51 protein-coding genes and 1 pseudogene (2 of these 52 running past the window's edge) are annotated in these 57,671 nt (G+C 41.1%); 23 read left to right on the forward strand and 29 right to left on the reverse strand.

All coding sequences use genetic code 11. The features are described 5' to 3' along the window. The 4 genes from H5187_RS02345 to H5187_RS02360 form a co-directional block, all read left to right on the forward strand. On the forward strand, positions 1 to 2,904 hold the 3' portion of the coding sequence (locus H5187_RS02345) for a S8 family serine peptidase (protein WP_182794325.1). It extends 1,488 nt beyond the left edge of the window; only the last 2,904 of its 4,392 coding nucleotides appear in the window; the start codon falls outside the window, past its left edge; it ends in the stop codon at positions 2,902 to 2,904. 170 nt (positions 2,905 to 3,074) lie between these two features. Then, positions 3,075 to 5,255: a S9 family peptidase gene (locus H5187_RS02350; protein WP_182717485.1), complete on the forward strand. Its 2,181-nt coding sequence runs from the start codon at positions 3,075 to 3,077 to the stop codon at positions 5,253 to 5,255. Positions 5,256 to 5,440: 185 nt separating this feature from the next. Continuing rightward, entirely contained in the window at positions 5,441 to 5,812 is a 372-nt protein-coding gene (locus tag H5187_RS02355) for a DUF4870 domain-containing protein (protein WP_145239994.1), read from the forward strand. 66 nt (positions 5,813 to 5,878) lie between these two features. Then, the gene (locus H5187_RS02360) at positions 5,879 to 6,313 is read left to right on the forward strand and encodes a YqaA family protein (RefSeq protein ID WP_145239992.1); all 435 of its coding nucleotides are present in this window, start codon (positions 5,879 to 5,881) and stop codon (positions 6,311 to 6,313) included. Here the strand turns inward: H5187_RS02360 and folX are convergent. Genes folX through folM form a run of 3 tightly spaced genes read right to left on the reverse strand, consistent with a single transcriptional unit; the run spans position 6,310 to position 7,967 of the window. Beyond that, positions 6,310 to 6,669: a dihydroneopterin triphosphate 2'-epimerase gene (gene folX, locus H5187_RS02365; RefSeq protein ID WP_145239990.1), complete on the reverse strand. Its 360-nt coding sequence runs from the start codon at positions 6,667 to 6,669 to the stop codon at positions 6,310 to 6,312. The two genes, H5187_RS02360 and folX, sit on opposite strands and share 4 nt — an antisense overlap. 4 nt (positions 6,670 to 6,673) lie before the next feature. Next, entirely contained in the window at positions 6,674 to 7,228 is a 555-nt protein-coding gene (gene folE, locus H5187_RS02370) for a GTP cyclohydrolase I FolE (RefSeq protein WP_145239988.1), read from the reverse strand. A gap of 19 nt (positions 7,229 to 7,247) precedes the next feature. Next, positions 7,248 to 7,967, reverse strand: a complete 720-nt coding sequence (folM, locus tag H5187_RS02375; RefSeq protein ID WP_182794324.1) for a dihydromonapterin reductase — start codon at positions 7,965 to 7,967, stop codon at positions 7,248 to 7,250. A gap of 218 nt (positions 7,968 to 8,185) precedes the next feature. Here folM and H5187_RS02380 point away from each other — a divergent pair, with 218 nt between their 5' ends. Continuing rightward, positions 8,186 to 9,082 carry a sulfite exporter TauE/SafE family protein gene (locus H5187_RS02380; protein ID WP_182794323.1) on the forward strand — a complete coding sequence of 299 codons (897 nt, stop codon included), beginning with the start codon at positions 8,186 to 8,188 and terminating at the stop codon, positions 9,080 to 9,082. Positions 9,083 to 9,086: 4 nt separating this feature from the next. Here H5187_RS02380 and nadE read toward each other — a convergent pair whose 3' ends face one another. From nadE to H5187_RS02395, 3 genes are all read right to left on the reverse strand, one after another. Next, positions 9,087 to 9,923, reverse strand: a complete 837-nt coding sequence (nadE, locus tag H5187_RS02385; RefSeq protein WP_149982194.1) for an ammonia-dependent NAD(+) synthetase — start codon at positions 9,921 to 9,923, stop codon at positions 9,087 to 9,089. A 110-nt stretch (positions 9,924 to 10,033) separates the two neighbouring features. Then, complete coding sequence (locus H5187_RS02390) at positions 10,034 to 10,657, reverse strand: YceH family protein (RefSeq protein ID WP_145239982.1); 624 nt, start codon at positions 10,655 to 10,657, stop codon at positions 10,034 to 10,036. A 38-nt stretch (positions 10,658 to 10,695) separates the two neighbouring features. Further along, the gene (locus tag H5187_RS02395; RefSeq protein ID WP_182794322.1) at positions 10,696 to 14,061 is read right to left on the reverse strand and encodes an ATP-binding protein; all 3,366 of its coding nucleotides are present in this window, start codon (positions 14,059 to 14,061) and stop codon (positions 10,696 to 10,698) included. A 165-nt stretch (positions 14,062 to 14,226) separates the two neighbouring features. Here H5187_RS02395 and H5187_RS02400 point away from each other — a divergent pair, with 165 nt between their 5' ends. The 3 genes from H5187_RS02400 to H5187_RS02410 all read left to right on the forward strand — a co-directional run bounded on the left by H5187_RS02400 (position 14,227) and on the right by H5187_RS02410 (position 18,676). Then, positions 14,227 to 16,518, forward strand: coding sequence for a penicillin acylase family protein (locus H5187_RS02400; RefSeq protein WP_182794321.1), 2,292 nt, complete (start codon positions 14,227 to 14,229; stop codon positions 16,516 to 16,518). A gap of 308 nt (positions 16,519 to 16,826) precedes the next feature. Next, a complete protein-coding gene (locus H5187_RS02405) occupies positions 16,827 to 18,359 on the forward strand; it encodes a bifunctional GNAT family N-acetyltransferase/carbon-nitrogen hydrolase family protein (RefSeq protein WP_145239976.1) in 1,533 nt (510 codons plus the stop codon). Further along, positions 18,359 to 18,676 (forward strand): multidrug efflux SMR transporter, encoded by a 318-nt coding sequence (locus H5187_RS02410; RefSeq protein ID WP_087531228.1) that lies wholly within the window; start codon positions 18,359 to 18,361, stop codon positions 18,674 to 18,676. Before H5187_RS02405 ends, H5187_RS02410 begins: the two co-directional genes overlap by 1 nt. Before the next feature lie 56 nt (positions 18,677 to 18,732). On the opposite strand, the gene H5187_RS02415 is transcribed toward H5187_RS02410, so the two are convergent. Beyond that, positions 18,733 to 19,614, reverse strand: a complete 882-nt coding sequence (locus H5187_RS02415) for a DMT family transporter (RefSeq protein WP_182760957.1) — start codon at positions 19,612 to 19,614, stop codon at positions 18,733 to 18,735. 272 nt (positions 19,615 to 19,886) lie between these two features. Here H5187_RS02415 and H5187_RS02420 point away from each other — a divergent pair, with 272 nt between their 5' ends. Then, the gene (locus tag H5187_RS02420; protein WP_182730742.1) at positions 19,887 to 20,270 is read left to right on the forward strand and encodes an MAPEG family protein; all 384 of its coding nucleotides are present in this window, start codon (positions 19,887 to 19,889) and stop codon (positions 20,268 to 20,270) included. Positions 20,271 to 20,505: 235 nt separating this feature from the next. Here H5187_RS02420 and H5187_RS02425 read toward each other — a convergent pair whose 3' ends face one another. The 3 genes from H5187_RS02425 to H5187_RS02435 all read right to left on the reverse strand — a co-directional run bounded on the left by H5187_RS02425 (position 20,506) and on the right by H5187_RS02435 (position 22,875). Beyond that, entirely contained in the window at positions 20,506 to 21,717 is a 1,212-nt protein-coding gene (locus H5187_RS02425) for a TonB family protein (RefSeq protein ID WP_182797510.1), read from the reverse strand. A 9-nt stretch (positions 21,718 to 21,726) separates the two neighbouring features. Next, positions 21,727 to 22,101, reverse strand: a complete 375-nt coding sequence (locus H5187_RS02430; RefSeq protein WP_145239968.1) for a BlaI/MecI/CopY family transcriptional regulator — start codon at positions 22,099 to 22,101, stop codon at positions 21,727 to 21,729. 81 nt (positions 22,102 to 22,182) lie between these two features. Beyond that, positions 22,183 to 22,875 carry a pseudouridine synthase gene (locus H5187_RS02435; RefSeq protein ID WP_182794318.1) on the reverse strand — a complete coding sequence of 231 codons (693 nt, stop codon included), beginning with the start codon at positions 22,873 to 22,875 and terminating at the stop codon, positions 22,183 to 22,185. Positions 22,876 to 22,960: 85 nt separating this feature from the next. Here H5187_RS02435 and H5187_RS02440 point away from each other — a divergent pair, with 85 nt between their 5' ends. After that, on the forward strand, positions 22,961 to 23,266 hold the full coding sequence (locus tag H5187_RS02440; RefSeq protein WP_145239964.1) for a DUF6482 family protein: 306 nt from the start codon (positions 22,961 to 22,963) through the stop codon (positions 23,264 to 23,266). Between the two features lie 46 nt (positions 23,267 to 23,312). Then, positions 23,313 to 23,723 (forward strand): N-acetyltransferase, encoded by a 411-nt coding sequence (locus H5187_RS02445; protein WP_182739439.1) that lies wholly within the window; start codon positions 23,313 to 23,315, stop codon positions 23,721 to 23,723. Here H5187_RS02445 and H5187_RS02450 read toward each other — a convergent pair. From H5187_RS02450 to lptM, 8 genes are all read right to left on the reverse strand, one after another. After that, positions 23,716 to 24,072, reverse strand: coding sequence for a HopJ type III effector protein (locus H5187_RS02450; protein ID WP_145239960.1), 357 nt, complete (start codon positions 24,070 to 24,072; stop codon positions 23,716 to 23,718). The genes H5187_RS02445 and H5187_RS02450 overlap by 8 nt on opposite strands. Before the next feature lie 8 nt (positions 24,073 to 24,080). Further along, on the reverse strand, positions 24,081 to 25,193 hold the full coding sequence (locus tag H5187_RS02455) for a retroviral-like aspartic protease family protein (RefSeq protein ID WP_182739438.1): 1,113 nt from the start codon (positions 25,191 to 25,193) through the stop codon (positions 24,081 to 24,083). Positions 25,194 to 25,210: 17 nt separating this feature from the next. Then, positions 25,211 to 25,924 (reverse strand): HAD-IA family hydrolase, encoded by a 714-nt coding sequence (locus H5187_RS02460; RefSeq protein ID WP_182739437.1) that lies wholly within the window; start codon positions 25,922 to 25,924, stop codon positions 25,211 to 25,213. Between the two features lie 12 nt (positions 25,925 to 25,936). Beyond that, positions 25,937 to 26,902, reverse strand: coding sequence for a tyrosine recombinase XerC (locus H5187_RS02465; RefSeq protein WP_182717476.1), 966 nt, complete (start codon positions 26,900 to 26,902; stop codon positions 25,937 to 25,939). Further along, positions 26,899 to 27,531 (reverse strand): DUF484 family protein, encoded by a 633-nt coding sequence (locus H5187_RS02470; protein WP_182717475.1) that lies wholly within the window; start codon positions 27,529 to 27,531, stop codon positions 26,899 to 26,901. The genes H5187_RS02465 and H5187_RS02470 overlap by 4 nt, the downstream gene beginning before the upstream one ends. Continuing rightward, complete coding sequence (gene dapF / locus H5187_RS02475; RefSeq protein WP_145239950.1) at positions 27,528 to 28,358, reverse strand: diaminopimelate epimerase; 831 nt, start codon at positions 28,356 to 28,358, stop codon at positions 27,528 to 27,530. The genes H5187_RS02470 and dapF overlap by 4 nt, the downstream gene beginning before the upstream one ends. 62 nt (positions 28,359 to 28,420) lie before the next feature. Next, entirely contained in the window at positions 28,421 to 29,674 is a 1,254-nt protein-coding gene (gene lysA / locus H5187_RS02480) for a diaminopimelate decarboxylase (protein ID WP_149982184.1), read from the reverse strand. Next, a complete protein-coding gene (lptM, locus tag H5187_RS02485) occupies positions 29,674 to 29,868 on the reverse strand; it encodes an LPS translocon maturation chaperone LptM (RefSeq protein ID WP_145239946.1) in 195 nt (64 codons plus the stop codon). The genes lysA and lptM overlap by 1 nt, the downstream gene beginning before the upstream one ends. A 148-nt stretch (positions 29,869 to 30,016) precedes the next feature. Here lptM and cyaY point away from each other — a divergent pair, with 148 nt between their 5' ends. The 8 genes from cyaY to add all read left to right on the forward strand — a co-directional run bounded on the left by cyaY (position 30,017) and on the right by add (position 39,753). Further along, entirely contained in the window at positions 30,017 to 30,340 is a 324-nt protein-coding gene (gene cyaY / locus H5187_RS02490) for an iron donor protein CyaY (protein WP_145239944.1), read from the forward strand. Further along, positions 30,337 to 30,993, forward strand: coding sequence for an alpha/beta hydrolase (locus tag H5187_RS02495; protein WP_149982182.1), 657 nt, complete (start codon positions 30,337 to 30,339; stop codon positions 30,991 to 30,993). The genes cyaY and H5187_RS02495 overlap by 4 nt, the downstream gene beginning before the upstream one ends. A 25-nt stretch (positions 30,994 to 31,018) precedes the next feature. Beyond that, positions 31,019 to 31,921, forward strand: coding sequence for a DUF2914 domain-containing protein (locus H5187_RS02500; protein ID WP_182739436.1), 903 nt, complete (start codon positions 31,019 to 31,021; stop codon positions 31,919 to 31,921). 62 nt (positions 31,922 to 31,983) lie between these two features. Further along, entirely contained in the window at positions 31,984 to 32,922 is a 939-nt protein-coding gene (hemC, locus tag H5187_RS02505) for a hydroxymethylbilane synthase (protein WP_182797519.1), read from the forward strand. Beyond that, positions 32,923 to 34,788 (forward strand): uroporphyrinogen-III C-methyltransferase, encoded by a 1,866-nt coding sequence (locus H5187_RS02510; RefSeq protein WP_182717472.1) that lies wholly within the window; start codon positions 32,923 to 32,925, stop codon positions 34,786 to 34,788. Next, entirely contained in the window at positions 34,785 to 35,894 is a 1,110-nt protein-coding gene (locus H5187_RS02515) for a heme biosynthesis HemY N-terminal domain-containing protein (protein ID WP_182717471.1), read from the forward strand. The genes H5187_RS02510 and H5187_RS02515 overlap by 4 nt, the downstream gene beginning before the upstream one ends. Positions 35,895 to 35,932: 38 nt before the next feature. Beyond that, positions 35,933 to 38,626 (forward strand): CHASE domain-containing protein, encoded by a 2,694-nt coding sequence (locus H5187_RS02520; RefSeq protein WP_182797511.1) that lies wholly within the window; start codon positions 35,933 to 35,935, stop codon positions 38,624 to 38,626. 125 nt (positions 38,627 to 38,751) lie between these two features. After that, on the forward strand, positions 38,752 to 39,753 hold the full coding sequence (add, locus tag H5187_RS02525; RefSeq protein ID WP_182717469.1) for an adenosine deaminase: 1,002 nt from the start codon (positions 38,752 to 38,754) through the stop codon (positions 39,751 to 39,753). Positions 39,754 to 39,783: 30 nt separating this feature from the next. On the opposite strand, the gene H5187_RS02530 is transcribed toward add, so the two are convergent. From H5187_RS02530 to ubiD, 5 genes are all read right to left on the reverse strand, one after another. Beyond that, positions 39,784 to 40,197 carry a CBS domain-containing protein gene (locus H5187_RS02530; protein WP_149982176.1) on the reverse strand — a complete coding sequence of 138 codons (414 nt, stop codon included), beginning with the start codon at positions 40,195 to 40,197 and terminating at the stop codon, positions 39,784 to 39,786. A 108-nt stretch (positions 40,198 to 40,305) separates the two neighbouring features. After that, positions 40,306 to 41,019, reverse strand: coding sequence for a YafY family protein (locus H5187_RS02535; RefSeq protein WP_145239926.1), 714 nt, complete (start codon positions 41,017 to 41,019; stop codon positions 40,306 to 40,308). A 29-nt stretch (positions 41,020 to 41,048) separates the two neighbouring features. Further along, complete coding sequence (locus H5187_RS02540) at positions 41,049 to 41,372, reverse strand: hypothetical protein (RefSeq protein WP_259398450.1); 324 nt, start codon at positions 41,370 to 41,372, stop codon at positions 41,049 to 41,051. Positions 41,373 to 41,474: 102 nt separating this feature from the next. Continuing rightward, a complete protein-coding gene (fre, locus tag H5187_RS02545) occupies positions 41,475 to 42,188 on the reverse strand; it encodes an NAD(P)H-flavin reductase (RefSeq protein ID WP_182739433.1) in 714 nt (237 codons plus the stop codon). Between the two features lie 86 nt (positions 42,189 to 42,274). Next, on the reverse strand, positions 42,275 to 43,741 hold the full coding sequence (gene ubiD, locus H5187_RS02550) for a 4-hydroxy-3-polyprenylbenzoate decarboxylase (protein WP_145239922.1): 1,467 nt from the start codon (positions 43,739 to 43,741) through the stop codon (positions 42,275 to 42,277). A 166-nt stretch (positions 43,742 to 43,907) separates the two neighbouring features. Here ubiD and H5187_RS02555 point away from each other — a divergent pair, with 166 nt between their 5' ends. Then, on the forward strand, positions 43,908 to 46,541 hold the full coding sequence (locus H5187_RS02555; protein WP_182797512.1) for an EAL domain-containing protein: 2,634 nt from the start codon (positions 43,908 to 43,910) through the stop codon (positions 46,539 to 46,541). A gap of 84 nt (positions 46,542 to 46,625) precedes the next feature. On the opposite strand, the gene H5187_RS02560 is transcribed toward H5187_RS02555, so the two are convergent. After that, a complete protein-coding gene (locus H5187_RS02560; protein ID WP_182797513.1) occupies positions 46,626 to 48,647 on the reverse strand; it encodes a methyl-accepting chemotaxis protein in 2,022 nt (673 codons plus the stop codon). A 76-nt stretch (positions 48,648 to 48,723) separates the two neighbouring features. Continuing rightward, positions 48,724 to 49,008 carry an MliC family protein gene (locus H5187_RS02565; RefSeq protein WP_182717466.1) on the reverse strand — a complete coding sequence of 95 codons (285 nt, stop codon included), beginning with the start codon at positions 49,006 to 49,008 and terminating at the stop codon, positions 48,724 to 48,726. Positions 49,009 to 49,131: 123 nt separating this feature from the next. Here H5187_RS02565 and H5187_RS02570 point away from each other — a divergent pair, with 123 nt between their 5' ends. Further along, positions 49,132 to 50,052 (forward strand): DUF808 domain-containing protein, encoded by a 921-nt coding sequence (locus tag H5187_RS02570; RefSeq protein ID WP_182797514.1) that lies wholly within the window; start codon positions 49,132 to 49,134, stop codon positions 50,050 to 50,052. 56 nt (positions 50,053 to 50,108) lie between these two features. On the opposite strand, the gene H5187_RS02575 is transcribed toward H5187_RS02570, so the two are convergent. Then, entirely contained in the window at positions 50,109 to 51,398 is a 1,290-nt protein-coding gene (locus H5187_RS02575) for a hypothetical protein (RefSeq protein ID WP_182783409.1), read from the reverse strand. Between the two features lie 181 nt (positions 51,399 to 51,579). Between H5187_RS02575 and H5187_RS25160 the strand changes: the two are divergent. Further along, positions 51,580 to 53,529: pseudogene (locus H5187_RS25160) on the forward strand (alpha/beta hydrolase family protein). 78 nt (positions 53,530 to 53,607) lie between these two features. Here H5187_RS25160 and H5187_RS02585 read toward each other — a convergent pair. Next, a complete protein-coding gene (locus H5187_RS02585) occupies positions 53,608 to 54,546 on the reverse strand; it encodes a tetratricopeptide repeat protein (RefSeq protein WP_182797515.1) in 939 nt (312 codons plus the stop codon). A 93-nt stretch (positions 54,547 to 54,639) separates the two neighbouring features. Beyond that, a complete protein-coding gene (locus H5187_RS02590; protein ID WP_182717463.1) occupies positions 54,640 to 56,043 on the reverse strand; it encodes a M20/M25/M40 family metallo-hydrolase in 1,404 nt (467 codons plus the stop codon). Positions 56,044 to 56,267: 224 nt separating this feature from the next. On the opposite strand from H5187_RS02590, the gene dbpA reads away from it, so the two are divergent. Further along, positions 56,268 to 57,656, forward strand: coding sequence for an ATP-dependent RNA helicase DbpA (gene dbpA / locus H5187_RS02595; protein WP_145239907.1), 1,389 nt, complete (start codon positions 56,268 to 56,270; stop codon positions 57,654 to 57,656). A gap of 7 nt (positions 57,657 to 57,663) precedes the next feature. Here the strand turns inward: dbpA and H5187_RS02600 are convergent, their stop codons facing one another. After that, a protein-coding gene (locus H5187_RS02600) for a DNA-J related domain-containing protein (RefSeq protein ID WP_182717462.1) crosses the window boundary here: on the reverse strand, positions 57,664 to 57,671 show its final stretch. The gene runs 577 nt beyond the window's last position; 8 of the gene's 585 nt are visible here — the last part of the coding sequence; the start codon falls outside the window, past its right edge — the gene reads right to left on this strand; it ends in the stop codon at positions 57,664 to 57,666.

Below are 57,671 nucleotides of genomic sequence, written 5' to 3' on the forward strand. Positions count from 1 at the left end.
GCTGCATATAGCTTAGTTGTTGAGCGTAAAGTAACATCAGGTGCTGTGGCAACCTTTTCATCGCGCGGTCCATCAATGGATGGTTTATTAAAACCTGAAATCACAGCGCCAGGTACAAGCATTATGGTTGCAGCAACTGGTACGCAAGATCAACTAGCTCCAGCCTCAGGTACATCCTTTTCAGGACCGATTACTGCCGGTGCGGTTGCGTTAGTACGCGCAGCACACCCACAGCGTAATGCCTTTGAAATTAAAGCAACATTAATGAATACGGCAGATCTAAATGTGACTAATGAGCCGCTTAGCACAAATCCAGATTCTGAATTAGCACCAATTAGTATGATTGGTGCTGGTTTAGTTAACGTTGAAAAAGCGGTTAATCTGCCTGTTGCAGCATGGGTTGATAATACCGAGTTTAAAACTAAACAAGCGGCATTATCGTTTGGCTTAGAAAACTTTACTGGCGTTAGGTCAATCAGCAAAACAGTCACCGTGAAAAATTTCTCGACACAAGAAAAAACCTACAAATTACGGACTGAAGCACGTTACGCAAATGATAAAAACAGCGGTGCAATCAGTTGGGATATTCCAGGCAGCGTAACAATTCCCGCAGGTCAAACTACAGAGTTTGATGTAACGCTAACGGTTGATCCTAGTAAATTGCACGAGTGGAAACTGGAAAACCCATTTGATGCCGAGTCGGTAGCTGCACGAAGCGCCGCATTAACGCTCGCAGAGTTTGACGGCGCCTTAGTGTTTGACGATGTGGATGATACTGATTCAGATTATGCGCTACATGTTGTTTATCATGCGCTACCAAAAGCGGCTAGTGAATTAAGTATTGCTCCGGAAGTGGTTGGTAATGAGATGCAACTTATCGTTGAGAATACCGGGGCAACAACAGTTTCAACAATGACAGAAAATATTGTTGCAACTGGTAAAGTTAAGTCAGCAGCAGAGGCACCGTTCAATATTCTTGCAACGACATTCAATGCAATAGCAGCTGAAGGATGTGAATCTGGTGTATTAGTTACAGCATCGATTCAGTTACGTGATGAGATCACTCATGTATTCCAAGCAGGTTATCGTTTAGATATAGACACCAACAACGATGGTGCCTATGACTTCCTTATGCAGAACTACAATGACCGAGGTCGTAAAACGACTTCGCCAGGGCGTTCACGTACTGTTATTGGTACTATCGATGACACTGGCGCAGAAACGCTTCGGTTTTTGACACCGTTATATCAATCAGCTGGTGCAGATACCATTACCTTCTCGGTATGTAGCAGCACACTGGGGTTAACACGTGATAATTTAGGTGATCCGTTAAATATTAAGGCATCTGTAGGCTATCCATCTTATGGTGGCGGCGTGTACTTTGAAACAGATAGTCTAGTTGGCGCTACGACCTTTAGTTCTTCAGCGTCAGTGAGTTTAACTGCGGTGGATGGCAGTGATACAGTCGTAAATCAACTTGCGCCAGGTGAAAAAGCGATTGTGAATGCTAGTGCGCCATTTGCTTTTACAGCATCGTCATTACAAGATGTACTGAAATTAGTGACTGCTGAAGACTTAGTGTTACCAAAAACGCAGGCTCCTAAGCTTGCAAATGCATCATTTGATGTTGTTGAAAATGCGGAAAATGGCCATCTCGTTGGCACCTTGAGTGTTGTGGAATCAGATAGAGATTTAGCGATTGCTGAGTTTTATGTGCAATCGCAAACTCATCAAGGCTTTAGTGTTGATAATAAAGGGCAAATTCTTGTATCAAACAGCGAGTTAGTTGATTTTGAAGTTGGTAAGCACATCGCTGAACTAGTCGTTGTTGCCATCGATACTTTGGGAAATACATCAGAGCCTGCTGTTATTACTATTAACATTACCAATGTTGCAGATGAAGCGAGCGAAGTAACCCCAATTATAAATTCTGGCCAAGTATTCTCTGTTGCAGAAAACACCCCAGTAGCTACCGCATTTGCTCAATTAGCTTTCACAGATCCAGATAACAGTTCAATCACTATGTTTACTGTAGCGGGAAGTGATGCAATCACGATTGATAATACGGGGATGCTAACCGTTGCTCAACTACTTAATTTTGAAGAGCAAAGTACTATTACGTTAGAGATAGTCGCAATTGATGAAGATGGTCATCAGTCAGCTGCTGAAATTGTGACGATTAACGTGTTAAATGTCGCTGATGAAGGAGCAGAAGTTGCGCCAATTATCGAAGCCGGGCAAACTTTTAAAGTGCAAGAAAATGCCGTGGTAGGCACTGTGATTGGTCAAATACGTGCTATTGATCCAGATACAGCAGTAACACCAATTGTAAGCTACACAGTGGCAGGTCATAACGGTATTGCAATTGATGAACTTGGCCAAATCACAGTGGTGGGTGACGTTGATTATGATGCAACACCTGAGATAAAGCTGATGGTTAGTGCAACGGATAGTGCTGGTAATCAATCTGCAGCTGTTGAAGTAACAATCACTGTAGCGCAAGACGCATTAGAAAACACGCCAGTTATTGCTGATAAACAACGCTTTAGTGTTGATGAAAATACAGCGCTTGGCACTGTGATTGGTAAACTTAACTTTAGTGATCCAGATGCTGATGTAAGTCCTGTTACTAAGTTTATTGTGTCAGGCACTGACTTAGTCACTGTTAATGCTGCGGGTGAAATTGTTGTTGCAGGTAGTATTGATTATGAATATGAGCGTAACTTTACATTTAGTGTTATCGCTGTTGATAGTGCGGGTAATAACTCTAAAGCTGTTGCTGTTGAAGTACGAGTAAAGAATATTGTGGGCAAAGATGACGATAATAATGACGGTGACAGCGGTTCACTAGCATGGTTAACATTGCTTATTGCACCATTTGCATTTATGCGCCGCCGTAAATAAAAGTAATTGTTTAGTTAGTCATTTTAATTATCAGTGACTAACGAGCAAAGTTAATCAAACAAAGGGAGCTTAGGCTCCCTTTTTACATTGCTTTACAAACTAATATAGGTAATCAACAGCTAGTTAGATATATTGCTAGTAGTGGAATAATAATAACTCTAGGGAATACTATGAAAACACGTCAATCATTTGCGTTAGCGGCTTTGTCGTTAGCTATTTTAGCGGGCTGTAATAAAGCCCCAGAACAAAATAATATAAAATCCGAGGCTGTACAGAGTGAAGCTGCAGTGGTTAATGTAACTGCACCGATAGCCAATAAGATCCCTTTCGAAATGACTATTCATGGTGATACGCGCACCGATAATTACTATTGGATGCGTGACGATGCACGAAAAGATGCAGCTGTCATAGCACACCTTAATGCAGAAAATACCTATACTGATGCGATGCTAAAGCATACTAAAGCTTTACAAACTACTTTGTTTGAAGAGTTAAAAGGGCGCATTCAAAAAGATGATGACTCCGTGCCAACTAAAAGTGGCGATTATTATTATTCATCGCAAACGCGAGGGGATAATGAATACCCGACTTATGTTCGCAGTAGCGATGATAAGGGCACTGATCAACACGTTATATTAGATGTAAATGAGTTGGCAAAAGGCCATGACTATTTCGCGGCAACAGGTTTATCTGTCAGCCCAAATGGTCACTTATTAGCATATGGTGAAGACACGGTAAGTCGACGTATCTACTCTATTTTAGTGAAAGATTTAAAGACCGGTAAATTACTAGAAGATAAGCTCGAAGGGACCGATGGTGATATCGTCTGGGCGAATGATAATAAAACTTTTTATTACATTAAAAAAGACTTACAGACATTGTTAGGTTATCAGGTTTATCGCCATACCTTAGGTACGCCACAAGCACAAGATGAGTTAGTGTACGAAGAGACTAACACAAGTTATTACACTGGCCTTGGTAAGAGTAAAGACAAACAAGAAATTTATATTTGGCATGGCAGTACTAACGCTTCAGGTGTGTCGGTAATTGATGCTAATGACGTCAAGGCGCAGCCAAAGCGCTTAATTGAACGTGAAGAAAACCTAGAATATGATATTGCTAAACTCGGTGATACTTATTACATAGTCACGAACCTTAACGCAGTAAACTTTCAGCTAATGACGGTGGATAAAGATAAAGCGCACGACAAAGCGAATTGGCAAACACTGATCGCCGCGCGTGATGATATTAAGCTTGAAGGCATCGATTTGTTCACTGATCATTTAGTGTATAAAGAGCGTGAAATGGGGCAATCTCGTTTAACGATACGCAACTTAAAGTCGGGTGATGAACAGCAGCTGAGCTTTAATGACAGCAGTTATATGGTCAGAACATATGGTAATAATGAATTAGATAGCGAAAGCTTACGAGTATATTATGCCAGTATGACGACGCCTGGTTCATCGTATGATATCGATTTGAATAGCACAACGAAAACACTGTTAAAACAGCAACAAGTGATCGGTGATTTTAATGCCGATAATTATGCATCGGAGCGACTATTTATTACTGCGCGAGATGGCGTAAAAGTACCGGTGAGTTTAGTTTATCGCAAAGATAAATTCAAAAAAGATGGCACTAATCCATTGTTACAATATGGCTATGGGTCGTATGGGGTAACCATGGATCCAAGTTTTTCTAGTAGTCGTTTGAGTTTACTTGATCGAGGCTTTGTATTTGCTATCGCGCATATTCGTGGCTCGCAGATGCTTGGTCGTCCTTGGTATGAAGATGGCAAGCTACTCAATAAAAAGAATACTTTTAATGACTTTGTTGATGTAACCAAAGGCTTAGTTACCCAGCAGTATGGTGCGCAAGATAAAATATTCGCGATGGGCGGCAGTGCGGGCGGCTTATTAATGGGCGCCGTGGCAAACCAAGCACCAGAGCTTTATCAGGGGATGGTTGCGGCTGTGCCATTTGTTGATGTAGTGACCACTATGTTAGATGCGAGCTTACCATTAACAACCAACGAGTACGGCGAGTGGGGCAACCCAAATGACAAACTATATTATGATTATATGCTGTCTTACTCACCGTACGATCAAGTGAGTAAACAAGCGTATCCAAATATGTTGGTCACCACAGGTTTGCATGATTCTCAAGTGCAATATTTTGAACCAGCAAAATGGGTTGCAAAATTACGTGAGTTTAAAACCGATGATAATAAATTACTGTTTAAAATTGATATGGAAGCAGGCCATGGTGGCGCATCTGGGCGTTTTAAAAGCCTTCAAGATACAGCTCTAAATTATGCATTTATCTTAGATCTAGCTGGTATTAAAAAGTAATAACTGATTTTAGTGTTTTACAATTAAGGCGTGACTTAGGTTACGCCTTAATTTTTTGTCTAAATTAAGTGTTGTGGTTTTGCACACTTGCTCGAGCTTAGCAGTATCGACGACGCTGATTAAAATCTAGACATTAAGACTGAAAAAGGTCAGCATATAGGTATTAACGAAATAAGGAGATGGTAATGGAAGATAATCAACAGGTTGAACCAGTTATAACGAGTAAAGATGAGCGTATGTGGGCGATGTTATGTCATTTAAGCGCATTAGCCGGATTTATTATACCTATGGGTAGTATCATCGGTCCGCTGATTGTCTGGTTAATAAAAAAAGACGAAATGCCATTAGTGGCTGAACATGGGCGTAAATCGCTTAACTTTCAAATCACTATGTTCATAGCATATATAGTGTGTTTGATTTTGATGTTTGCAGTTATCGGGGTAATTCTATTACCTATAGTCGCTATTTTCTCGTTTATTATGGTGGTGATTGGCGCAATCAAAACTAATGACGGTAAAGAGTTTAATTACCCATTTAGCTTACAATTGATAAAATAAACCACTCTTCATTTTTATTAAACCCAGCAAATGCTGGGTTTTTTATATGCATTAATAAAGGCTTAGATGGCTTATTTAACTCTGTTCTTTACTGCGTTTATTTCGGCAACATTATTGCCAAGCTCATCAGAAGTGGTACTCACAGCAATGGTGACCAAAGGAGAATATTTACTTTGGTTGTTATGGCTCAGTGCCACAGTTGGTAACGTACTAGGTAGTTGCGTTAATTACTGGTTAGGCACGCAAGTCATACGTTTTAAGGATCGGAAATGGTTTCCCGTGTCACAGGCAAGTATCGATAAGGCTGCAGAGCGCTTTGAAAAGTATGGTGTTTATAGCCTGTTGTTGGCATGGCTACCAATTATTGGTGATCCGCTAACAGTTGTAGGAGGCATTTTTAAAGTGCGCTGGTGGACATTTTTATGGCTGGTTACCCTTGGCAAAGGCGCACGTTACTTGCTTGTACTAGCCTTTGCCGTTGGGCTGGATAAGTTGCTTTAAGCTTTACTCCAATCGAGTGTTAGCGATACTGAATCTGCAAAACGCAAAGCGTGAGGTTTATCAACTCGCACTTTTGCATAATTCACGCTGCTATGGCTATGGCAAACACTGAGTATTTCTGCCACTAGTTTTTCAAGCAATAAAAAGTGACCTTGTTCAACAATACTAATCACTTCTTTGGTGATCACTTTATAATTAAGTGCTTGTTCAACTTGATCCGTTTCACAGGCTTGCTCAGCAGGATAGTGAATTTCTAAATTGATCACTACATCCTGCTTTTTCTCACGTTCATCGGGATTAAAGCCAATAAAAGTGCGCAGCCGTAAGTTAGTTACATGGATAATTGCATTGGCCATAGGATCAGCCTTTTACAAGTTGTAAAAACTCATTGCGGGTTTTTGGATCGGCTCTGAAGTTACCTAGCATTACCGACGTACGCATACTTGAGTTTTGTTTTTCAACCCCACGCATCATCATACACATATGTTTTGCTTCCACTATTACACCAACGCCTTTAGCACCGGTGACTTCTTCAACCGCTTTAGCGATTTGATGAGTCAGTTGTTCTTGAATTTGAAAGCGGCGTGCAAACATATCAACAATACGCGCAAATTTCGATAAACCCAGCACTTTGCCGTTAGGAATATAAGCAATATGACAGCGCCCTACAAATGGTAATAAATGATGTTCACACATCGAATAAAGCTCTATATCTTGAATTAAAACCATGTCATCTGCATCAGAAGTAAATACCGCATTATTGGTAATTTCTTCTAATGTTTGACGATAGCCTTTGGTCAAATATTCCATCGCTTTGGCGGCGCGTTTTGGCGTGTCTAATAGGCCTTCACGTTGTGGATCTTCACCTACAGCAGTAATAATTTCGTGGTAACTATTTTTTAATTGATCGTGCATAAATTTCTCGATTAATCCGTTATTTTAAATGTCTGCCACCATCTACGGGTAAAGAACGTCCCGTGATGTAATGGCTGCTAAGCAATAAATCGACGCTGTTTATAATTTCGCGACAACCGGGCTCGATGCCCATTAATGATTTTTTAAGGGTTTTTTCTCGGTACTCATCGCTATCGTGATCATTAAAAATAATTAATGAAGGGGCGATAGCGTTCACTTTAATATTCGGGGCAAACTTAGCTGCAAATGATTTTGTCATATTTTCTAAGGCGGCTTTACTTGCGGCATATGCGATATGCTTTGGACTTCCTTTTTCAACAACATAATCAGTTAAATGAATGATATCAGCAGGGTGTTGCTGCTGTTGCTGGAAATTTAACAGTAACTCGCTAAGCGCTAAGTTAATTAAGTAAGGTGCTTTAGCATGGATCCGCATCATGTTATCAAATAGCGTACTGCTATCTGGATTATTCGCTTCGCAATCCCAACTCGAGGCATTGTGGATCACCGCCTTTAAGCTATTTGTGTGCAGCTTTAATTGACTGACAAACTCATTAATGCCCTTGTCAGTGCTAAAGTCTGCGTAAACACATACAGCACCATGGTCAGATAATTCATCAATAGCGGGATGGCGAGTTCGGTAAGTAATGATAATAGCTTGCCCTTGGGCTATAAAATGTTTTGCCAGTGCTAAACCAATACGTTGGCCGGCACCTGTTATTAAAATGGGCGATGTCATAACTAAATACAAATCCTTAGGTTTTTTAATGCGATGAGCTGGATTACCATGTGTTTACTAACAACTATAAACTAAATTACAGAACTATTTCATCTTTACTGCAAAGATATTGCACTCATATAACAATCTGTTTGTACGCCGTAACGAACAGTTGCGATCATTTGCTCTGCGATGATTGTCAGGCATAATAATAAAACTTCGATTTATGATCCGTAACTATGCAATCATCACCTAAACCGATCCATAAACTGCGTATGATCCCCTGGTTATTTATTGCTGGCGTGTATTGTTCATTAATTGCTTGGCAAGGCGCAAATGCCGCGCTACAAAGTGTTATCGCAGAGTTTAGCATTGCTGTGACTATGGCTTTTGGGTCTTTTGTTGCTGGTGGCACTGCACTTGGTGGTGGCGCAGTAGCATTTCCTGTGATGACTAAGTTACTGGCAATAGATCCTGTAACGGCAAAAGTATTCTCGTTAGCGATTCAAAGTTTTGGTATGAGTGCGGCCGCATTAACCATTATTTTTACCGGTATTCCATATTATCGCCAAGTGGTATTAATCGCAGCTCCTGCTGCGTTAGTTGGCGTATTACTAAGCCTTACTTTTATTGCCGATCAATTACCAAGACTGGTGGTTAAAGGAGTATTTAGCGTACTTTTAATATGCTTCGCATTAACTCTTTTATGGCGTATTTACAGCAGGGTGCAACATGTATGTAGTCAAACCGATATACACGTTAGTACATTTAAAGTTGCATTAGTTGCTGTTATTGGAGGAGTTGCATCTGGCTTAGTTGGTTCGGGAGCTGACATTGCTATTTTTGCGTTATTGATTATCGCCTGCAACGCTAATATTCAAAAAGCGACTGCAACCTCGGTGATTATCATGGCAATAACGTCTGTGGTGGCAAGCATTGCGAACGTATGGTTCTTCAATAGCTTAAGCAGCGAAATACAGTCGTATTTATTAGCGGCTATTCCAGTGGTTGTGGTCGGAGCACCGTTAGGGGCTTATGTTTGTGCTAAAGTGAAAAGCGGGCAATTAATCACATTTTTCTTATTGTTAATTGCCCTAGAAGTGTCATTTACGGTTTATGAGCTTATGAGCTTATGACAGCCTAAAGATCGTCGTAAATGGTTGGAATAGCTTGGCGTTTATGTTGAGTGCGTAGATAAATTGCGATGAGTTTTTCACTTACCTCGTCACTGACTTCTTTGCCTTCTAAAAAGTCATCAATTTGTTCATAGCTTAAACCAAGGGCTTCTTCATCAGTAAGGCCTGGGCGATCACACTCTAGGTCGGCGGTTGGGGCTTTATTAACGAGTAAATCGGGTGCACCTAACTGCTTGGCTAATGCGCGTACTTGGCGTTTTGATAAGCCAAATAATGGCGCTAAGTCGCATGCGCCATCACCAAATTTAGTATAAAAGCCAGTAATGTTCTCGGCGCTATGATCAGTACCAACAACGAGGCCTTGGCACAGTCCGGCAATTTCATATTGCGCGACCATGCGTTGGCGGGCTTTCACATTACCTTTGATAAAATCAATTTGTGCTTGTTCAGGCAGTGCATCACCGCAACCTACCACTGCAGCTAATGCTTGCTCATGCATGCCGTCTGCTGCGGGTTTAATATTCACTGTTAGGCGTTTATTTGGTTGAATAAAATCAACAGCCAATTGCGCTTCAGCTTCATCAGCTTGCACACCATACGGTAAGCGAACCGCAATAAATTGATACTTGTCGGTTTGTTGCTGCGCATTTAATTCGTTAACGGCGAGTTGGCATAAGCGACCACAGGTAGAGGAATCTACACCGCCACTAATCCCCAGCACTAAAGAGCGTGAATGTGCTGCCACTAAACGGTTTTTTATAAAGTTTACGCGGCGTGTGATCTCGTTGTTGACGTCTATATTTGGCTGGACTTTCATTTCTGCCACTATTTCAGCGCGCATGCTGAGCTCTCCTAATAATATTACTGGTTGTCATGGTTATACCAATTAGCTTAAAAGCATGATCTCTATTTAATGCAATTGGAATTATTATCTAATTCAAAGGGTTTAATTTAAAGCCCTAAATGTAGCTTAATTTTTTGTAATTCAGCTTTTAGCTCATCAATTTCAGCAAGTAACTCATTCAACTCGTCAGCTTTGAGTGCTGGCAATTCAGGTGGTTCTACTGCAACAGCACTTTGTGGATCAGCAAATAAATGGCTGTAACGGCTTTCACGTTTGCCGGGTTCTCGTGGGTGTTTAGTCACATGTTCGGCAGTCATCAAGGCATTTAATGCCGACTCAACTTCAGCAACATTATTAAACTCAGCGAGCCGATTACTGCGGGTTCTTAATTCACCAGGGGTTTGTGGGCCACGTAGCAGCATTAAACAAATAATAGCGCGCTGTTGCTCCGTTAACTGTAAATTACCAAATTCAGTATTGCAAAAGCGATGTGCGAACTTAGTTACGCGTCCAGATAACCCTTCGTCTAATGTAACTAACCGCTGGGAAACTAACGAGTCTAGCGCCTCTTGTACTTCAGTTTCGCTGAGCGTGAGCACTGGCTCTCGGTTCGATTTTTGATTGCACGCATTGGTCAATGCATTTAGTGACAGCGGGTAATGCTCTGGTGTGGTGCTTTGTTTTTCAAGTAGGCAGCCGATCACACGTTGTTCAATAGCAGTGAGTTGCATAATAAATCCTTCTTTTTGTTATGCCTTAGCTTACACCTTTATTGTTTGCCAAGCCATTGTTGCAGTTTCGGATTAAGCGCATCAAAATCGAGTGGTTTGGTTAGGTAATCAGTCATTCCTGCACTGAGGCATTTATCTCTATCGCCTTGCATAGCATTTGCGGTTAACGCAATAATAGTTACGTTTTTGTAGTATTCACCCGCATCCCCATTACGGATTGCCTTAGTTGCTTGGTAACCATCCATTTCTGGCATCTGGCAGTCCATTAACAATAGCTTGTATGGTTCTGTGGTTTTGCTTTTTAGTTTTTCAATAGCTTCCAGACCATTTTCAGCGATATCAAAATTAATGCCTGCTTGTTTTAGTAATGCACAGGCAACGACTTGATTTACTTTATTGTCTTCTACCAGCAGGATTTTGTCTTGATTTACAAAGTGTGTATTGTTGATTGCAATACTTGCTGGTAGTGCATTGTTATTTTGTTGTTGCTCGATAAATTTTTCATTCGCCAAAGAATCAAACAAGTCCGAAGGCGTTAGTGGTTTAAAAATCATGCAATCGGCTTCGATTGGCAAGTTTGCATGTGCTTCTTGTGAGAAACTCATTGGCGCCATAAGGATCAGTTTTACGTGATGCTCACTTAGGTAAATTTTCAATGCATTAATTGCAGCAGCGTCGGCTTGCTGAAAAAAGCTATAATCAAGCAGCACAGCATCAATCAATTCATCGCTCGAATTGAGATAATAACTCAAGGCTAGGTAGTTTTTGAGGATATGCGCACGCGCTCCCCACACGTTTAGCTGTTTTTGCGCAATTGAGCTATTTAACGGGCAAGTATCGACAATTAAAATATGTTTGTTTTTAATTAAATGACTCGGCAAGTCTTGTTCTTTACCCAGTAGCGGCTGTACTTTAATGGAAAAAGTAAAGGTACTGCCTTGGCCATAAACACTCGTGACATTGATTTCTCCATCCATCAAATTACACAGCTGCTTAACAATCGCCAGGCCCAAGCCTGTGCCGCCATATTGGCGAGTAGTTGAGGTATCGGCTTGAGTGAAAGAATCAAATAACGAAGCTTGTTTGTCGGCTTTAATACCAATACCGGTATCAATAATTGAGCAATCTAAAAAAGTCCCGTTAGTGGTATTTTTTAAGTTTGCGCTCACGATAATTTCACCATTATGAGTAAATTTAACGGCATTACCGAGTAAATTATTAATAATTTGGCGAAGCCTATTTGGGTCACTAACAATCTTATTTACATTAATTTTAGTGGCATCTAAAATCAGTTTAGTATTATGTTGCTCTACTTTAAGGGCAAATGACTCGACCACTTCACCGAGTAATTTCGGTAAATTAAAGGCAATCTCTTCGATATCTAATTTACCAGCTTCAATTTTTGAGAAATCCAGAATATCGTTAATTATATTAAGCAGCGATTGCGCTGATGATTGTGCTAATTCAATATGGTGCGTTTGCTGAGGATCTAACTTAGTTTGTTGCACAATATTAAGCATCCCGAGCACACCGTTCATGGGGGTGCGAATTTCGTGGCTCATGCTCGCTAAAAACTCACCTTTAGCGGTTACAGCTTGTTCCGCTGCTTCTTTTGCTGTGACTAATTGTTGCTCGGTTTCTATACGTTGCTCGCTAGAATATAAACTGCCAATTAAAGCGGCAACGGCAATTAAAAAGCTTTCTTCGTTACGCGACCATGCACGCGGATACTGACAATGCTCAGCACAAACAATACCAATCGCCCCGCTTCCAGTAGGAATAGATACACAAAGCATTGATTTTATATCGAAAGGAGCTAAATAGTGCGCTGTAAGCGGGGCTGTAAATTTATTGCTCAGTGCATTTGAGGCGCGGATCACAGCTTGATTATCAATCGCTGTAAAAAAATCATTTAACTCAGTTTGCTGCCATGCTGGTAACGCAGTGTTATTTGGGGTGTGTTTACCATGATGGGCAAATGATTGCAGTTGATCTCTTGCATCATTGAACAGCCATATACTGGCACGTTCAACATTAAATGCATCGCAAATTGATTGTGTAATGATATCTTTTGCTTGTTTTAAATTACCAGTTAGCACTGCGTTATTAACGGTAAGTGAGGCGAGTACCTCATTGTGCAAAGCAGTTTTACTGCTTTCTAATTCAATGCATTTACGGACGTTTATATCTTGTAAAGAGCCAAAAATCTTAATACAGCGGCCATTACGGATTTCTGCTTCACCATGCACTAACACCCATAAAGCATTACCTTTAGAATCGATGACTTCGAGCTCAACTTCGTAACTTTCACCATATTTAATCGCTCGCTCAACGAGCTTTTTTATCGTGTCACGGCTTTCGCCTTCTTTAAAGTAAGAAAAGTTCGTTGGCCAATCAGGTTGTTCGTCTAGCGGATATTTGAAAATGTTTTTGGTCATATCTGACCAATATACTTGTTGTGTTTCAAGGTTAAATGACCAAGCGCCAATTTTTGCAAGACTACTCATTGTCACTAGCATTTTTTCATTTCTTAGCTGGCGATTGAGCATTTTTAAGAATAATAAGAAAGCTAAAATTAGTAACCCGCAAATAGTAAATATTGCTAATCTCAGCGGCCAAATCGCAGAGTTCGGAGGTGCCCAACCAACTTTAGGAGTAACAAAAATTTCCCACTCGCCACCTTGAAAGGTTAAAGTAAATTCCAGAGGGTTACGCTCTAAAATATCCGCTTTACCACGGAAAAACTCTCCTTTTAGACCCAAGCCATTGCGTCCTTGGATGGCGACATCATAGTCTTCTTCTAGTTCGAAAATACCCGCTCTTTCATATATTTTGTCTATGTCGAGTACCACCGAGAGCAGTCCCCAAAAATGGTTGTCAGGGGGAAGGTAAACAGGGACTCGGGCAATTAATGCCTCACCACCTTGCACTAATGTAAGTGGGCCTGCCATAACTATTTCATTGTTATCACGCGCACGAATTGCATCTGCACGTTGTGCTTTGTTATCTAAAAAGTTTAGCCCTATGGCTTTTTCATTGCCTGCCAATGGGTAAGTCATGCGGATCACCATATTAGGTGCACCACCGATATTGCGTAATTCAGATAAGGTGTCGAATAATGGCGCGGCAATTTGGGCAAAACGTTGTTGATCTAAATTAGGCTCTGCAGCAACTGCAACAGCTAAACCACGCACCAATTGAATATTCGATACTAATGTTGATTCAAGTTGAGTACGGTAGCTACTTACTTCAGATAAAATTAATAGTCGATGAGATTCTTGGGCACGTTTATAACTGATCTGATCAAGCACTAAACTGATTAATAAAATAAAAACGAGCGAGCACCAAAATATCAGTTTAAATTTGTAGACTTGTTTGTGATCATCTGTTTTTAACAATGGCATTAGCGACTTGTGCTTTTATATTTGGCTGTTCAACTATAGTCAATTTATCACGGAAATAAAAATAGTCCGATCAATTGAGCTATTTGTTTTTTTATTTAAATTACCGCACTTTTTTCATAAAACTATGGTTATGATAGAGCTAATCAAGAGTAAAAGGACTGGTTCATGTTTAAAATTATCAAGTGGTTGGTGTTAGCAATCGTAATTTTAGGATTAGCTGCAACAGCAGTTATTTATGGTGTACTGTCAATTAGCTTACCGGCGCTTGATGGTAATGGGCGTAGTAACCACGTCAGCCAAGCGGTAAAAATCTCCCGAGACCAACTGGGTCAAGCAGTTATTTCAGCTGAGAACCGCCTTGATGCTGCGTATGGTTTAGGTTTCGCACATGGTCAAGACCGATTTTTTCAAATGGATTTGTTGCGCCGTAATGCTGCAGGTGAATTGAGTGAACTGTTTGGCAAAGCAGCATTAGGTTTGGATAAAAAAATGCGCTTCCACCAGTTACGAAAACGCAGCGCTGCGATTGTTGAGCAATTGCCTCAAGCAGATCAAGCATTATTAACAAGTTATGCCGCTGGCGTTAACGAAGGCTTAGCACAGGTAGGTTTTAGCAGTTTTGAATATTTACTAACAGGCGCTGAGCAAAAGCCTTGGCGCAGTGAAGACAGTTTGTTAGTGATTTACAGTATGTACTTAGATTTACAAACGGCGACCTTCGAACGTGACCAAGCGTTAATTCAAATTGCCGATATTTATGGCCCAGAAATGGTCAGTTTTTTAACTCAACCCAGTCAATATCAAGCGGCTTTAGATGGCAGCACACTCGCACCTTATAATTTAACTATTCCTGAATTTCCTAAGCAAACCTTACAAGCTTTACTCAGGATTGATGCAAATCAAGAACGTGGTAGTAATAACTGGGCGGTGACTGGGCAGTTAACTACCACAGGTGCTGGGATGCTGTCGGATGATATGCACTTGTCGATGGCGGTGCCGGTTATTTGGTATCGTGCGCAACTTAACTATGCAATGTCAGGAAAAGTGAGCCAAGTGACAGGGGTTTCCTTGCCTGGCGCACCAGCAATTGTGGTGGGAACTAATAACAATATTGCCTGGGGATTTACTAATGGTTACCTCGATACTGCCGATTGGGTAGCATTAACTGATAACAGTAAAACATGGCAAGAAGTTGAGCAAATAGCACTACCCGATGGGTCAATTGAAGAATATAAGCTGACATTGAGTGAGTATGGTCCAGTGCGAGAAATAAATGGCAAGCCTTATGCGCTTAGCTGGGTTGGCCATCAACCTTATGCAGTCGATATGGATTTATTGAAATTAGAACAAGCAACAACTGTCGATGACGCGCTGCTGATTGCCAGTGAAGTGGGTATTCCAGTACAAAACTTAATGGTGGTAGATAGCCAAGGCAATGCGGGTTGGAAAAATATGGGAGCCATTCCAGGGCGTATTAAGCCCAGTGAACTAGCTGTTCAGGAAAATGACTACTCAACACTTTGGCAGCATAATGAACAGCAAAGGCCGGAAGTTAAAAATCCTGTTGATGGCCGTTTATGGACTGGGAACTCTCGCGTTGTATCGGCTTTGGATGACCAGCGTTTTGGTAATGGTGGTTATGCCTTGGGAGCACGATCTAGTCAAATTCGTGATAGATTGTATGAAAAGCAACATTTTAATGAAGCTAATTTTAACCAGTTGCAGCATGATAATCAGGCGCGCTTTTTACAACCGTGGCATGGCTTATTGCTGCAACAGCTTAATAGAAATAGTTCGGCTAATCAGCAGTACATAAAAGAGTTAGAGAACTGGCAAGGTTGCGCCTGTGCAACGTCAATAGGCTACACGCTGGTTAGGCGTTATCGTGATGAAGTTATCAATAGTGTATTTACGGCTATGCAAGCAAATTTACAGGCTCAGGGCGGTTCATTAAAGTATGTTAAACGTGATTTAGAGCCGGCAATATGGCAGCTTATTGAACAGCAACCAGATAGCTGGTTAAATCCACAATTTGCTGATTGGGATGCACAATTAACTGATTCATTTAGTCAAGTTGTCAGTAATTTAAGTAAAGAGTTTGGCAGTAACTTAAAAGGTTGGCAGTGGGGGACAGTTAATGAATTGGTTATTGAGCATCCATTCGCACAGCAAATACCACAACTAAGTAAATTATTAAATATGCCGACAGCGCCAGGATTTGGCGACAGTTATATGCCAGCAGTGCAGGGGCGTAGTTTTGGTGCGTCACAGCGATTTATTGCTCAACCTGGGCATTTAGAAAACGCCATAATGGCCATTCCCGGTGGCCAGTCAGGTCATCCACTATCGCCATTTTATCGCGCAGGATTTGATGACTACGTAGCTGCAAAACCAACGCCGCTATTACCGCAAACACTAATGCATGAGATCACAATATTACCTGCAAATGAGCTTTAAATGAGTAAAGCCACCTTGTTTTGAGGTAGTGGCCGCTTGATTTCGGCCATTACTTTTACTCTTATAAAGTGCAATTAACCTAAGCTTTAGGTCGAAAACCGCTAAACCAGCGTTAATGTTAGCTGAGCAAAGAGGTGTAAAACTAAAAATTTATACCTACTTATACTTACTTCAACACTGTTGTTGGTGCTATCTTAAAAATAAACCAGCGCTAGGTATGCTGCACTAAGCAAGCGTTCAGAGCTGATCACGTATTATGCGCGTATTGAACTATCAAATTTAATGTCCTACGCCTAAAGGAGTTGTGTATGTCGGCAGAAAAAACCCATCTTGAGATTTGTAATTTAACTAAAGAGCAGTATCCACAAGTAAAAACTTTGATGGATCAGGCTTATCCAGATTTAGGTGGTGCATGGCCAAGCCATACTATATTTAGACTGATTGACCAGTTCCCTGAAGGGCAGTTGGGCATGGTGGATGATGGCGTGCTGGTAGGGATTGCGTTGAGTGTGCAAGTTGATTACACGCGCTTTTCTAATCCGCACACCTATGAAGATATTGTTGACGGCCATGACCGGGTATTTAGTGACCCCGATGGTGATGCGCTGTATGGGTTAGATGTGGTTATTTCGCCTACTCATCGTGGTATGCGTTTAGGGCGCAGGCTTTATGATGCGCGTAAAGAATTATGTCGTCAGTATAATCTGCGGGCTATTTTGGCGGGCGGACGTATTCCGCGTTATTACAATCATAGCAGTGACATGAGTCCAACAGAATATATTGCCAAAGTCGATCATAAAGAGCTGTATGATCCAATTTTAAGTTTTCAATTGTCGAATGATTTCCAGGTTAAACGCTTACTTAAAAAGTATTTACCGGAAGATCAAAATTCGGTGGGTTATGCCACGCTACTTGAGTGGAATAACATTATGTTTGAACCGACCGACACGGTACTTGAATCAACGAAGTCGATAGTGCGAGTAGGCGCAGTGCAATGGCAAATGCGCAGTGTTGAGTCGGTTGAAGAAATGCTCACGCAGGTCGAATATTTTGTAGACACAGTGTCTGATTACAAAAGTGATTTTATTCTTTTTCCGGAGTTTTTTAATGCGCCACTAATGGGGCTTACAGAGCAAAGAAATCAGACTGAGGCTATTCGTTATTTAGCCGAATACACGGAGACTTTTCGTGATGCGATGTCGCGTATGGCGATTGAGTATAATGCGAATATTATCACCGGCTCAATGCCGCTTGCTGAAGGCGATAAAATCTATAATGTCAGTTATTTATGCCATCGCAGTGGTAAAATTGACGAACAACGTAAAATTCATATCACGCCTCATGAACAAAATGACTGGGTGATTCAAGGTGGTGACAAAATTGCGGTATTTGATACTGATGCTGGACGCGTGGGTATTCAAATTTGTTACGATGTTGAATTTCCTGAATTGTCACGTATTTTAGCAAAACAAGGTCTCGATATTCTGTTTGTGCCATTTTGGACCGACACCAAAAATAGTTATTTACGAGTACGCCACTGCGCGCAGGCGCGGGCCATTGAAAACGAATGCTACGTGGTTATTGCCGGATCGGTAGGTAACTTACCAGAAGTTGAAAGTCTTGATGTGCAGTATTCACAATCAGCGGTATTAACACCGTCTGATTTTTCGTTCCCTCATGATGCTACGCTTAATGAAGCAACCCCCAATACTGAAATGCTGTTATTTAGTGATTTAGATATGGATAAATTAAAAGTTCTGCACAGTGAAGGCACGGTGCGTAACTTAAAAGATCGTCGTGAAGATCTGTACGATGTAATATTGAAAAAGAGAGAAAATTAATGGCGTGGATTTATTTAATTATTGCAGGCTTGCTGGAAATTGGCTGGCCTGTAGGATTAAAAATGTCGCAAGAGGGTGAAAATCGCTGGTTAGGTATTGGCATTGCAGTGGCGTTTATGGTCGCCAGTGGTTTTATGTTATGGCTGGCACAGCGTGATATTTCGATGGGGACTTCCTACGCTGTGTGGACAGGTATTGGCGCGGCAGGAACATTTTTAGTAGGGATACTATTTTATAATGATGCAGCAACATTCGGCCGTATTGCCGGTGTATTAATGATTATTAGCGGCGTTATCACATTGAAAATCAGCCATTAATTCAGTGAATTAAAAAATCGAAAGGCGGCCACGTTGCAGTGAGCCGCCTTTGTTGTTTATATCGAAGGTAACATGACTAATACTGCGGCTATAGCAATTAACACCAGCCCTGCGGTATCTTGACGTTTTAAAGGCTGCTTGAGCCATAAAACTGAGATCAAGATTGTAAAAAATACTTCTACTTGCCCTAAGGTTTTGACATAGGCAACATGCTGTAAACTCATCGCACTAAACCAACCAATCGAGCCTATGCAGCTAAAAAAACTCACCGCACTGGTGGTTTTTTTATGGTTCCACATAGCGCGAAATGTTGAGCGTTCCCTTACTGTAATATAACCACATAGCATGATAGTTTGCAGGCTGATAATAAGCAGTAAAACCCATGCTGCGGAATAAGGAAACGACAGACCTGAGTTTAGGCTTGCTTCGCGTATCCATGATGAGGAAAGTGCAAATGCTGTCCCACAGGCCAAGCCTAGTAAGGCTGTTTTTAAGCTAAAGTGCTTAATGTTAGCAATTCCACTTAATAGTAATACTGCAATTGAGCCAATAAACACGCCAAGCCAGCCGAATAAAGATAGCGTCGCGCCAAAAAATAATACTCCTAGTATAGCCGCAACAAGAGCTTCACTTTTTGCAAGACCAGCACCAACAGCAAAGTTATTCATTTTAAATAACGTCACCATTAATCCTGTTGCAATAATTTGCACTATGCTCGCGCCGACAATGTAGCTAATAAAAGCTAGGTTGAAGGTGGGTAAGGGAGCATCTTGATAGAGATATAATGAAATGAGATATGCCAAAGCAAGTGGGCTTGCAAGTATAAAGCGCGCTAAGGTGACGCCTGCAACACTCACATGCGCACTTAGTTTACTTTGTAAAGCGTTGCGCCACGACTGCATAAAAGCGGCTAAAATAGTTAAAAAGATCCAAGTCATAATGAAAAAACAGCAATTCACAGAGGCGGATAAGTTACCAGTGCCAGGGCTCTAAAGCGAACTAAGATTCCATAAAATGAAAATATCTTTGCTGCGACAATATGCCACAGCTGCAAATCCAACTTTTTGGGCTATAGTTATCGCGATGTTATTGTTAGTCGCAATGCCTTGTATTTATTCATATAAGTCATTGCGGCTTTTTTATTACTCAAGTCAATTACGCGATCAGTTTAGCTGTGCTAAGTTAATGAAAACTATGATTAGGAGTAACGATGACGATATTACTTATTTGCGCACTACTTGCTGTACTGATGCCTTACTTTGCCAAGGCCCCCGTGGCATTTGCAATGAACAAGCTCGATGGCTACGATAATAAGCACCCAAGAGAGCAACAGTCTAAGCTCACCGGATTTGGCGCAAGGGCGCTGGCAGCACATCAAAATTGTTTTGAATCATTGGCCGTGTTTGCTGTAGCGTTAGCCACCGTGCTGGGCACCAATAATGTCCACCAAGTTACTGAGCTATTAGCCATTACTCATATTATTGCCCGCGTTCTATATTGTGCTTTTTACTATCTAAATTTAGACGTACTGCGTTCTTTATCATGGCTGGTTGGTTTAGCTGCTGCAGTCGCTATGATTGTTGTGTGCTTGTAATACCAATCATGTTAAGTTCCTGACCATTTACAGCGACAGATAAATACAGTGATAACAAGGCGTAAATTTTGACATGTAGTTGTTCTACTTGAAAAAATTATAACGCAGTTAGCGCTTTATTTAGTTCGCTAGAATGTTTAAATATTTAAGTTGATTGGTATAAGCTTTGTTTTTTAAAACGCTAAAGCAAGCGGCTTCAATAAGGCGCTTGCTTTAGGGTCTTGGTTGTTAAAATTTACTTAGCCGCAACAGTCACCTTTTCAATCAGTTGTTCTGATTTGTAATTACTGTCAATTGCAAAGTCTAACTGTACCAATACACCTTTAAAGCCTGAATTTGAAGGCTTATATTGCCATTGCATTAGCGCTTTTTTTGCCTCTTTATCGAATACTCTTTCAGGTTTGGCATTCACAACCGACACATTTTGTGTCTTTCCGGCTGGGCTAATATCGTATTTTAATACTACTGAACCGCTTATACCTTGTTCAGCTGCCTGTATCGGGTAAAGAGGCTCAATACGCATGATGGGTGAAATAGCTTGCACCTTACTTATTGCTTCTGGTTGTTTTGCGATAGCAAAGCTGCTGATCATACCCGCTGCAAAAATAAGTAAAGCGCCTTTGGCAATCATTGAGCTATTGCCGGTGTGTTTGATTTGATTGAGTCGTTGTAACATCGTGTTTTTATCTCCATAGTGTGAGTAAGCTATTAACCCTGCACGGCTATTTGCTGCACAGTTGATCAGAGCTTTACTGTATAAAATGCGTTGTTGAGTAGTTTTATTGGTCAGTACTTTTTCGTCGCACGACAGCTCTTGCAAGCGTCTAAAGTTCATGTAGCCAAGCCAAGCCAGTGGATTAAACCAAATCAGCAATGTGGCCATTAATGCCAGCGCATTAAATAAATTATCGGCGCGTTTTATATGTACTTTTTCATGTTCAATGATCAGCGTTAACGCAGTGCTATCAATGTGTTGTGTATAGGCGGTTGGTAGGACTAGCTGATTACTGAATAGCCCTATAACCATTGGTGTACTAACGGCGCTACTTTGTAATAGTTGCATGTCGGGATGTGCGTCAATCAGCACTTTATCATCAAGATTGGTTAATCGTAATTGGTTGATAAACCGCAGGTGTACCACGATGGCAGTTAACGCCAGTACGCTAAATATAGCGCTATAAACTAGTACCCAACTAATACTAATCGTTGTTGAAAAACCTTGCTTGGGGCTGATCAGCATAGTGCTAATGACGTTGTTTGGCAGCGGCTTAAAATGCTCTGGCATATTTGCTAGCAGTAATGTGATTGGTAACATTAGCCATAACTTATAGACAAAGTTAGCATTGAGCCATTTTAGTGAATAGCGTTCTAAAACCAGCAAACTGAGTATCAGTAAGCTGATTAATAGTTGCTGCTCAAGAAGCCAGTTAAAGGTGTTTTCTAACATATTAAGCCCTTACTTTTGCTGTTTTTCCCAGTCATCAATCACCTTTTTAAGTTCGTTGATGTCTTGTTGAGAAAGTTGCTCAGATTTAGCAAAACCGCTGACTAACGGCGCGATACGGCCACTAAAAAAACGCTCAATAAAATTTTGACTTTCTTTTAGCGTGTATTCAGCGCGTTCCATGCAAGGAGTGTAAATATACTGGCGGCCATCTTTTTCAAAGCTGAGTGCGCCTTTTTTTACTAACCGACCGAGTAAGGTTTTAATGGTTTTTTCGTGCCATTGTTTATCATCGCTTAAACGCTCGATAATTTGGCTTGCTGTAGCAGGGTAGTTCAGCCAAAGTGCATCGAGCACTTCAAATTCTGCTTTTGATAATTCAATCATATATATATTGCCTACAGGTGTAATCTTTAACTTAAGATTACACCTGTAATCAAACTTTGCAACTATTTTATATAAAAATAATTAGTTTTTTAAAATGTCAGATTTATTTATTTTACGATAGGTATTTTCTGGCAGGCTTAGGGTGGCCAAATTAAGCTCGGCAATTTGTTCTCGGTAAAGGTCAATCACTTTATAGCCACAGTAATGGGCCATTTTTCGGATTTGGCGATTCAGCCCTTGCTTTAAAATAATACTAAATTGGCAGTCGGCTACTTTCTCCACGGTGCATGGCAGTGTGATATGTTTATCAACAGGCACACCATTTGCCATTTTTTGGCTAAAGCTATCATTAAGCGGTTTATCAACAGTGACTAAATAACGTTTTGGTTGGTGGAAGTCAGGATGGATCAGCTGATTACAAAATTCACCATCATTAGTCAGTATTAACAGACCACGAGAATCTTTATCTAGCCTGCCAATCGGGTATACGCGGGTCTCTGTTGGTAGATGGTGAATTAAGCTGCTAGGGTCATGTTGATTGAGTTTACAATCAATTCCTACCGGTTTGTGATAGGCATAATAAATGCGCGTTGCTTTACCTTGTACGCGCGTGTTATTGACGCGTATATCGTCGTTATCATCAACGTGATCAATATGATTGGCTGGGCGTTTATTTACGCTCACCACACCTTCATCAATCAGCCGCGAGGCTTGTTTACGAGAACAAACGCCAGCATGGGCAAGGTATTTAGCTAGACGAGTTTTCTCGCTCATAAATTAAGTCGCTTCGGTTTAAATTGATCAAAGTATATCAAAGCAACGTACAGATAACTTAATCCACTGTAAAAAGGGTTTCACCATGGCGATAAAATTATCAGAACTTAAAAACCATCAGCCTTTGCAAAAAGTTATTGTTCACTCATTGGAAATGGCTTTATACCAAGTGTCGGTGATGATCAACAATGTTGAGTATTATGTAACGGATGAGCAGGGGGAGTTTATTCGTGGCTTAAGCCCATTGCATATTCAAAAACGACTCGACCACCTTAGTTATGCGCAAATGGTATTGCGTCATACCAGCGCATACGATGAAATGTGTGGCCAGAGTGAAAAAGTGGGCAGTAATATGCTTGAGGTGCCTTACGGTAAAAATCATTTATATTAACTTGTTAGTCATTTAAACTGACCTTTTAACTTGGTAAAAAGCGACCATGTATCAGTTTGAAAATGATGATTCACAGGTATTAGAACAGTTATTGCGTGAGCAAATAGTTGCTTATAATCAAGCTCACTTTGATGCACAAAGACTGCCATTGGGGTGTAAATTTGTTGATGAAAATCAGCAAGTGGTGGCGGCTGTAGCTGCTCAATTATTTGGTAACTGGTTACAAATAAATTGGCTTTGGTGTGATGAAAAAGCACGCGGTCAAGGCCTAGCTAGTACGTTACTTAGCGCGATCGAATTAAAGGGTAAGCAGTTAGGTGCGCTGCAAGTTCAGCTTGATACTTTAGATTTTCAAGCTAAACCATTTTATGAACATCGTGGTTATGAAGTTAAATATCAACTCGATAATTATCCTCGCTCTGGCACCCGCTACTTTATGGAAAAATCACTTAGTTAGCTGTTAATGGTTCGCCATCAAAAGTAATGCCCAAGAAGGGGGTTACTTCTGGTGCTAACATAAATGTGCGAATGTTCATGTGATCGTGCTCATTAGGATTGCCAAGTACATCATCACGATAAAACGCGCCAAAGCAATCTAGAGTATTTTGTTTACTTAGTTGGTTTAGTTTAGCAAAAGCAAAAATTTTACATGAGCCATTATTTTCACCAACGGCACTTTTTAAGCCGTGGTTATTGAATGCGCAGGCTGTAAAAGTATAGTTTGCTTCAATCACTGCCATCGTATCGGCAAATGCAATGGTGTGTGGCTCATTAGCCAGACGGCTTAAAAAATCGTTGAGTGTCATAGTCATCCTTATTTAGCTAACTCTAGCTGATTAGTTTGTTGATTAATATTAAATTTAAACAACTGTAAAAAATTCATGCCGAGTAATCCATACCCACTATGGTTATCAATTACTAACACTTCAAAGTTTTCAATATATTGCTGGCCAATTAAAATTGAATCAAGTTGGTAACGTTTTGCGATTACTTGGCCGTTGGCGGTATTGATGCTTAAGCTATCAATATAGTCGGGTATTGGCCGTAATGCTTGAAATACGTTATTTGGTAATACGGTAAAGCTTGCCCCGGTATCTATCATTAGTTGGGTGTTGAGCGCATCGTTGATTTGCATATCTAATAAATAGTGTGCGCCGTATGGACGTAATGGCACCAGATCAATACCGCTTTGCGCTTGTGCTATGCGTGTTTGTAATTCAGCAACTTTCGCTTGTAATGGATGCTCCAAAGGAAAGCGATCTAATGTTGCTTGCGCGCTTAGCAGGTCACCGAGATGGTAATATGCATTAGCGAGTGCGAATAAGTAATTAGGATTTTCGTTATCATAATCAAGCCACACTAAGGTTTGATTAATGGTTTTTTGCCACGCGTGCTGCTCTGTAAGCGTTTTTATTTGTGCGATGGTCAATTGTATTAAACGCATATTAATGGCTGCTTGCTGGCTTTCATTGGCAAGTGATTGCAATGAGAATAACGCAACAATAGCTTGGTGTAGCTGCTGGTTTTTCACTAAACGTTCGGCATCAAGCTGCAACATATGTATATCGTATGGATAGCTATTTAAAAATAATTGCAAAAAAGTCTCAGCAGCTGTGAGCTCATTATTTTTTAACCAGTTATCGAGTTTATCTAACCATAAAAAGTAAAGTTGTTCAGCTTGTAATGGCTGGCTTGTAGTTAATGCTTGGTAGCTGGCTAAGGCAGCCGTAAACTGTCGCTGATTAAATTGCTGTAGAGCTTGCTGATAGAGTGATTGCTGATTGTTTTCAACGATAACTGATGGCGACAATTTAACGGCTGCTTGTGGGGCTGTTGCTTGCTGTTGTGGCCACAATAAATAGCCATTAAGTGCCACTGATAGCAGTAGCAGCAGCGTGATAAATTTAGTAACAGCAGTCCCTTTCATTGCTCGCTCCTAGAATATTATGGCTGGCTTAAAAAGTGTTTAAGCGCTTGAATATCAGTTATTTCAATATCGGCTAAGCCTTTGTAGGCATATTTAGCTGGTTGGTCATTTAACCAAAGTGACTGACAACCCGCATTATGCGCACCTTGTACATCGGTGTCTAAACTATCGCCGATGTGCAAAATATGTCGGGTTGGTACGCCAAGCGCTGCGGCGGCCTGTTCAAACATCGTGGTATGAGGTTTAGCTTTACCGTGAATACCTGCTTGTAAAACCAGTTCAAATACACCATTTAAGTTAAAACGTTCAATTTCTACATTACCATTGGTAATAGCAATTAAGCGATAGCGTTTACTCAGTTGTGAAAGTAAATCGAGCACTTTATCATCCACCACAATTTGGCTGCGGGCATCAGCAAATGCTTGATAAGCATTATTAGCATGGTGTTCGAGCTCTGCGTTTTGATAACCGAGCTTTGCCAGTGCTGTACGCAGAGTGCTTTTGCGCCACTGCGTAACATTGTCGACTAACTCGGGGTTATCAAGTAGCGCCTGCTCACGGCATTGTTGCCAATAGTCTTTACCTTGTGCTTGCCAGTTTGGCAATGCATTTAGATAATTTATCTGTGCTTGAACGGCTGCTGTAATTATCGGATGGTTATTGTATAAGGTGTCGTCTAAGTCAAAACTCAATACGGTAAAAGGTGAAATGGCACGATTAAAGCGGATCATATAAGCTCCTGGCTAGTCGGTATTTGAACGTTTTTTAGCGCGAGGGTGCGTGTTGTCATACACTTTAGCTAAATGCTGAAAATCTAAATGGGTATACACTTGGGTGGCCGATAAACTGCTGTGACCCAATAACTCTTGTACTGCTCGCAAGTCACCCGATGATTCTAAAATATGTGATGCAAATGAATGGCGTAATTTATGTGGGTGTACTTGGCTGCTAATACCTTGTTTTATTCCCCACTCTTGCATGCGAAGCCGAACGTGACGTGCTGAAATACGGCACTTTTTGCTACTGACAAATACTGCAATTTCTTCTGGATGAGCAAATTGAGGGCGTAGTTTAAGCCATTTATTTAATGATTCTAGCGCCTTGCCTCCCACTGGTAACAGGCGTTCTTTGTTGCCCTTACCGCGGACTAATATTTCCCCCGCACTGCGATTTATATCTTGTATATTGGCACCAACTAACTCACTAATGCGTAAGCCAGATGAATACATCAGCTCCATCATCGCCTGATCGCGAACTGCAAGAGGATCATCATCGTGAATATCAAGTAACCGTGCCATTTGGTCTACATCAAGGTTTTTAGGCAGGGGTTTGGCAAACTTGGGGCCTTTGATTGCTTCTGCCGGATTATGATAATGGTTTTGTTGACTGATATCTTTGGTTTTTAAAAACTTATACAAACTGCGAATGCAGCTGAGCTTTAAACTAATCGTACGGCCACTTAGTTGCTTGCTTCTAAGTTGCATGCTGTAACGGCGTATATGCTCACCCTGTACGCTTGACCAATCATTACACAGTTTGCTGAAATACAATGCAGCGAAGTTAAGTTGGCTGGTGTACTGGCTGATAGTGTGTGGTGAGTATTGTCTTTCGAAGCGCAGATAATCACTAAATAATAGGATTGGCGTGCGCCACTTATCGCTTAGTTTGTCACATAATTGCTCAACATTTGGCGGCTGCTGCTCGCTCATGCCTGCTCTAGTTCCAATTCCAACAGTCTAAGTTGCAGTGAGCGAACAAACTCAAGTACAAATAAACTATCTTTTGCCGGTTCGAAGTGGTTTGCATCATCACTGCCAAAGGCCAAAATAGCGATAGGGTGCTGACTGTTACCAATTAAATAGAGCGCAGTTGATTGTGTAGCAGGGCTGAACAGTAAATCTCGCTCTTGCTGATTTACGCGACCCAGATAAACGCCATTATGCTCTAAGCGGTGTTCAATTAGTTGCGCAAACTTTTTATCATACTTAAGCAAGTGGCATTCATTAATCGCCGGATTAGTACAAATAATATTGCGTAAGTTTATTGCTAAAGTTTTAAAGTCGTAGTTAGTCCAAAGCTGGCGATGACACTCGCTGAACAAGCTATAAATTAGCTCATTTTCTTTTGCGTGCTTAATTAAGCTGTCAATTTTGCTTTTCAACATGGTGTTGTGTTCACGCAATTGACGCTGTTGGATGTGCACCAATGAGGTTGCGCCTTGTACTTGCTGCAGCTCAAGTTGGGCTAATAGTGCTGGATTTTGAGCTAAAAACAATGGGTTTTGTTGTAAAAACTCACTCACTTGCTCACTAGTTACTTGGTCGTTTGAGTTACTCATAAAGCGACCTGCCCATCAAATACATGCTCTGCAGGGCCGGTCATTCGCACTGGATGGCCTTCACCTTGCCAGCGAATTTGCAAACTACCGCCCGGTAAATCGACCTGTACTGTAGTGGATAATTTACTTTGAATTTGGCCAATTACCATTGCTGCACATGCGCCTGTACCGCAGGCGAGCGTTTCGTTAACGCCACGTTCCCAAACTCGCAATTTAATATGCTCAGAATTAATCACTTGCATAAACCCCACGTTAACGCGCTGTGGAAAACGTTCATGATTTTCAAGTAGCGGGCCTAAAGTGCTGACGTCAGCTGTCTCTATATCATCAACTTCAAGTACACAATGTGGGTTACCCATTGATACTGCACCACTAAATACGGTGTGTTCTTCTGCTCGAATAATATAAGTCAGTTCACGCTTAGTCGCTTTGAGTGGAATTTTGCTCGGTTCGAAATTAGGGTGACCCATGTTGACGGTGACTTGGCCATCTTTTTCTATGTATAAGGTTAAATTACCTGATTTGGTAGATACGGTGACTTTATGTTTATTTGTAAGGCCTTTCATCCGTACAAAACGGGCAAAACACCGAGCACCATTGCCGCATTGTTCTACTTCGTTACCGTCAGCATTAAAAATACGATAATGGAAATCAAGATCGGGAGAATAAGGCGCTTCAACCATTAATAGTTGGTCAAAGCCGATGCCGAAATGGCGATCTGCCAGTTTTTTTATTTGGTCTCGTGACAAGAAAACGTTTTGTGTAATGTTATCAATTACAACAAAATCGTTGCCTAGGCCGTGCATTTTGGAAAAATTAACTAACATAGCGCTCTAATTCGGGTTGCTCTGCGCTAATCATGCCACAGAGCAGCCTCGTTACAAAAAGTTTATGGTAAAATTTTCTCGCCTTGCCATAGACTTTCCAGAGTTTCACGCGCGCGGATCAAATGACTCTGCTCGCCATCGACCATGATCTCTGCCACACGTGGCCGTGAGTTATAATTTGAGCTCATGGTAAAGCCGTAGGCACCAGCGCTGCGCTGGGCAAGTAAATCACCTTGTTGTAAGGCTAACAGGCGATCTTTACCTAAAAAATCACCGGTTTCACACACCGGACCGACAATATCAAAGTTGTATGTGGGTGTGTCGTCATTACGAGGCGTTACCGGCACAATTTTTTGCCATGCTTGATATAAAGCAGGGCGCAACATATCGTTCATACCGGCATCAACGATTGCAAAAAACTTATCTTGGTTTTGTTTTATAAACTCAACTTTTGTAACCAAAATACCCGCATTGGCAGCAATCGCACGGCCCGGTTCAAAAATAAGCTCTAAGTGTTGATAATCAGTTAAACGATCGGTGATATGTGCCACATATTCACTTGGATGCGGTGGCGCTTCGCCATTGTATGGTACGCCTAAACCGCCGCCAATATCTAAGTGGCTGAGTTCAATACCGTTGGCTTTTAAATCGTCAATTAGAGCCAGTACTTTGTCTAGTGCTTCGAGAAATGGTTTGATTTCAGTCAGCTGTGAGCCAATGTGACAATCAACCCCGGTGATTTTTAGGCCAGGCAATGACGCAGCATACTGATAAACACTTGTTGCAGTAAGAATATCGATACCGAATTTATTTTCTTTTAAACCCGTTGAAATATACGGATGGGTTTTCGCATCGATATCAGGGTTTACACGAATTGAAATTGGCGCGACTAAATTAAGTTCACTGGCAACGTGGGAAATACGATCTAGCTCTGAGACAGACTCAACATTAAAACATTTAATCCCGAGCTTGAGTGCGTAGGCAATCTCGTCTGCTGTTTTGGCAACCCCTGAAAAAACCACTTTACTAGCGTCGCCTCCGGCCGCAATGACGCGGGCAAGCTCACCTTTAGAAACAATATCAAAACCTGAGCCCAAGCGTGCCAGCACATTTAAAACAGCAATGTTTGAATTGGCTTTTACAGCATAGCAAACTAAGTTTTTATGATTGGTCGCGGCCTGTGCAAAGGCAAGGTAATGACGCTCAAAGGTTTTGCGAGAATATATATAACAAGGCGTACCGTATTGTGCGGCGAGCTCCTTGACAGCGATGTCTTCAGCATGCAGCTGATTATTTTTATAGTCAAAAAAGTCCATTATTGGTCCTGTTTCGATTCAATTGTTGATGACTGTGTTTGCGTAACTGGAGTTGTTACTTGTTGTGGTTTATTTGGCTCGGCTTTATCTTCTGGCAAATACAGTGGCCCGCTTTGTCCGCAGCCAGCTAAAGTGATGAGTAGTACACCAAGTGGGGAAAGTCGTTTTAATTGTTTAAGATGCATCTCTTTCATTAGATTAATCGTGTTGCTGGCTTTATAATCGCAGATTAACAGAATATCTAAAAAATGCAGCTATTCGCGGATGAATTTATTCCTGTTACACTAGCTGCATGCAATTCGTACCGAATATCTGGCTAAATGCCCGTAAAAGGAAACAATAATGACTGATCATGAATACCACCAATTAGCCGAAGCTCTTATGTTTACCATTGAAGAACAAGTGGATGACTGTGAAGCTGACTTAGACTATGAATCTGCACAAGGTATTTTGGAGATTATTTTTGCTGATCGCAGTAAAATTGTGATTAATAAGCAAGCTCCTTTGCATCAAGTATGGGTTGCGACTAAGTTTAATGGTCACCATTTTGAATTGCGTGGCGATAAGTGGATTGATAATCGCTCGGGCGCAGAATTTTGGCAGTTTATGAATGAAGCAACAACGCGTCAAGCTGGCCAAACGGTAGAATGGCAATCAGCACTATGAGTTTAGAGTTTGTAGAATACGCGGCAAAAGGCCAGCATCAAGCAACGATTATTTGGTTACATGGTTTAGGCGATTCAGGCGATGGATTTTTACCTGTCGCATCGCAACTTGCATTGCCTGATGAATTAGGTGTGCGGTTTGTGTTCCCGCATGCTCCGGTACAACCGGTCACCATAAATGGTGGTATGGCAATGCGTTCTTGGTATGATATTAAATCTATGGATCTAGACAAGCGTGCTGATGAAACTGGGGTACGCGAATCAGCGGCGAAGGTTGAGCAGTTGATTGAGCAAGAGCTTGGTAAAGGTATTCCTGCAGATAAAATAATATTGGCTGGTTTTTCTCAAGGTGGCGTTATTGCGCTACATTTAGCACCGCGTTTAACTCAGAAACTGGCAGGTGTAATGGCGCTTTCGACTTATATGTGCGTGCCAGATAAGTTAACGGCTGAAGCTAAACATACAGATTTGTCGGTATTTATGGCTCATGGTAGCCAAGATCAAGTAGTACCTTATGATGCAGGTCGTCATGCGTTTGACATACTTACAACGCATAACATGGATGTAAGTTGGCAAGATTACCCAATGGGCCATCAGCTCTGCGGGGAAGAACTAATGGCTATTCGCCACTGGTTGATCGCGCGCTTAAGTTAAATAGTGTTGAGTAGCCGAGGCTAAAATGAAACAAAAAATAGTGATCACTGCAAGTATGAGTCGAGAGGCTGCACCTATCGCGCCTGAGGTAACCTATCAATGGCATTGGCAGCGCATTGTTACCGTTACGCTACTGATGATATTTGCGTTAGTTATTTTTACTTATAGCCTGTTGAGCTCCGTTAATGCTGAGCAAAATGATCAACAACAACCCCTTGATAGCCCCGCCGAGTCTGTTGCACAGACAAGCGAAGAAGACGCGCCTTTAGCATCTTCAACAACGGTAGCAGACAATACAGAGTTTGAGGTAATCAGCGAAGCGTCGACACTCACTGATATTGCTGATGATGGTAATGATGCTAGTGTAGTGGATGATAAAAGTGAATCGCTAAAAATGGCGATGATAACTGATAGCCCAGAGCAGCAAATTGTTGATAGTAATCAGCCCGAACAAAGCCAAGCACTTGCAGCTAATACTATTGTTGCTACAAATACCAATAATGAGCCAGTAGAGAGTGACGTTAGTGCGGAGCAACCAGATAGTTTTGCTACATCCGCACATATTGCCAGCGTTGCTCTTGGTGCAAAAATTGATACCGACAAAGTAAGCCGCGCAGTATTGACCCGTGAAGTGGTTGATCGTGAACCCGTTAATGTTTTTAAAGCGGATGTGCGTTTAAATGAATTTACTGAAACAATGGCATTTTTTAGTGAGCTTAAAAATATGCAAGGGCAGACGGTCAAGCATGTTTGGCGCTATGAAAATGAAGTGCTAGCTAGTATTGAGCTTGGTGTAACGTCTCCTCGGTATCGCACTTACTCTAATAAAACTATTTTACCTGAACAAGTTGGCAACTGGCGTGTTGATGTTGTTGACGAACAGGGCCATTTATTGGCACAAAAAGAATTTCGCATTTTAGCTGAGTAAGTGTTTATTCACCTTTAGGCTCAGCAAAGAAAATTAATTGGACTCCTTTTATGACTGAAAACGTGACAAAAAAACCTCAACTTATTCGTATCGCCACGCGTAAAAGTGCATTAGCACTGTGGCAGGCTGAATTTGTAAAGGCACAGCTAGAGCATTTCCATGCCGGCATTACTGTTGAGCTAGTACCAATGTCGACGCAAGGAGATATTATTCTTGATACACCACTTGCAAAAATCGGTGGCAAAGGACTATTTGTTAAAGAGCTTGAGCAGGCCATGTTAGATGGCCGTGCAGATATCGCTGTGCATTCAATGAAAGATGTACCTGTTGATTTTCCTGAAGGGTTAGCACTGCATACAATTTGTGAACGTGAAGATCCACGCGATGCATTTGTGTCAAATACCTTTGCTAACATTGCACAGCTACCACAAGGTGCTATTGTTGGTACATCGAGTTTGCGTCGTCAGTGTCAAATTCGTGAACTGCGTCCTGATTTAGAAATTAGTGATTTACGCGGTAACGTCAATACTCGCCTAGCTAAGCTTGATGATGGCCAATATGATGCGATTATTTTAGCTGCTGCTGGCTTAATTCGTTTACAGATGCATGACCGTATTAAAGCATTTATTGAACCAGAAGAATCGTTACCAGCGAATGGTCAGGGCGCTGTAGGTATTGAATGCCGTATTGATGACGAGGTTACCCAAGCGTTACTCGCACCACTTGAGCATAACGAGACACGTATTCGTGTTAATGCCGAACGTGCAATGAATCGCCGTTTAGAAGGTGGTTGCCAAGTGCCAATTGGCGCTTATGCTTTAGTTGATGGCGAGCAAGTACATTTACGTGGTTTAGTGGGCGCAATTGATGGCAGCGAAATTTTACGCGCTGAGATCAGTGGTAAAGCAATTGATGCTGAACAGCTTGGTGTGCAACTGGCTGAACAGTTACTTGCTTTAGGCGCAGATAAAATTTTAGCTGAAGTATATAGAGACGCATAAATGTCACAGATCCTGATAACTCGCCCACATGGAAAAGGCGCCGACCTTGCAGAGCAACTGTCGCAAGGGGGTTATCAGGCGACTTTATTTCCGGTTTTGAAAATTGATTACTTAACCCCAGATAATACTCAACTGACCCCTTTACTGAATGCAGATAAAATTATTTTTATCTCCCAAGATGCTGTCAAAGCATTGTTGGCACTTAAACCCGATATCAATACTAAAGCGCAATTTTATGCCGTAGGTGAACAAACGGCAGAGGCCATTTGGCAGGCATTCGGCGTACGAGCAGCCGTGCCTAAACTGCATGATTCTGAAGGATTACTGGCTTTAAAATCATTACAGCAAGTTGATGGTCTAAATATAGTGTTGGTCAAAGGTAAATATGGCCGAGCAACGATTGCAAAAAACTTAAAGCAACGTGGGGCATTTTTAAATAATTTAGTGGTTTATCAACGAGGCCCTGTAGAAGGTAATGCAACTGACTGGCTAGACCACTGGCAAAGCATTGATGTTAAAGGTATAGTCATAACAAGTAATGCGGCAGTTGATGCGATTTTTCGTGAACTGGGCGCAAAACAATTAGAGTGGATCAGACAGTGCCAGTTTTATGTTGCCAGTGCTCGCATTAGTGAATACCTTGCGGCGCAACAGATTGACTCGGCAAATATACACATTGCTGCAGGTGCAAGCGATAGCGCTATGTTTACTTGTATTAGCGAAGGTAACATTATGAGTGAAGATACAAAGCCAACATCACAGCTTGCTGACCCTAAAGCAACGCCAAGCAGTTCAACCAAGGCGAATGCTAAGGTTGCAGACTCTGCTTCGGCAACAAAAAAAGACTTTGCTATGAAACAAGAAACGAACCAAAAAAACAAACAAAAAATAAGTAAAACTGGCAGCTTAGCATTACTTATCTCGTTGATTGTGGCCTCTGGTGTTGGTTTTCAGTTTTACCAAAAACTTCATACACAACAGCAAGCAAATCTGTTAGTTAATCAGTTATCAGCTGACAACCAATTACTCGGTAAAGAGCTGCAAGCAGTGAAAGTTGCGCAGCAAACCTTGCAACAAGCGCTGTTTAATAGTGAGCAAAAAGTTGCTGCTAGCTTAGCTGAAAATGCAGATAACACGGCAAAACAATTAGCAGCCGCCTTGCAGCGTGCAGAGCAACAAACATATAGTCTTAATCCACAAGAGGTGACTAGTTTGCAGCGTATGGCTGAGTTTAAACTGTGGGCTGAGCATGATTATAATGGAGCGGCGGCAGTATTAACTCGATTAGATACGTTATTAGCAGAGCATCCAGGAACTGGCGCTATTCGCCAAGCAATTTATCAAGATTTGCAAGCGCTTAGCACTGTTGAGCCGGTTGCAATAGAAGCAATTTATTTAAAGCTGCACGGTGTACTTGGGCAAGTAGATAAGCTCGTTTTCAATGCGGTGGCATTACCACAAGAAGTAGATCAAAAAGAGCAACATGTATTGAGCGAAAACGTTAGTGATTGGCAGCAAAATTTAGCTAATTCGTGGCAGCAATTTAAAGATAACTTTATTAAAATTCGCCAACGTGAAGATATCGCTATTGAACCTTTATTGACAGAGTACGAGCGTCATTTGATCCAACAGCGATTAAGTTTATATTTATCGCAAGCTCAAGATGCGCTTTTGACTAAACAAGCCAGTATTTATTTTACTGCTCTGAGTCAAGCCGAAGTATTAGTAAAAGATTATTTCCAACATGATGAAGCACTAACTAAAAGTACGCTTAAAGCGCTGCAGGAGTTGAGCAAAGAGCAGTTAAACTTTAGTCCAGCTATCACTTTGCAAAGTACTGAGCAGATCAAGGAGTGGGCAAAATGATCCGCTTAATATTGGTTATTTTAGCAGTTGCTGTATTACTTGCTTTATCGCCTATGTTAATAGGTGAAGTGGGTTATGTATTAATTTCGTTTAATAAAACTACTATTGAAGGGTCTATCGTTGCTTTTTGCGCGACCATTTTGGTTATCGCGCTGGGTTTGTATTTAACTTATAAGCTTATTCGTTATATTTTGTCTTTATACAGCAATACTCGCCATCGTTTTTTTGCCCGTAGTGAGGAGCGTAAACAAGCGGCGATTGAACAAGCTGTATGGAGTCTGATCAGTGGTGATAGCGAACAGCTAGAACTGGCATTGGGGAACAATAGCGTGGCTGATAATTGGCAAGATGTGCGCTATGCGTTATTAGCTAAAGCGGCTTTACAAAATAATGACACAAGCAAAGCGATTGGATTACTTGACCAAATTTCACCAGAAAACCAACTAAAAGCGGCTAAACTCTGGTTAGCCAGTGGTGATTGCAGCACAGTAAGCAGTGAATTAAAAGCGTTAGCGGAAGCTAAAAAAGCCACCGCGCTGGAGCTGAAATTGTATGCCGAAGTACTTGTGCAACAGCAAAAATGGACTGCGCTTGAGCAGTTTATGCCGCGTTTACTAAGTAAAAAAGCGTTAACAGATAGCCAATGGTCGATATTATTAACCACCTACTTTATGGCACAGCCAGAATCGCAATTAACCGATAAGTATCAGCAACTATCTAAAAACGTAAAAGTAAAAGCGCATAGCTGTTACTTAGCTGCGATGGCAAAAGCTGGGCGTTTAAATGAGATTGAATTAAGTTTACTTAAAATGCTGAAAAAACCAGAGCAGCATATTGAGCTTGCACATATATTAAAAGTGTCCGCCCCTGGAGACGCATTAAAGTTACAGGCGAGTTTACAAGATACTTTAAAAAAAGAGCCGGATAATCAAGCATTGTTACTGGCACTTGCATGCTTAGCTAATGCTCATGGTGAGTATGAGCTTGCTGCTCGGGTGTTCGATAAAGCGTTAAACACAGAGAACAGCAAAGAATATTTAGTACAAGCACAGCTTAGTTATAGTAAAAGCGCACAACCCCAAAAAGCACTCGACCTTTATTTGTAATTACAGTTAGTTGAGGCCTGAATAGGAGCGCCAGAGCATTGCAAAATATATTTACTCTGACGTTTGGTTTAACTTTTGCTTATTTTATTACTGGGTTTTTCAGTAATTCGCTGCTCGCTATTGATGGTTATGCTGTGGCTTCGTGGCCACCATCAGGCATTGCCCTTGCAGGGTTTTTATTGTGCGGGCGACGCGCCTTAGTTGGGGTTTTGCTCGGTGCTTTACTCACCAATATGATTCATCTCGATCGTGTTGCTGATATTCTGCATTGGCAGGTTTTCTTACAAGCTTTAGCTGTATCTTTTGCAGCCGTTTTGCAGGCCTGGGTAGGCTGCTATTGCATCGTTAAAATAATTAAAGCTCCGCTAGACTTATCCTCTTTAAAACACAGTGTACAAAGCTTGATCATTGCAGGGCCTGTTTGCTGTGTGATTGCTGCAGCGATAGGCACTAGCTTATTGGTGTCCAATAATATAATACCGGTACATACCGCTTTTGATAACTTTGTGGCGTGGTGGATTGGCGACAGTATTGGGGTGTTAATTTTTACACCGTTAATATTGGCGGCTTTTAATTACGAGCAGATGCGCCATCGCTTACAAGTAATTTTACCTTCAATCCTTATTTATGTCGTTATAAGTATTAGCTTTTATGCTGCGGCAAGTGTGAAAAAAGACAAAGATATTCAAAAGCAAGAAGCAAAAGTAGCTGAAGTGCGGTTGGAAATAAATCATAAATTAGATGAGGTATCGGCGCATTTAGCTCTGCTTTCTACTTTTTTTGCCAGTAGTGATGAAGTCAGTTACGCTGAATTTAAGCGTTTTACTACAACTCAACTTAATTACAGCAATGAAGTACTTGCCCTAGAATGGGTGCCAAATGTACCGTTATCAACGGTTGCTCAATACCAACAACAAATTCGTCTAGAAGGCTTTAATGAATTTTATATAAAAGAGCAATCACCCCAGCAACAGTGGCAGAGTGTGACTAAACGGGACAGTTATTACCCTGTACAGTATGTACATCCGATGCTGGGTAATGAAGAGGTAGTAGGTTTTGATTTAGCCTCAAATGCGCAAATCCGTGATGTGATGATGATGTCAAAAGCATTAAATGAGTTGATTATCAGCGAGCCGATGAAGCTTGTACAAAGTAACAATGATGATACTGGGGTATTGTTTTTCTTTCCGGTTTTTGGTGACTTAGATATGCAAGGTGATTTTAGGGGCTTTGTGATTGGCGTTATTAACTTAGCGCGCTTGGCTGATACTTTGCAGGTTAATCATCGTAGTCAAATAAGTATGCACTTCTACGATGTGACTGATGCGCAGCAGCGACAACTAATCTACCGCGCATCTCGCACCGATAGTGAACTGCTGAGTGAATACCAGTTAGTTATCGGGCAGCGAATTTGGCAAGTTCAGCTATTTGAACCAACAACACAAACGTCATGGATAATGTATTGGTTTGCACAAATATTAGGGATGTTATTTGTTTGGTTACTGATCACTTTTTTAATCTCAGTGACCGGCACCAATATTCAGGTGCGCGAGCAAGTTGCTCAACAAACACGAGTGTTGCGTCAAGAAAAACAAAAAGCAGATGAAGCAAGTCAAATCAAAAGCCAGTTTTTAGCGAATATGAGTCACGAAGTACGTACTCCGATCAATGGCATTAAAGGTCTGCATTATTTAGCGTTGCAACAGCAAGATTGGCAACAAGCCCGCCATTATATTGAACAAGCTGATGGTGCACTGAGTGTGTTGCTGCGAGTATTAAATGATGTACTCGATTTCTCTAAAATGGAAGCTGGCAAACTCGATTTAATACAAGAGCCTATTGCGTTAAATCAGCTTATTGATGAATTAGTTAATTTGGTGAAATTTGACGTTGATATAAAGTCGCTGAAATTAATATTAGAACTCGATAACAACGCGGATCTTCAGCTAGATAGCGACCCAATACGTTTAAAGCAAGTCTTGTTGAATTTATTAAATAATGCGATTAAGTTTACCGCTACAGGCACAATCACACTCAAAGTATGGCAGCAGCAAGACGTCACTTACTTTAGTGTCAGTGATACTGGTATTGGTATTAGCCAAGTAGCTCAACAGCAACTTTTTCAACCGTTTGCACAAGCCGATAGCTCTACCTCGCGACAGTTCGGCGGTACAGGTTTGGGGTTAAGTATTTGCAAAAAATTGGTTGAATTGATGGGAGGAAATATTAGTTTAGTAAGCGAGGAAGGACAAGGTTCAACTTTCACTTTTACCTTACCACGTATCTCGCCTCTCACTAAAGCCGAGCAATTAGAGCCTCTCTTTGCTGAGATTGACACGAGTACTTTATCGCTTGCTGAATTTAAGATCCTATTGGTGGAAGATAATCCGCTAAACCAACATGTTGCTACCGCTATATTAAAAACCAAAGGGTGTATTGCTGATGTTGCCAGTGACGGTTTTGAAGCCATTGAGAAGGTCTCTGAAACCCGTTATGATTTAGTGCTTATGGATATTCAAATGCCTAATATGGATGGTTTGCAAGCCACTAAAGTGATTCGTGATGAGCTATTTATACATCAGCTTCCTATTATTGCTCTGTCAGCAAATGCTCATGATGATGATGTTAAAAAAGCTCTCGCAGCTGGTATGGATGGCTATTTAACAAAACCAATCGATGCCGAAAAGCTATTTAAAACCATATGGCATTACCTACAACAGAGTACTGATTAATTTTTAGTACTTTTATCGATCGGGGCTGACAAATGACCTCAATAATACAAACAAAATGATCTAAACTTGAATTACCGATTTAAGTGCGTATGATCCGCGCAAATTAACTGAACTGAGTGCTAATTATGATCAATAAAAAACTCCCTTTGCTAGATATCCATCGCCATTTAGATGGTAATGTCCGCGCGCAAACTATTCTTGATTTAGGTCGTCAGTTCAATATTAAGCTGCCTGCTGATAATGTTGCAGACTTAATACCGCATGTGCAAGTTATCGATCCTGAGCCTAACTTAATGGCCTTTTTACAAAAGCTTGACTGGGGCGTCACGGTATTGGGTGATTACGATGCGTGTCGGCGTATTGCTATCGAAAATATTGAAGATGCGCAAGCACAAGGTCTTGATTATGTAGAGCTGCGTTTTAGCCCTTACTACATGGCACAAAGCCAAGGCTTACATCCACAAGGTGTGGTTGAAGCTGTAGTTGATGGTATTAAAAGTGCGACTCAAAGTAGCACGGTTAAAGCTAACCTGATTGGTATATTATCACGTACTTATGGCACTAAAGTTTGCCAGCAAGAGTTAGATGCCTTACTCGTGTTTAAAAATGATTTAGTTGCAGTGGACTTAGCTGGTGATGAAATTGGCTTTCCGGGCGAGTTATTTGTCGATCACTTTAAGCAAGTACGTGATGCTTACCTTAGCGCAACGATTCACGCCGGTGAAGCTCTGGGAGCTGCCAGTATTTGGCAAGCAATCAATGAGCTAGGTGCTGAGCGTATTGGCCATGGTGTCAAAGCTATTGAAGATGCCAAGCTAATGGACTACCTACGTGATAAACGCATAGGTATTGAATCGTGCCTAACTAGTAACGTGCAAACCAGCACAGTAGCCAGTTTAGATGTGCATCCACTGAAGCGCTTCTTAGATCATGGTATTTTAGCGTGTATTAATACCGATGATCCCGCAGTGGAAGGCATCGAAATTGAACATGAATACATGGTTGCAGGACCTGCTGCAGGCCTTACTCAGGCTGATATGGAAAAAGCCCAAGCCAATGCACTTGATATTGCATACTTGAGTGATGCTGAAAAACAGCAACTAAAGCAAGCAGTCGCTGCTCGATAGTTACGATGCACAAGCCATTAAATTATGCGCCTAATGCTCACGTTGGCAGCTTAGGTAGTTATCAAACATGGCTTTAAGAATATCACTACGGCCTATCATGCCTATGACCGTAGTGCCTTCTACAACAGGGTAGTTTTTCGGCTTACCGGTTTTCATTTGCTCTGCAAGTTCCATTATGTTGGTGTCGCCGTTGACGGTTACAACCTCGGTTTGCATCAGTTGTGAAACCTTAACCACACCGTCACAAAAATAACTATTTTGCATTAACGGTTTTAGCAGTTCTTGCTCAGAAATAAAGCCCACTAAACATTTATTATCATCAAACACTGGCGCTCCCAGTAGTTTGAATTTTTGTAGTTCTGCAATTGCTGTGGTCATCTCGGTTTCAGGGGTTATATGCGGTAACTTGCGCTGCATAAAATCTTTTACTTTGGTGTTTAACATTTGGGTCTCTCCCAATTAATGAGTTATTCAAAGTATGGTTAAGGATTGGCCGTTTGTGAAATTGTTTATGTTGATTGCGCTGATAGGTAACAACAATCACAGCTAAATTTAATTATGAGCCAGACCATCAGAGTGAGTTTGGTATTTGGCTTTCACTAACTCCATATAATGCGCTAAGCTTTTTTGTGAATTAGTATCAAATGCCTTGGCGAGTGGAATAATGCTTTGAATACGATCTAAGCGAAACTCTCGGTAGTCACTGCGCAACTGACAATAAGCGATAAGAGTCCACTTTGCGCCCCAATATACCAGTCCTAAAGGGTCGACAATACGCTGAGTTGGTCGTTGATTAACATCTAGATAATGAAATTCAATGCAGGTTTTATTAGTGATGGCTTTACGAAGTATCAAAGTGGTCGTTTGGTGGCTTTTATCGTGATGAAATGCAGAGACTAAATACGGCAGCTCTGCAACGCGTTGCTTTAACTTGTTAGGCAACACAGCATTAATTTTAGTCATTGCAGCTTGGGCATTCGCCGCTAACTGTGGATCAGTCCAAGCGCTGACCATTTTACTACCTAACAACAGTGCTTGTAGCTCCTCAAGAGTAAACATCATCGGTGGTAGGTCGTAATCGGTAATTAAATAGCCAGTGCCTGCCTCACCTTCAACGGGCACGCCCGAGCTCTGTAAGTGCTGAATATCGCGATAAATTGTTCGCTGAGATACCTGTAATTTATTGGCAAGTTCGTTTGCAGTGATCGCAAAGCGGCGACTCTTAAGTATGTTTACTAATTGAAATAGCCGCTCTGATTTGTGCATTGGTTATCCTTGTTTTCAAAAATACAGTGTTAGCTTTGTTGGCAAGCTGTTTGGCTAAGCACTTCAAAACGCTCCAGCTTTATCGATTCTTTTGTAATGAGAGAAGTGTACTGTTGGCAAATAGCATTATCAAAAAATGTATCACGCAGTTTTTGGGCATCAGCAACCGTAGCAAAATAAATGATACTACTATATTGCTGGGTATCGGCTTGTTTAGCAAGGGAGCGGTAAAGTACGCCTGATTGGTTATCAATATAACGCTGAAAATCATTATTAGCGATATGGAACTGCGCTAAATTTGTATCAGTCTTTAGTTTGAAATTTACAACTTCGATTAAATTTGTGGTCATCATAGTTCTCCTTGTTTAAGAAGAGCTAAGTAAATCATAGCGGGCTGTCAGGGAGTGTCAGTAACCAGCTTACGGATAAAAATTAAGCTGGTTACTCTGGTTATACTATTTTATAAATGCAAATGCATCGGCGTACATGTTTTCGCGAATTGCACCATGTGCTAGGAAATCATCGCGGACAATACCTATCATGTCAAAACGCCCTGCCATGTAAATATCATATGGGGCAAGCGATACGATATCGTTCATCACCGCTTTATGTACGTAGCCTGTGTGGCCTGTCCAGCTAGCTGTTGGGTTTTCAACTACTGGTATAAAGGTAAAGTTTTCACGGCTATCGGCCCATGTTTGCATTTCAGTATGCGCATACAAGGCTGACTCTTCACGCACACCCCAATAGAACAATACCGGACGCTCACAACCGATTTCACTTAAATGATCAGCTATAGATTTTGCGTATGAAAACCCAGTGCCGCCAGCGAGTAAAATAATTGGGCGTTCGCATTGGAGACGCAACTGTGAAATGCCTAAGCCGGCTTCAATCAACACCTGAGTTTTCTCAGCATGGGCTTGGCGAAGATGCTCTAAAGTTTGCATTGCATATGAATCAACTGCAGATGCGCCAATATGGAGTTCTAGCTCATCAGACTGCGAAGGGCGGCTGGCAATTGAAAACGCGCGCTTGTCTTTTTCGCCAAGCACTACTTGCAAATATTGGCCAGCTTCAAAGGTGACGCTTTCAACAGGTTTTAAAATTACTTTGTGAACAAATTCAGTGAGTGGGCTGATAGCGACAACTTCAGCGTGTAATGTTTGCATGTTTTACCTTAAATTAGCGGATACGCACTTTATTTGAACAATAATAACATATCCGCATAGTGAGTTTATAGCCTCTAAAAGAGCTGTTAAAGAATATCTAAGCTTTGCCAGATTTCATCGACGCGATCTTTAGTCGCTTGATCCATCACAATGGGTTCGCCCCACTCACGAGTGGTTTCGCCGGGCCATTTATTAGTGGCATCCATACCCATTTTTGAACCAAGACCTGAAACCGGTGATGCAAAGTCTAAATAATCAATCGGAGTGTTTTCAATTAGAGTAGTGTCGCGGGCGGGATCCATACGTGTAGTAATCGCCCAGATCACGTCATTCCAATCACGTGCGTTAACGTCATCATCACAGACAATGACAAACTTTGTGTACATAAACTGACGCAAGAACGACCATACCCCCATCATCACGCGCTTGGCATGACCTGGATATTGTTTTTTCATTGTCACTATCGCCATACGATATGAACAGCCTTCTGGCGGTAGATAAAAATCGACTATCTCAGGAAATTGCTTTTGTAAAATAGGTACGAAGACTTCATTGAGTGCGACCCCTAAAATTGCCGGCTCATCTGGTGGACGACCAGTAAAAGTGCTGTGATAAATAGGATCTTTACGATGTGTCATGTGGGTCACGGTCATAACAGGGAAGTTATCAACCTCATTGTAATAACCCGTGTGATCGCCATAAGGGCCTTCAGGTGCCATTTCGCCCGGCATTATATAGCCTTCAAGAACTATTTCAGCACTGGCAGGAACTTGTAAATCATTGGAGATCGACTTAACTACTTCTGTTTTGCTACCACGTAGCAAGCCGGCAAAGGCGTATTCACTCAAGGTATCTGGCACTGGCGTGACGGCACCTAGGATTGTCGCCGGATCAGCACCCAATGCTACCGATACCGGATAAGGTTGGCCTGGGTTTTCTTTACACCATTCTTGAAAATCGAGAGCACCGCCACGGTGTGATAACCAGCGCATAATGATTTTATTTTTACCGAGTAATTGTTGGCGGTAAATACCTAAGTTTTGGCGTTTTTTGAAAGGTCCTTTGGTGACGGTTAAACCCCAAGTGATTAATGGAGCCACATCACCAGGCCAGCAGTGTTGAATTGGCAGCTTAGTTAAATCAACATCATCGCCTTCTAGAATAACTTGCTGACAAGGCGCTTTTTTAACTTCTTTGGCAGGCATATTTAATACTTGCTTAAACACTGGAATTTGGCTAAATGCTTCTCTAATGCCTTTTGGTGGCTCTGGCTCTTTTAAAAATGCCAGCAACTTACCGACTTCCCGTAGTTCGCTAACGTGTTCTTTACCCATTCCCATGGCAACACGCTCTGGTGTACCAAATAAGTTAGCTAGTACGGGGATATCATAACCTTTAGGGTTTTCAAACAATAAAGCGGGTCCCTTAGCACGTAGTGTGCGGTCGGCAATTTCGGTCATTTCAAGATAAGGATCAACTTCTTGGTGAATACGCTTCAGTTCACCTTTTTTTTCTAATAAATCGATAAAATCACGTAGATCTTTGTATTTCATTGTGGGCCGCTTTAAAGCTTAAAAGACTGTTGGCATTATACTTAAATAAAGACGTTAAGCGAATTAATGAGGTGTTTTTAGAGCGCATTTAAGCGATCATTTTTGTTACATTATAAGGTGAGTAAGCTATAGTTTAGGACAAATGTTTGAAATGAGTTTTTGATTAATGGGTGGGCTTATCGTAAAAACATTTATCAAGGCTGTTCTTCTTTGCTGTGTAATTACCTTTGTAGATCAAGTAAGTGCTAAGCAATCATTAAATTCCGCGCTCAATGTGCCGCTTTTTAATGAGCACAGTGCCGTGATGTTAGTGGTAGAACCGCAAACGGGTGAAATTAAATTTGCTAATAAAGCAGCGGCAGCATTTTATGGTTACAGTATTGCGCAATTGCAAACAATGCGTATCCAGCAAATTAATATATTTACTGAGCAACAAGTTGCACAGGAACGCCAAGCTGCTCTGAGTAAAGGGCAAAACTATTTTGTTTTCAAACACCGATTAGCGAGCGGTGAAACACGTACCGTTAGCGTTTATTCAGCCCCATTTACAATTGAAAATAAAGATTTTTTATTTTCTGTCATACATGATATTTCATCTCAACGTAACCTTGAAAAAGCGCTTTGGCATTATCAAGAAAATCTTGAACAATTGGTTGCCATTCAAACTAATGAAATAGAACAAAAACGCACCGATCAATTGCTGTTAGCGCTAATATCTATTTCTGTACTGATAATACTGCTAGCGACTTTAACTTGGTTAGTTTTGCGATTACGCCGAGCTAAAAAATCGGCGCAAAAAGACAGTGCGACGCTAAAAGCGATTTTCAATAGTATTGATGATCTGCTCGTTTACACGGATGCCGAGCATAGGGTCATTACAGCTAATACTGCGGCTGTGCAAAAGTTAACGGCAGGCGAGCCACTGAAGGATAAAAATATTTACTCATTTACTGAGTGTTCGAAAGGAGTAGTTGGGGTTGATAGTGAGTGTCAATTTCACGGAGCTAAAGAGGTATTTTGGGGAGAGGCACGAGTAACCGCAGTTATCGACGAAAAAAATAGCAAAATTGGTGAAATACATTTAATTCGTGATATCACTTTAAAATTAAAAGCACGTCAACAACAACGACTCGCGAGCACGGTATTTTCAACAACTAATGAAGGTATTTTAGTTTCTAATCGTGATAATGAAATTCAAGCTGTAAATAAAGCCTTCACACAGATCACCGGTTATCAAGAACAAGATGTGCTTGGTAAATCACCTGCAATATTAAATTCGGGCCATCATAAACCATCGTTTTTTAAAGTGTTATATCGACGTTTAAATGAGGCTGGGCACTGGGAAGGTGAAATATGGAACCGCCGCAAAGATGGTAGTATTTACCCGAGCTGGGTCAATATTTCGGTAGTATTTGACGAGGAAAAAGACATTGAAGTTTATGTTGCCTTATTTAATGACATTTCTTTACGCAAAGAAAATGAACAGGAAATGTGGCTACAAACTAATTTTGATACCTTAACGGGTTTGGCAAATCGCTATCATTATAATAGCAAGCTAGATCAAGAAATGATCCGTGCGACAGCTGATAATAAGCGTTTGGCAATTTGTTTTATTGATTTAGATCGGTTTAAAAGCGTTAACGATACCTTAGGGCATAATAGTGGTGATTTACTATTACTTGAGGCTGCCAAAAGGCTTAAAGCATGTATGCGCAGCTCTGACGTAGTTGCCCGTTTAGGTGGCGATGAGTTTGCGCTATTACTGCCAGGGATCAATAAGTTAGCAGATATTGAGCGACTAGCTACAAAAGCTCTGCTGGCGCTTAGTTCTTCATTTAAAATTGGTGAGCAAGATGTATTTGTATCCGGCAGTATGGGGATCACTATTTTCCCCGACGATGGCAGCGATCGAAAAATATTACTACGTAATGCTGATAGCGCTATGTACAAAGCTAAAGCGCAAGGGCGAAACTGCTTTGAGTTCTTTACCAGTGGCTTGCATGAACAAGCGACTGCTCGCAGTAGGCTCGAAAATGCTCTTCATAAAGCGCTTAGTAATAACGAGTTTACCGTTTATTTTCAGCCAATTATTAGCCACGATAAAAAAACGGTCGGCTGTGAAGCATTATTGCGATGGCATAGTGCGGAGCTTGGCGATGTTTCGCCGGCACAATTCATTCCTGTATGTGAAGAGTTAGGATTAATCATTCCAATAGGTGAGTGGGTACTCAGAGAAGCATGCCGCGAAGCTGCTAAGTGGTGTGGTTGTTTCGGTGATCAGTTTTTTGTTACGGTAAATATGTCTAGCGTGCAATTTATTCGCCAAGATATTGAAGCGTTAGTTAAAAGTGTTCTACAGGAAACGCAGTTATCAGCTCAGTGTTTAACCCTTGAAATTACAGAAACGCTACTTGCTGATAATAGCTCAAATATTTTGCAGCAGTTGCAAGCATTACGCGCAACCGGCGTGGGTTTAGCAATTGATGACTTTGGCACCGGTTACTCATCGTTGAGTTATTTAAAGCGTTTTCCGCTGAGTAAGTTAAAAATAGATCGGGAGTTTATAAAAGACTTACCGGATGATCTTGAAGATTGTGCGATGGTTAGTGCAATAATTTCAATGGCTAGTAACCTACAGCTCAAAGTTGTTGCCGAAGGAGTTGAAACCTTTGCACAGCTGGCTTTTTTAAACGCTCTAAATTGTGATTATATTCAAGGTTTTTTATACAGCAAACCACTGCCAGCGGCACTATTTGATAAATACATTAGGGAGTTTATCGCGGAGCAAAATAATAAATAAGTTGCTACACGCCACTGCAACGTTATTTCTGTGGCGTGTATTTATCATTATCACAATAGCTGCAGATGGGTTTTATATTCAGAGTTAGAACTTAAATCTTTCTACTGTGCTGGTTAATGAGTGAGCGAGTTGGTTAACGTCTTCACTTTGATTGGCGAGTGACTTTGCATGTTCGGCATTCGTTTGTGCTTGCACCGTTACTTGCGCCATAATCTGTTTTATCTCATTGCTGTTATCAAGCTGGTGATGTGATGAACTAGCAATTTGCATACTCATTTGGTTAATTGTCACTAAAGTACTTTTTATTTTATCCACCGCTTGGTTTAATTCACTACTATTTGCTACACATTCTTTTGCTTGTTGTTGCCCATCGTTAATTTCATGATGAGCAGTATTGGCCTGATGTTGCAGTGTTTGGATCATTGTATGTATTTCGCTAGTCGAGTTTTGCGTTCGTGCAGCTAAAGAGCGAACTTCATCTGCCACAACAGCAAAGCCTCGGCCATTTTCTCCTGCACGGGCAGCTTCAATAGCAGCGTTTAGCGCAAGTAAATTAGTTTGTTCAGCAATACTGCTAATTGTATCCACGATTGCGCCAATTAATTGTGTGTGTTGGGTTAGCTCATTAGTACTTTGTACAGCTTGATCAAGCCGAGTCAGTAACGCTGCAATACGCTGGCTGTTACGATCAGCAATCTGATTTACATCATTGGCAAACTGCGAAGCGTTAGCAACTTCATTAGAGGTGTTATCAGCTCGTTCACAGACCGCTTGGGAATTACTATGCATGCTATGCGCCACCGAGTCGGCCTCTGCAATACGATCTAATTGCTGCTGTGCTGCTTCGGTCATATGTTGGCCTTGTGCACTGGTTTGAATTGCTGATTGATCTAAGGTGTGGGCGTTATCACTTATCGCACTTAGTAATGTACTTAGATCATCGCTTAATTGATTGATATTGTTTAAAAGTACACCAAATTCATCATCATTATGGGGCTTTGTACGTTTCGATAAATCCCCAGAAGCGATACGTGATAGTGCTTTATTTACAGCATTGAGTGGTTTTAACATTGCTTTGGTGGTTAAAAAGCAGATCAAGGCTGCAAACGAAATAAGCACTAAACTTATAATAATCGCGAGTCGCGAACCTGTAGTGATCACCGACTGAGCATCCGCCTGCAAGGTATCAAAGCGTTTATCGGCTAAATGATTTAACTCAATAATGAGCTGCTCGGTAAGTTGAAACTGTTGCTGGAATGCAGCAAAGGCTTGCTCGGTCGCAACTTTGCTGGTCAAAAGAGTACTTTGTTGCTGGTACAGTGTTGCCAACTGTTGATTAATTAAGCTGAGAAGGTCTTTTAGGTTGCTGAAATTTGTTTGATTTTTTAACTCACTCGCTTGCTGTTGTAGGTATGTAAAATTAGATTGGATATTGTCTAATAAAAAAGCGGTATCTTGTTGGTGTTCTGTGAGTGTTTGTAGGGAACTAATGTGGTTGATGCTCTTAACATTATTGCCTAAGGTGAATAGTAAGTCGTCAATGCGGGTCGCGGTACCAACAATAGCGGCTAATAACGATTGTTGCTCCGGTGTTACTTCGATTAGTTCTAAATCAAGTAAGCCACTACTTAAGTCAGCAAGATTATTAGCGTAATCATTTGCTAATGAGGTAACCTGAGTTGCTGCTGTTAGGCCTTGTTGTTTGGTGTTAAACATTGTTGCGCTAGTGGTACTAAATTGCTGATAGCGTTGTGTTATTTTCGATAGTAATTGCAGCATTTTCGGTTGGTCGTGTAGCTGAGAGCTTAATTCTTCTAGCTTGGTTTTAAATAAAGCTTGTTCTTCATGAGTTCTCTGTTGCTGCTGTTGCAAACTGGCTTTACTTGTTTGGCTGTATGCAACGGCATTAAATTTGGTGATTGATAACAGCGATAACCGCAAGGCATGACTTTGCTGTTGTACCGGTACAGCTAAAGTTTCTATATCCGAAGTGGCGTGATTAATTTGTCCTAATGACCAGTAAAAAAAACTACTGCTGGCGAGCATTAAAAAACCAATTGTGGCAAAGGCAAAAATTAGTTTCGTTTTAATAGCAATAGCGTGCATAGTGAACCCGTAAATACTTAATTATTTATGAGTGTAGCAGTATTTTTATAAATTATAAGTTTGGCGAGCGATTGTATTACTCTAAATTACAATGATATTTGTTGCCATCAATTATCAACATTGCTTCATTCCCTTTGGTCCAAAACAGCACATCTTCATTGGTATATTTTACGCCCGAGGCACTGATTTGTTTGGTCAGCGAATGATCTACTTGATTGTAATTTAGCGTGGCACTTTCTTCATCATTACTGGTAATAACGGCGCTTAGCTGGCTATCGCATGAGAAAGACTGACTATTTAATTGTTCTGTGCATGCACTGAGGCTAATAACACCGAGTGCAATTAATAGGGTTTTATACATTAACAAGTACCTTGGCTAAATGTGTTGAGCAACTAGCATAGCAAACGAAAATTAACCTTTGGTGAAAATACTCGTTTAGGCTATGTTGATTATTATAAATTTTTTAACTGCAAAGGAAATGAGATGGCAGGTACTAACCTATTGACATTATTGGACGATATCACCACTTTATTAGATGATATTGCCACTATGAGTAAAGTCGCCACGAAGAAAACGGCGGGTGTATTAGGGGATGATTTAGCTTTAAACGCGCAACAAGTGACAGGAGTCACTGCCGATCGTGAGCTACCGGTCGTGTGGGCGGTAGCGAAAGGCTCATTTTTAAATAAAGCTATTTTAGTTCCTGCAGCGTTATTAATAAGTGTTTGGCTGCCTTGGCTTATTACACCTTTATTGATGGTTGGTGGATTATTTTTGTGTTTTGAAGGTGCAGAAAAGTTAGTTGAAAAGTTATTACCAGCTACGAAAAATGATGATGTAGATGCTGTCGAAAATTTAGATTTAGTTGAGTACGAAAAACAAAAAGTAAAAGGGGCTATTCGAACCGACTTTATTTTATCGGCAGAAATAATAGTTATCACTCTAGGCACCGTGGCGGGTGCAAGTTTACTAAATCAAGCGCTAGTCTTAAGTGTTATTGCGGTGATCATGACCATAGGCGTTTATGGGTTAGTGGCAGGGATTGTAAAACTCGATGATGCTGGTTTGTATTTGCTTAACCAAGCACAGCAAACAGGAAACCGTTTTAAAGCATTATTAGGTAAAGGTTTATTAGCCGCAGCACCACGTTTAATGGCGTTTTTAGCATTTGCAGGTACGGTAGCGATGTTTTTAGTGGGTGGAGGAATTTTAGTGCATGGTATTAGTGTGATGCATCATTGGCAAACCGCTGTTGCTGAGTTTGCACTGGCAAACTTAGGTACGCTGGGAGAGATTATTGCGCCTTTACTGTTCGATGGTTTATTAGGTGTATTAGCCGGTGCGATTGCTGTGTTAGTTCATCATGGAATTGTCAGCATGAAAGCAAAAAAGCCAGCAAAGTAAATTTGCTGGCAATGAATTAGCAAGGGAATGCTATGAAAGTTATTTGCTTGAATTAATTAGTGTTCATGTTTTGATTCAGCAGCTATACCTAACCAGGTAATTTGATTAGGGATAAAATCAAGGTTAAGAATAGTTTTAGTCGTTTGCTCATGGGTGTCGATACTTAATACTGTTTGGTTGTTTGCATCACTGATATATAAAGTATCGTCGGCCGCTGAGGCCGCGAGTGCATAGTTACCAGCTGGGTTTTCGAGTACTTTAAAGCGTGCGCTGACTTGCCAATCATCTTCAGCATGTAGCACTGACAAGAAACCATCACTTTCAAGTACATAAAACTCGCCGGTAATCCTATCCAGTGCACTTGCTAATACGGTATTTTCAGTATTTTGTTGCCATGCAAGCTGTGTCATTTCAGCTGATGCTGGGTCGATGGTGTAAAAAAGCTTACTTTGTGCAATACCTAAAAATAGTTCGCTGTGTTCACTCGCTTTAATTGTGCCAATACGCGTACCTTCAGCAAAGTTGTTGAGATTAGCTACTTTGGCTGCGTTAAACACATTATCTTTTTCAGTTATAACTAATACACCATCGCTACAGCCAAAAGCGATATGCTGGTGATTTTGCGCACTGCCATGTAGTGCAGGGCAATCCACTGCAAACCGCTGTTCTTGATGAAAGTGATCACCATGAATATGCAGTTGTTCAACATAATTTGGCAGCACGCTAGTTATATCTTCGCTGCGATAAGTTGTGATTACCGATTCACCGCGAATTTGCGCTGTACCATGCATGGCATTGTTAAAGCTATGTGCTGCTAACGTTTTCCCAGCAGCAAGTGATTCATCACTTAATAACACAAAGCTTGCAGGGATCCCTGCATCAAGATCGCCATCAAAAAACAGTGCAGCTTGCTGTCCACTAACATCAAAGTGGGTTGGTTTACTATCGTTAAAGATTAAATCATGCAGCTCGGGTTGCTGTTCATAACTATGTTGGTGATCACCATGATCTTCTGTAAATAATCCACCGTCAATGAACTCAACATAATTTTCTGCTCGCTGGATCAATACTGCATAACGGAAATTAGGACTGGCATATAGACCACTTATTACGTTGCTGGTATTAAAGGTCTCCAGCAACGAGTTGTTGTCAGCGTTAAAAACAGATACGTTAGCAATATCAGCATGGCTAATCGCTAATCGCCCTTTTGCAGTGATTTCAGTGTGGTCATGGTCATCTTTCTGCTCAGCATTTTTATCTACAAGATCATCAATTTCACTGTTACAGGCACACAGTACAGCAACCATAGAGGCAATTAAGCAAGTTTTAAAGTTAGGTAAAATCATAAACAGTCCGGTGTTTTGTTATAATATATCGGTAATGTTATAATGTAACCTTAATAAAGTAAATAAGTACTCTTCGTTCTTTACTTACGTATTTGGATGGATATCTATTTAAAACCTTATTGGGTACAATTGTAGCAATTATAAAAATATAAATTTAAAAGAATGTTGTATGAGCAAAATGATGCAGTTGATTGTTGTTATTACTTTGTGTGTTGTCAGCTTCATGAGTGATGCAAATCAATCAGCTCCAGCAGTCGATGACTTCAGCCGCAGCAGTGAATATAGCCAAGTTAAAATCTCTCCTAATGGGAGCTACCTTGCAGTAATTATGCAACCTGAAGGTAAAAAAGTGCTGGTTATTTTAGATGCTAAAAAATTTACAATTCACCACGCTATTAATTTTGAGAGCAATGCCCAAGTTGGTGCTTATCATTGGGTAAGTGATGATCGGGTTGTAGTTGCAAAAGAATACTTACACGGCTGGCAAGATCACCCTGAATATTATGGTGAATTATATGGCGTGAATGCTGATGGCTCAAAAGCTAAGTACTTAGTTGGCTATCTTGGCGAAATGCAAACTGGCTCTCATATCAAAAAAGCCACACCACTTTATGGCACCTCTTATTTGCTGGATCCTTTAATCCACGATGAAGATAAAATGCTTATAGTGACTTACCCGTGGACATCAAGTAGTGAACCGCACACGGTTGTTTATGAGGTTGATATTTTTTCAGGGAAGCGTCGTAAAGTTACGCGCTCCCCGTCACGTATGGCCAACTTTTTGACCGACCATGAAGGAAATGTCAGAGTGGCTGTTTCCAGTGATGATTATATTAAGTCTACAATACATACCCGTGAAAAGTCAGGTGGAGATTGGCAAGCACTTGATTTAGGTGATTTGACTTACAGTGATGTGGAGTTGCACGCTTTTGATAGTAGTGGTGATGCTGTCTATATCACAGCATCAATAAGTGGTGAAGCTCAAGGCTTATATAAATTGAATCTAAAAACCAGAGCAGTTGATTTAATTCATAAAGAAGAGAAAGTCTCACCAAAGTAAATATGGGTCGATGAAGCATCAAAAGAGCTATTTGCGATTGAAACCGAACTAGGTTATCCAACTTATGCTTTTGTCGATGGGCAATCAGATAAAAGCATGCGTTTAAAATCATTAATCTCCGCTTTACCTGGTGACCAAGTGCAACTCGTTAGCAGTACTGAAGATGGCGACACTAATATTATTTATGCCTCTAATGATCGTAACCCTGGACAATATTATTTATTCGATGCCAAAAGTAATAACTTACGATTTTTGTTTGCATCCCGTCGTTGGATTGATGCAGAACAAATGGCGCAGACCAAGCCTGTAAGTTATACCAGTCGAGATGGTTTAACTATTTATGGCTACTTAACAGTACCGAATAATACCATAGAAAAAAACTTACCTTTAGTGGTTATGCCACATGGTGGTCCACATGGCCCGCGCGATTGGTGGGGATTCGACCTTGATGCACAGTTGCTTGCAAGCCGTGGTATGGCCGTACTAAAAGTTAATTTTAGAGGTTCAGGTGGTTTTGGCCGTAACTTTGAGCATGCTGGGCATCGAAAATGGGGAGCTGAAATTCAATTTGATATTATAGATGGTGTGAAGTATTTAGTTGAGCAGGGTACAGTTAATAAAAACAATATCTGCATTATGGGCGCGAGCTTTGGTGGATACTCAGCGTTACAAAGTGCGATTTTAGAACCTGATATGTTTAAGTGTGCGATTGGCGTTGTTGGCGTTTATGATTTGCCCTTAATGTTTAAAGAAGGGGATGTTGCGGAGCGCGATAGTGGCCAACGTTATTTACAGAATGTATTGGGTACAGATGAAGCGCAACTAAAGGCTTTTTCACCTAGCTATAATATTGATAAGTTAAAGGCTCCAGTGCTGATAGTGCATGGTGGTGAAGATCAGCGTGCACCGATTGAGCAAGCCGAATCACTGATTGCGGCTCTTAAAAAAGCTAAACATCCTTATATATATGAACTGCTTAAAGATGAAGGGCATGGTTTTTATAAGCAAGAACATCGCACTCGTTATTATCAACAAGTGCTGACCTTTTTAGACCAACACTTAACAATGTAACAGTCGTATTTACGTGTTAAATGGCAAGCTAAAAGCTTGCCATATTTATATCCACTTGTTGTAGGTAGTTTGGCTATATTAACAGGAATACTCAAGGCACAGCTCTTTGAGTTGTAATTTGGCTTTGTGGTTATTTTGCCTGGCAGCTTGTTGATACCAATAAATAGCTTGGCTGATATCTTTTTCTACCCCTTCACCATCACGATACATTTGCGCAGTATTAAGCTGACCCCATTGTGAGCCTTCTTTGCTGGCGAGTAAAAAGCTTTCGAACGCTTCAGGAAATAACCCATCTTTGTAATAGATGATGCCTTGCTGATTATTTTTATTAAGCTTCACCCCTTCATATAGCGGTTTAGGGCGTGGTGGGAACATCACAAAACCACCATATAAGCTATATGCGTAAGGGCGCAGTACATCATAAATAGCACCTTCATCATATAAACGCTGTACTTCGCTGCGCGGTAAAGTAATTGTTTTTGATGAAAAATAATCTTTTTGTACCAATAAGCTGGTACGCATAGCCATAGTAATGCCGCTGTCGCGTTTATAGCGATAATTGCTGATTTGAAAGGTGATATTTTGGTCATCAAACTCGAGTACTTGGGCTACTTTTAGGTTTTCAGGGCGCAATGGTTCGTTAGAAAACTTATCAGCATGTACCAAGTAAGTATCGAATGCTTGTGGCTGGCTGAGTATTGCTTGTTTGGCTTTTAGCTCATCAAGATGTTGTGTATAAAAGTAAATAGATAACCAGATAAGTAATATCGAGCCTATAAAATATTTGATCAAAGAAAGCTTTTCTAACCATGGCAGTTGCATAATTGAAAGCTGCACATTGTGCTGGCAATGGCTACACTGGTATTGATAATGCCATGCTAATGGCAGCATAGGGACAATTGAAAAACGCAAAAAGCGGCTGTGGTTTTGTAGTCGATAGTCATCATGATGACAGTGTGGGCAGGTTTTTGTTTGGCTGAAAAACGACAATGAATCGCTGGTATTGAATAGTAGCATATGACCTTTTTTCCCTTCCTTGTTTTACGTTAAATTAAAACAAGGAAGGTTAGATGCAAAGCAGAAAACTGTAAGAAAGTATGTTTGGTTAGCTTATTTGCTTGCTACAGGCTTTGCTTTAATTGTAGTTTTAGCATCAGCTGCCATTAACGCAAATACAGCATATGCTGCGGTATTTTGCTTAAGTTTAGCCGGATCGATCTTATCAAGCGTATCATCAGCAGTGTGATGGTAGTCAAAGTAATCAGTACCGTCTTGGTGCAGCTCAAAAATTGGCGCGCTGGTGGCATTTTTAAATGGAATTAAATCAGGCCCACCATTAGCGCTATTTTTACCTATGTATTCAACATTTAGCGGCGCAAGTTGCTTGGCTATTGCACGCACTACTGGCAACGAGGCTGCAGATACATTCGATTCAAAGCCATACACTACATCAGCACCAAAGTCAGATTCAGCGGCGGCAACAATTTTATCAAGTTCATTTGCATGCTTTTTAAAATAAGCTTTAGCGCCCCATAATCCTAGCTCTTCGGCGGCAAATAATACTACACGAATGCTGCGTTTAGGGCGTTTTATTTCACTAATATGTTTGGCTGCAGCCATGGTTAACGCAACGCCTGCACCATCATCAAGTGCGCCAGTGCCTAAATCCCAAGAATCTAAATGACCGCCAATCAGTACGTATTGTTCAGGGTTTTGTGTGCCATTGAACTGACCAATCACGTTATAGCCAGTACCTTGGCCGCGATCTTCAGTTTGCACATTGATATTTACGGTAACATTTTTACCTAGTGCAACTAAGCGAGCTAGCTGATCTGCATCAGGATTAGCAATGGTCACATTAGGGATTTTCGTAACACCTTCTTGATAGTGACTGCCACCGGTATGAGCAAAGCGGTGATGTGCGGTGCTAACAGAACGCATCATATAACCAATCGCGCCTTTTTTTGCAGCCTCAACTGAACCTGTTGAGCGAGCACGAACAGCAGGACCATAACCATTGCCATCAATATGGCGGTTCATATGGTAATTTATATAAGCTATTTTACCTTTTAAGCTGTTTGCTGGTGCTGCGATAAGTTCATCAAGCGTTTCAAATAATACAACTTCAGCGGTAATGCCATCTTTCGGTGTGCTAACGCTGTGGCCTAATGCTGTTAGGTGCAAAGGTTGCTCGCTTGGCGTTAAAATTTTGCCACTTTCACTAAAACGACGCCACTCAGGGAAGGTTGCCTCTTCTAGCCATACTTTATCAAAACCAAGCTCTTTAAATTTAGCTTGGGCCCACGCAACGGCTTTTTTATCATTTTCTGTACCAGGTAAGCGAGGTCCTATTTCAGTAGTAAGCGATTCAAGCAATTGATAGCTTAACTCGCTGTTACTGGCATTAGTTCTTAGTTCGGTGACTTGCTGAAGTTGCTTTGCGGTAAATTCAGGCTCGGCGGCATTGGCTAAAAAGCTGCCGGCTAGCAGTAATCCGGTGATGATTTTTTTCATTATTGACCTGGTTATATTTTCAAGTGAGGGTTATTAAAGCATTTAATACTGAGCAACAAAAGTAGATGAGATAAATGCCTATCGGTGGTGATGTTATGGTGAATGTTTATTGAGAATATGGTCAGCTTAATGGTAGCAATTTGTATATTCTGCTATTATGCAGCATAACTAAGTCGGGCATCTGCAGCGGCTTTTCATGTTTAATTATTGCACTGGAAATTACTTTGACCGCTACAGCTTTTTCATCACTCGCTTTACCATCAGGTTTGGTCGATAACTTATCGACTTTAGGTTACACCCAAATGACCGCTGTACAGGCGCAAAGCCTGCCGCCAGTGCTTGAAGGTAAAGACATCATTGCACAAGCTAAAACTGGCTCTGGTAAAACTGCCGCATTTAGTTTAGGTGTGTTGGCCAAGCTTAATGTTAAGCGTTTTCGTATACAGTCTTTAGTGCTTTGTCCAACCCGTGAGTTGGCTGAGCAAGTAGCTGTGGAAATGCGTAAATTAGCGCGTGGTATTCACAATATAAAAATATTAACTCTATGTGGTGGCGTGTCGATTGGTCCACAAATTGGTTCACTAGAGCATGGTGCACATATTATTGTTGGCACACCTGGGCGTGTAGATGATCATATTCGCAAAGGTACGCTACGTTTAGATGATGTAGACACGCTAGTACTTGATGAAGCCGATCAAATGCTTGATATGGGCTTTCAAGACACTTTGGATGCAATTATTGAGCGTATTCCAAAACAGCGTCAAACTTTATTATTTAGCGCCACTTTTCCGCGCGCAATAGAAGCGATTGCCAAGCGTGTATTAAGCAATCCTGTTATGGTGAAGGTTGAAGAAGAGCAAGAAAAAAGTACTATTAAACAGTACTTTTATAAAATGGATAATAACAAACAACGTTTTAATACATTAAAATTGTTGCTGCTGAAGTTTCAACCAGAAAGTTGTGTGGTGTTTTGTAATACCAAGGTCGAAACTCAACAGGTGTGTGATGATTTAGCTGATGAAGGCTTCAGTGCCGTGTCATTGCATGGTGATTTAGAGCAGCGAGATCGTGAGCGCACCTTGATCCACTTTGCTAATAAAAGCGCCTCGATTTTAGTGGCCACTGATGTAGCCGCTCGTGGTTTAGACATCGATGATATGGATATGGTGATTAACTACCACCTTGCCCATGACCCACAAACCCACGTACACCGTATTGGTCGAACTGGTCGTGCTGGTAAAAAAGGCATTGCATGCTCTATTTATGGCGATGCAGAACAATTCAAAGTGGCACAAATTGGTGACCATTATGAATGTGATTTTTTACCAGAACAATTACCGCCGTTTAGCCTACTTGAAAAGCCACCATACAAACCACAAATGGTGACACTAATGATCGATTCAGGTAAAAAGCAAAAGGTACGCGCAGGTGATATTTTAGGTGCATTAACCGGTAAAGATGGCGTAGCAGGGCGTCAAGTCGGTAAAATTAATGTGCTTGATAATGTGGCTTTTGTGGCTGTCGAACGTAATAGCTCAAAGCCCGCGCTACGAAAATTAACGGAAGGTAATATTAAAGGCCGTAAAATTCGTGCCCGTCGTTTAACTCGTTAATTATTGCTTATGATG

This window comes from Pseudoalteromonas sp. SG44-1 (genome assembly GCF_014164315.1).
In the GTDB taxonomy this organism is placed as follows: Bacteria; Pseudomonadota; Gammaproteobacteria; order Enterobacterales; family Alteromonadaceae; genus Pseudoalteromonas; species Pseudoalteromonas rhizosphaerae.

What these genes read in the sequence shown, in the direction of transcription:
- H5187_RS02570 (WP_182797514.1), top strand. Translation starts at nt 49,132, where the DNA reads ATGGCAGGTACTAACCTATTGACATTATTGGACGATATCACCACTTTA.
- folE (WP_145239988.1), bottom strand. Translation starts at nt 7,228, where the DNA reads ATGCACGATCAATTAAAAAATAGTTACCACGAAATTATTACTGCTGTA.
- cyaY (WP_145239944.1), top strand. Translation starts at nt 30,017, where the DNA reads ATGACTGATCATGAATACCACCAATTAGCCGAAGCTCTTATGTTTACC.
- ubiD (WP_145239922.1), bottom strand. Translation starts at nt 43,741, where the DNA reads ATGAAATACAAAGATCTACGTGATTTTATCGATTTATTAGAAAAAAAA.
- H5187_RS02530 (WP_149982176.1), bottom strand. Translation starts at nt 40,197, where the DNA reads ATGTTAAACACCAAAGTAAAAGATTTTATGCAGCGCAAGTTACCGCAT.
- H5187_RS02575 (WP_182783409.1), bottom strand. Translation starts at nt 51,398, where the DNA reads ATGATTTTACCTAACTTTAAAACTTGCTTAATTGCCTCTATGGTTGCT.
- fre (WP_182739433.1), bottom strand. Translation starts at nt 42,188, where the DNA reads ATGCAAACATTACACGCTGAAGTTGTCGCTATCAGCCCACTCACTGAA.
- H5187_RS02450 (WP_145239960.1), bottom strand. Translation starts at nt 24,072, where the DNA reads ATGACACTCAACGATTTTTTAAGCCGTCTGGCTAATGAGCCACACACC.
- H5187_RS02435 (WP_182794318.1), bottom strand. Translation starts at nt 22,875, where the DNA reads ATGAGCGAGAAAACTCGTCTAGCTAAATACCTTGCCCATGCTGGCGTT.
- H5187_RS02400 (WP_182794321.1), top strand. Translation starts at nt 14,227, where the DNA reads ATGTTTAAAATTATCAAGTGGTTGGTGTTAGCAATCGTAATTTTAGGA.
- H5187_RS02540 (WP_259398450.1), bottom strand. Translation starts at nt 41,372, where the DNA reads ATGATGACCACAAATTTAATCGAAGTTGTAAATTTCAAACTAAAGACT.
- dapF (WP_145239950.1), bottom strand. Translation starts at nt 28,358, where the DNA reads ATGTTAGTTAATTTTTCCAAAATGCACGGCCTAGGCAACGATTTTGTT.
- H5187_RS02350 (WP_182717485.1), top strand. Translation starts at nt 3,075, where the DNA reads ATGAAAACACGTCAATCATTTGCGTTAGCGGCTTTGTCGTTAGCTATT.
- H5187_RS02455 (WP_182739438.1), bottom strand. Translation starts at nt 25,193, where the DNA reads ATGAAAGGGACTGCTGTTACTAAATTTATCACGCTGCTGCTACTGCTA.
- lysA (WP_149982184.1), bottom strand. Translation starts at nt 29,674, where the DNA reads ATGGACTTTTTTGACTATAAAAATAATCAGCTGCATGCTGAAGACATC.
- H5187_RS02395 (WP_182794322.1), bottom strand. Translation starts at nt 14,061, where the DNA reads ATGCCATTGTTAAAAACAGATGATCACAAACAAGTCTACAAATTTAAA.
- H5187_RS02465 (WP_182717476.1), bottom strand. Translation starts at nt 26,902, where the DNA reads ATGAGCGAGCAGCAGCCGCCAAATGTTGAGCAATTATGTGACAAACTA.
- nadE (WP_149982194.1), bottom strand. Translation starts at nt 9,923, where the DNA reads ATGCGCGCTGAAATAGTGGCAGAAATGAAAGTCCAGCCAAATATAGAC.
- folM (WP_182794324.1), bottom strand. Translation starts at nt 7,967, where the DNA reads ATGACATCGCCCATTTTAATAACAGGTGCCGGCCAACGTATTGGTTTA.
- H5187_RS02425 (WP_182797510.1), bottom strand. Translation starts at nt 21,717, where the DNA reads ATGTTAGAAAACACCTTTAACTGGCTTCTTGAGCAGCAACTATTAATC.
- H5187_RS02535 (WP_145239926.1), bottom strand. Translation starts at nt 41,019, where the DNA reads ATGCACAAATCAGAGCGGCTATTTCAATTAGTAAACATACTTAAGAGT.
- H5187_RS02440 (WP_145239964.1), top strand. Translation starts at nt 22,961, where the DNA reads ATGGCGATAAAATTATCAGAACTTAAAAACCATCAGCCTTTGCAAAAA.
- add (WP_182717469.1), top strand. Translation starts at nt 38,752, where the DNA reads ATGATCAATAAAAAACTCCCTTTGCTAGATATCCATCGCCATTTAGAT.
- H5187_RS02510 (WP_182717472.1), top strand. Translation starts at nt 32,923, where the DNA reads ATGTCACAGATCCTGATAACTCGCCCACATGGAAAAGGCGCCGACCTT.
- H5187_RS02460 (WP_182739437.1), bottom strand. Translation starts at nt 25,924, where the DNA reads ATGATCCGCTTTAATCGTGCCATTTCACCTTTTACCGTATTGAGTTTT.
- H5187_RS02500 (WP_182739436.1), top strand. Translation starts at nt 31,019, where the DNA reads ATGAAACAAAAAATAGTGATCACTGCAAGTATGAGTCGAGAGGCTGCA.
- H5187_RS02560 (WP_182797513.1), bottom strand. Translation starts at nt 48,647, where the DNA reads ATGCACGCTATTGCTATTAAAACGAAACTAATTTTTGCCTTTGCCACA.
- H5187_RS02585 (WP_182797515.1), bottom strand. Translation starts at nt 54,546, where the DNA reads ATGCTACTATTCAATACCAGCGATTCATTGTCGTTTTTCAGCCAAACA.
- H5187_RS02380 (WP_182794323.1), top strand. Translation starts at nt 8,186, where the DNA reads ATGCAATCATCACCTAAACCGATCCATAAACTGCGTATGATCCCCTGG.
- lptM (WP_145239946.1), bottom strand. Translation starts at nt 29,868, where the DNA reads ATGAAAGAGATGCATCTTAAACAATTAAAACGACTTTCCCCACTTGGT.
- H5187_RS02555 (WP_182797512.1), top strand. Translation starts at nt 43,908, where the DNA reads ATGGGTGGGCTTATCGTAAAAACATTTATCAAGGCTGTTCTTCTTTGC.
- H5187_RS02515 (WP_182717471.1), top strand. Translation starts at nt 34,785, where the DNA reads ATGATCCGCTTAATATTGGTTATTTTAGCAGTTGCTGTATTACTTGCT.
- H5187_RS02420 (WP_182730742.1), top strand. Translation starts at nt 19,887, where the DNA reads ATGACGATATTACTTATTTGCGCACTACTTGCTGTACTGATGCCTTAC.
- H5187_RS02355 (WP_145239994.1), top strand. Translation starts at nt 5,441, where the DNA reads ATGGAAGATAATCAACAGGTTGAACCAGTTATAACGAGTAAAGATGAG.
- H5187_RS02565 (WP_182717466.1), bottom strand. Translation starts at nt 49,008, where the DNA reads ATGTATAAAACCCTATTAATTGCACTCGGTGTTATTAGCCTCAGTGCA.
- H5187_RS02410 (WP_087531228.1), top strand. Translation starts at nt 18,359, where the DNA reads ATGGCGTGGATTTATTTAATTATTGCAGGCTTGCTGGAAATTGGCTGG.
- H5187_RS02405 (WP_145239976.1), top strand. Translation starts at nt 16,827, where the DNA reads ATGTCGGCAGAAAAAACCCATCTTGAGATTTGTAATTTAACTAAAGAG.
- H5187_RS02470 (WP_182717475.1), bottom strand. Translation starts at nt 27,531, where the DNA reads ATGAGTAACTCAAACGACCAAGTAACTAGTGAGCAAGTGAGTGAGTTT.
- H5187_RS02415 (WP_182760957.1), bottom strand. Translation starts at nt 19,614, where the DNA reads ATGACTTGGATCTTTTTAACTATTTTAGCCGCTTTTATGCAGTCGTGG.
- H5187_RS02590 (WP_182717463.1), bottom strand. Translation starts at nt 56,043, where the DNA reads ATGAAAAAAATCATCACCGGATTACTGCTAGCCGGCAGCTTTTTAGCC.
- H5187_RS02445 (WP_182739439.1), top strand. Translation starts at nt 23,313, where the DNA reads ATGTATCAGTTTGAAAATGATGATTCACAGGTATTAGAACAGTTATTG.
- H5187_RS02430 (WP_145239968.1), bottom strand. Translation starts at nt 22,101, where the DNA reads ATGATTGAATTATCAAAAGCAGAATTTGAAGTGCTCGATGCACTTTGG.
- folX (WP_145239990.1), bottom strand. Translation starts at nt 6,669, where the DNA reads ATGGCCAATGCAATTATCCATGTAACTAACTTACGGCTGCGCACTTTT.
- H5187_RS02390 (WP_145239982.1), bottom strand. Translation starts at nt 10,657, where the DNA reads ATGCAACTCACTGCTATTGAACAACGTGTGATCGGCTGCCTACTTGAA.
- H5187_RS02360 (WP_145239992.1), top strand. Translation starts at nt 5,879, where the DNA reads ATGGCTTATTTAACTCTGTTCTTTACTGCGTTTATTTCGGCAACATTA.
- H5187_RS02495 (WP_149982182.1), top strand. Translation starts at nt 30,337, where the DNA reads ATGAGTTTAGAGTTTGTAGAATACGCGGCAAAAGGCCAGCATCAAGCA.